The sequence below is a fragment of the Nocardia sp. XZ_19_369 genome, assembly GCF_015355715.1.
Lineage (GTDB): Bacteria > Actinomycetota > Actinomycetes > Mycobacteriales > Mycobacteriaceae > Nocardia.
Genome location: NZ_JACVED010000003.1, coordinates 461,374 through 519,044, shown reverse-complemented (window position 1 = coordinate 519,044; position 57,671 = coordinate 461,374). Strand labels below are relative to the sequence as shown.

The following is a 57,671-nucleotide window of genomic DNA, read 5'->3' as shown; positions in this document are numbered from 1 at the left end:
CCGGCGGTTTCAGCGGGACTTCGGTCGCGCTGGCCTGCGACAGACCGACATAGGTGGTGTACAACCATTCCGAAACGTATTCGAGATTGTCACCGACCAGGCCCATATTCGTCATCAGCGAATCGGCACCGTTGCCATAAACAGTCATCGCTTTACGCGCACGGTTCGCGGCACCATCGTCACCGGAGCTGCCGGGACTGCTCCAGGACTGCGACGAGGCCGTCATCTTGTTCGACAGCGTGGTGAACGTCGACTTCAATTCCCCCGCCAGCCAACGCCAATCGGCCGCCGCCTGTGCCAAGACGATGGGGTGGTTGGCCATGGAGGTGATGATTTTTTGATAGTCGTCGTAGGAGAAGCTATTGGGATCGTCGGCGCGCACACCCTTGGGCTCGAATGTCACATCTTTCGGATTCACCAAACTGTTCGGCAGGCCCCAATTTTCCTCGGGCTTCCGCTTTCCTGCTTCATTCCAGTCGGGTTGCTTCGTCTTCGGATTTCCGCTCGCCGTCAGGCGGTCGTTGTTCTCACTCAAACCCGCAGGGCCGGGCCGCGGTGAAAGAGTGTCGTGCAGCTTCGGATTCTTGTGGTCTTTGATCCACTTCTCGAGCTTGTCGAAATCGGCCTTGCCGCCCTCGTCCGCACCGCTGTAAGCCTTGGCCGCCGCGACGAAGGTGTCGTTGAGGTCGTCGAGGATCCTGATGTGGTCATCCAGAATCTGCCCGAGCTCGACACCCTTCTGCGAAAAACGTTTGGCCAGGGCTTCGGCCGACGTCAACAGGTCGGCGAACGGTTTGATGCTGTCGACCCGCGCCACTTCCGCGCGGACCGTCGCCACGCGTACTCGGGCACCGTTAGCCGCGTTCACCAGACCTTCGAGGGCACCCGGCTGCAACTCCAGCACGCCGTTGCGCGCCTCACGGACGAAACCGGCCCAGGGGGACGGCGGGGGTTTTTCCTCAGCCACAGGTCACGCTCCTGGCTAATGCCTGACCACTCATCCGCTTACGCCCTCCTCGTAGCCGCGACAGCCGACGTTTCGAGCACACGTCGGCATCGCAGCCAGTTCCTCTAGCGTGCCAATTCTATGGGTACTAGCGTCGACCCTGCATGTACAGACCCGAATCCTGGTGGCACGCTTGCGTAGAACGCGCCATGACCAGCGGGAATGTCCGGCGCGGGCGACGGCGCTCGATCTTGATCACCCGTCCTGCTCGAACGCGCGCTCGACCGCGGCCTGCCGTGCCGCCGCATTGGAGCCGTCCAGCTGACCCGCGAACGCCGCGCGGGCGGCGGCGACCAGTTGCTCGGGGATGCTGGGATAGGCCTCGGCTATCTCCCACAGCGCTGCCACGGTAGGCACATCGAGACCGGTGTCCGTGGCGACGCCTTCCCCGCCGCGGACCGCGTCGAGCGCCTCGTCGAAACTGTGCCGCAGTTCGTCCTCGGTCGGGTGGTCCAACAGCATGATTCCTCCTCGCGGTCAGTGGAAGACACCGGCACATTGTCGCGGGTCGGCCAATACGTCACGGATCAGCAGGCCGAGGTCGGTGCCGCCGCCGTTGATCGGATAGGGGAAGTCGACGATGAGCTCGCCCTCGACGTGCACCAGGAACCGGGCCTGCTCCGGGCCGAGATGCGCCCAGCCGACGGTGACGGCGGGGGCATCGAGGTCGAACTCGTTGGGGCCCAGGCGCAATGTCAGGCGGCCCGCCTTGCGGTAGAACACGGCCAGGACCTCGCCGAAGTAGCCGAGGACGCCGCCCACCGGGCCGGTGGCTGCTGCTGCGGCACGCAAGGATCCCGTTTCCGGATCGAACGTCGCCAGGCGGCCGCCGTCGAGTGGCTGGATGACGATTTGAGTGCTGCGCACCGGGTTCTCGTCGGTCCAGCGGCGACGTTCACCCTCGCGCGGACCCGCGCCACCCGCCGACGGGCCCGCCATCGGCGGCATCATCGGCGGGGCCATCGGGGGCAGCATCGGCTGCTGCTCCGGGTCGCCGGTGGGCGAACCGTTGGCCTGCGCCAAGTGCATCGGCCTGCCGTTCTGCCCGGGGTGTGCGGGCTGGCCGGGGTGGCCAGGATCCGACGGCTGGCCTGGGAGTCGTGAGCTCCCGGGCTCACCCGGGTATGGGGAAAGGTTCGCCTGCAACGGAGATGGGGACGTCGTTGGGCCCGGTTGCACCGGAGATTGTGTGGGCGTCGGTGACTGCGACGGGTCCGGAGACGTCGGGGGTGTGGTGGGCGGCGTGGTCGGGGGTGTCGTCGGCGGCGTGGTGGGTGGCGTCGTCGGCGGCGTGGTCGGGGGTGTCGTGGGTGGCGTCGTCGGCGGTGTCGTCGGCGGCGTGGTGGGAGGCGTCGTCGGCGGAGTCGTCGGCGGCGTAGTTGGGGGTGTCGTCGGGGGTGTCGTGGGTGGTGTCGTCGGCGGAGTCGTCGGCGGCGTAGTTGGGGGTGTCGTCGGCGGAGTCGTCGGCGGCGTAGTTGGGGGTGTCGTCGGCGGAGTCGTCGGCGGAGTCGTCGGCGGTACCGGATTCCGTGGCGGAGCCGGTGGGGTCGGCGGCACGGGCGGCTGCGGCGGCACGGGGGGCCGCGAAGGCTCCTCGGGCTCAGGCAGATCCGGCATCGGCACCGGAATGGCGGCGGTGGGTCCCACCTCCGGCGGGAACTCGAACTCGTATTCGTGTGGTGGATGCGGGATGTGCGAACGGTAGATCGGCGGTTCAGGCAAGCCACCGCGGGAACGGTCGGGATCCCCGTCGTCATTGTTCCCGTCGTCGGACCCGCGATCTCGGCCCGAACCCGAACCACCCGACGGCGCAGCCTCATCGGAATCTTCTTCGGCACGATCGCGATCAGCGTTCCCGCGATCCCGGCCACCGTCGGATTCCGATTCCGCCGTCCGCACGCGATCGCCGTCCTCCTCCGGCGTCGACTCGACGAGCCCACGTTCGCGATCCACCGCCGAGTCCGGATCACCTTGCTGCTCAGCAAGATCGACACCGTCGCCGAGGGGATGCCGGTTCACCGGCGAGCCGGTCTCAGCGGCTTGCTCTCGATCGGTACCGTTGCGATCCGCCCTCGGACCTGAATCACCGAGCGGTGCCTGCTGGTTCGTGTTCTCCGCCGCCGGACGAGTCCGGTCCGCAGCGCCCGTCTCGGGGGACGACAGGGCTTCGACTCGGGACTCGGTGCGCGCCAGTTCCTCCTCGATACGCGCCACTTCCGCCTCGGCGGCCAGGTAGTCGCGGGCCGCCTGTTCCAGTTCGGCGACCTTGGCCAGGCGTGCTTGCTGCTGGGAAACGTCCAGCGTGCGCGCCCGCAGATCCTCTGCGCGCGCGGCGATTTCGCTCTCGGAGTTCAACTCGTTCGGTTCGATCGATAGGCGCAGGGCCTCGGCGGCGTCGGCCCGCGCGGTTTCGGCACGGTCGAGCTCGCGCTGCGCCTGCGTCAACGCCGATTCGAGGTGCTCGCGCTGGTCCTCGACAATGCGCAGTTCGTCGGCATTGCGCCGGGCATCGGCGTCGCGTTGTGCGTCGGCGTCCGGCAGGACTGCCTGCGGCGGCTCCGCCTCGGTGCCGAGCAGCTGTGGCCGCTCGCTCCGCGCCTGCGCACGTGCTTGTGCGAGCTCGGTGTCGTGGCGTTCGACGTGCTGCTCGAGCACCCGCACCACCTCGGCGGCGTCCTCGAAGTCGCGGAAGGCGCGCCCGAGGTCGTCCACTCGCTGCTGACCGGCCGCGTCCGGCTGCTCCGCCCGCAGCTCCGCCAAGCGCGCGTCGAGGGGCTCGGTGGAGCCGAACAACCAGGCCGGGTCGATCCCCAGGCTCTGTTCCAGCGCGAGCAGCGCGTCGGTGCGCGCGTCCAAAGTAGCTCGCGCCTTGGACAATTCGAGCTCGTAACGGTCGCGCGGCAGGAAGGCCTCCGGCTCGCGCAACGGTGCGACCGCGTACGGAATGTCCTTGCGCCAGCCGGTCAACGGCGGGCGGTCCGCGTCCCAGTGGAAGCCGAGACCGACCGCGTGCGTGTTCGCGTCGTGCCAGGTCCGCTTCTTCACGTTCTCCGGGTCACGCAGGAACTCCGATTCGGCCAGCGCGTCGTACAGCAGCACGATGTCCCGCTTCAGCGGCTTGCCCGCGAGCAGTCGGTTGATCGCCTCGGCGACATCGGCCAGCTGATCCATCCGCTGCAACACCAGCCGACCGTTGGGGTCGGTGTAGTCGGTGACCAGATGCTCGTCGTTCATCAGGTGATCGATGATCTGCTGGATCTGTTCGGTGGTGAATTGCGGTGGCGGCAACGCACCTTCAGCAGTGGTGTCGTGCCACATGCGCGGCGCCAGCTCTTCGGCGATCCGGGTGATCTCCGCATCACTGACGCGGCCGGTCTGCTGTGCGTCGATCAGCAGGTTGCGAATGTCGGCGATGGTGTCGCGCACCGCGATTCGGTCGTTGCTGTCGAACATGCCGATCGTGCGACCGGCCAGCTCATCGATCTGCTGGTCGACCCATTTCAATTGCTCGGCGACGTCGGGCCGGGTCGGGTCGATGCCGCGGTGGGTGTCCACCAGTTCCTTGCGGACCAGGTCGATCAGCTTGCGCGCGGCAGCCGTCTGCTGGTCTTCGCCGTAGCGCGCCAGCTGCTCGGCGATCTTGTCGGCCAGCTGGTCGTCGGCGCGGAACTTGTTGTATTCCCGGTCGGCCCAATCCTGGACCCGCTGCCAATCGGCGATCTCCCGATCGAAGGTCTGCTGCAACCAGGCGGGGATTTCGACGTGGTTGTAGAAGTGGGTGTGTTCGTCCGCGTCCCAGCTACGGAACATCGGCTGAATATTGGTCTCGGGCGGCTTGTGCCAATCGAATCCGGACCACACCGTCGCGAACGGCGGCAGCTTCTGCAGCCACGGTCGCGCCTTGATCCAATCCCCGATCGCCGGGTGCCGCTGGATCCACCGCTTCACCATGGGGACATCGATCGCCGCCAGCAGGGTACGGATATCGCGTTGGATGGCATAGAAGTCCGAGCCGATGGTCACTTCGACCAGCGCGTCGTCCGGGACACCGGTCTGGAAGTACTTCGCCGGAATGTTCATCGGATTCATCGGCAGCATGTTCTTCGCCATATGCCCAGGCGGGATATCGGCGAACGGCGTTGCCAGGTCATTGATGTAGTCGGCTAGACCGGCCCACCAGTCCGGGTCACCCGGGTCATAGCCCTCCAGGTTGTCGCCGCGGCGCAGCTTGCCGTCTTCGCCCACATTGACCGACCAGTCGGGCCTGCTCGGGTTGACCGTATGCCACTCGCCTGCACTGTCGCGCCAGCGGACCACCAGCATGCCGGGCTCGCCCCGGAACCAGGGCGTCTCCGTGCGCTCCAGCGACGGGCCAGGATGAACGACCGTATCCCGGCCGGGCTCGGTCTGCCGGTATTCGATCTGCGGGCGACGCAGCATCGCCTGTGCGACTGAGGCATTCGTGCGAATGGCGTGCTCGAGCGCGGCGTCGTGCACGGCTCGCGGATGCCCCGACGCCGGCTGTTGACCGAACACGACGATGCGGGGCCGATCGCCGTCGATGATGCCGACCCGGTCGGTCGCCATCCGGCCGCCCTCCTCAGCGAGGGTGTCGCGCCACTCGGTGATCTCGTGCCAGCGATCGGTGACCTGGGTCATCTGATCCTGCACCCGGCGCATCGAGTTGTCGGCTCTGATCACGTCGGCCGCGGCGTCGGCGAGCACGCGCAGCATCGCGGGCCGGTCGGCATCGGTGCCGTCGTCGGTGCGCAACTGGTGCTGGATCGTCTCGGCCAGCCGGCCCGGATCCGGGCCGAGGTCCGAGAGCGGAATATCCAGGCGCTCCGCGAGATCTTCCATGACCGCGCGGCGTGGCCTGCTGTCCTGGAAGATGGCGGCTCGCCGCGCCGCCAGCCGATCCAGTGCTGCGACAACATCATCGGCCAGCGGGCGGTCCCGGTTCACGCCCTCGCGCTGTAGCTCGGCGAGCCTGCCGTCGATCCGATCGACCACCTGATCGAGCCGGTTGAACTCTTCGACAGCCTGGACGAGTTTGCGGATGGCGCGGTCACGCATCTGGCGCTCCGGTCCGGCCACCGGCTCGTGCACGACCCGGGCGGGACTGTCGAGGTTGGCGGGCACCTGCACCGTCCTGGTGCGCGACTCCTGATGCAGTTCGAGCACCTTCCGGGCGAACGCATCGCCGGTCAGGCCGGTCGCACCGAGCTGCCTGGCGAGTTCGTCCCGCGTCGCGCGCGCGGATTCGCGTTCCCGCGCACGCTCGCCACGCTCATCGAGCAGCCGGTCGTATTCGGCCTCCGCGGTTTCCAGGCGGATCGACGCGTGCTCGGTATCCAGCCGGGCCAGCTCGGCATCCAGCCGCACGATCTTTTCCTCGGTTTCGGGCACCCGGTTGGCCAACCGCTCCAGCTCGCCTGCCCGAATCACGTCGTACGGCAACTGTTCCGGACCGCCGACGCGCTGGGCACGCAGCTCTCGCATCGTCTCGTTCAGATTGTCGCCAGGGCGCAGGGCCGCCCAGTCATCGGCCGGGTCCACACCGAGGAGCGCGGCCAGTTCGTCGCGCCTGCGGATCGCGGCGTCGCGTTCTTCGATGGCGAGATCGCGCGCCTCGGTCAGTTCGGTGCGGCGCTGGGCGATGTCGGCCTCGTGCGCCGCTGGGTCAGGTGGTGGGCCCTGTGGTCGCTCCGCACCGTTGGACTGCGGTGTGCCTTCCTGCCGCGAAGCGCCGTTGGACTGCGGCGGACCCTCGGGTTGCGGTGCGCTGCTTCGATTTTCGGGTGCACCGGGACGCTCGGGACCACCAGGGCGCTGCGGGCCGGCACCGCCCGGCTGCTCGGGACCTTCGGCCGGGGGGGGATCGTTGTCCGGCCGCACGTTCTGCTCGATGAGTGCCAACCGGTCGAGGACGGACCGATGCCAGTCGGGGTGATCGGCGAACGCCGGTGCCAGCGCCTCGACCCGGCGGCGCATCTCGGCGACATCGGCCGCACTCAATTCGTGCTGGCGCCAGTGCCACTCGCCGTCGGCGCCGCGCTCGACGAAGTGATAGGCGAACCCACTGCTGGTTTCGCCGTCCGAGCGACGCCCGTTGCCGAACGCCAGGCTGTGGTCGATGGCGCTGATGAGTCCGTCCGGGGTGACCAGCCAGTTCGTCATGCCGCGGTCCGGCATGCGGATCAGCACGTCCAGCAGGCCGAGTCGGACACCGGCCGGGGTGTCGGTCAATCCGGTCTGCTGCGGGCTCCACGCGCCCGGATGCAGTGCGCTGGCCCAGTCGCCGGGCATCACCTGCATGTAGATCATGTTGTCGCTGACGCGCACGATGTGCGGCACATTCGCGCCGACCGCTCGACCGACCAGTGCCGCAAGCACTTCCGCGTCGGCGTGCAGCACATTGCTGAGCGTCTTGCGGATCAGCTGGGTGTTGTCCGGCAGCGTGATCAGCTCGACCCGCTCCGCCATCTGCAGCGCGCCCTCGCTGAGTATCTGGACCTGGAGCGGCTCGCCCGAGGTGGGCGCGGCCTCGACCCGTGCGACCGCGCGGGCGATCGCTGCCGCGTCGGGGCTCGATTCGCTCGGCTGGTCAGCGCGGCCACGATCCGGCGGACGGTGTGCGCCGTCGTCGCCCGGGTCGCCGGTCGGCGGTGCCGTCGGGGGTTGCGGCGGTTTCTTTCCGCCACCCGCGCCATCGGCGACAGGCTGGGCCGGCTCTTCCGGTGTGGTGGTTTTGACCTCGCCGGGGGTCGATACGTTGTCCGTGCGTGAGCCTTCGCCCGGTTTGTTCGCTCCCGCAACGTCGTTCGGTTCGGTGCTGCGTGGCGGTGCTTCGCCAGCAGGCCGTGCTGGTGTGCCATCGCCCGGCCGTGCCGATGTGCCGCTGGGCTGTTCCGGTGTGCCGCTGCCGCGCGATGCCGGTGTGCCACCAGGCTGGCCCGGTGTACCGCCGCCAGGGCGTGCCGGTGTGGCGCTGGGCTGCTGCGGTGTGGCGCTGGGCTGCTGCGGTGTGGCGCTGGGCTGCTGCGGTGTGGCGCTGGGCTGCTGCGGTGTGGCGCTGGGCTGCTGCGGTGTGGCGCTGGGCTGCTGCGGTGTGGCGCTGCCGTGCGGTGCCGGCGCGCCAACAGGCTGTCCCGGCGTGCCACTGCCCGGAGCGGGTGGGGGTGTCTGCGGGGTAGTTCCGCTCTGTGGGTCCGGGCCACTCGGCGGCACCAGGTCGACGATGGATACTTGCCCCTGGTCGTCGACCAGCACCTGCCGGTAGATGACCTCGACACCCCGTTGTGCCAGCGTCTCGCGCAGGTCGGCGCCGATGACGTGCTCCGGGGCCCGGAACGGCGAGGCCACCAGCACCCGCTGCGGATTGCCCGGAAGGAGGGCGACGCCGTCCGAACCGCCGATCGGCTGCCCCTCCGCGGCGAGCACGTCCCGTGCGATCACGGCCGCTGCCTCGGCGCGAAGGGTTTGCGTGGCCCGCACCGACTCGTGGTACTGGTTGAGCGCCCTCGATACCTCCCCGGTCGCCCGCGCGGTGTCGGCGTAGTGCTCCTGTGCCGCGCGCAGATCGTCGAAGTACTGCACCATCTCTTCGCTCGGCACGTGGGCGCGGTTCTGCAGTTCCTCGGCCCGAGACCCGGCGTTGTTCAGGACATCTCGGGCCTGCTGCTCCAGCTCATGCGGGTTCAGCCCGTCCGGATCCGCGCCGAGCGTGCGTAGCATCGTGCGCGCCTGGTCGAGCAACTGCCGGCCGGTGTCGGCGGACGCGGTGATCCGGTCGACCAGGCCTTCGAACTCCGGTGTCCGGGTGGTCGGGTCGTAGGGTCGTGGGTCGCCGACCGTCGACCATTGGCCGGGCTGCGCGGCTGCGGGCGGACGGTTGCTACCCGGGTCACCGGGCTGCACAGCGCCCTCGGGTGGACGGCCATGGCTGGCGTTGCCTTCGTCGCCGGACGTAGGGGGCTGCGGCGGCCTCTTCGTTCCGTTGTCCGTGCTCGGCTCAGGCGCCTCGGCGACAGGCCTCGATGCCTCGGCAACGGGCTTACCTGCTGTACTGACCGGCTTATTCGCCTCCCCCGCAGGCTCATTCGGCTCGCTGACGGCCTTCTGCGGCTCGCCCGCAGGCTGGTTCGGCTCGCTGACGGGCCTGTTCGGCTCGCCCGCAGGCTTATCCGCTGCGCTGACCGGCTTATTCGCCTCGCCGACGGGCTTGCTCGCCTCGCCCAACGGCGCATTCGCTTCGCCGACAGGCTTATTCGACTCGCCGGCAGGCTTCTGCGCCTGAGCGCCGGGCTCTTCACCCGGCTTACTCGGTGCCGCAGTTTCTTTCGGCGTCGGAGTGTTAGGCACGTCACCCGACTCCGGGGCCTCGCCGGTCGGCGGCTTCTTCGCGGCACCACCGTCGCTCGGCGCGTCGGGTTCTGGGCGGGATGCGGGCAGCGGGGGCGCGTCCGGTGGATCGGTTCGGTGCACCTGGGTGCGGCCGTCTTCGCCGGGGACGAGGCGGAAGACGACGACGTTGTCGCGGTTCGGTCCGACGAGGTCGGCGAGGTCTGGGCGCAGTGCGACAGCGCGATCGATGAACGTTGCGGGGTCGGCGGATTCGCCGCGCACCACCACGGCGACCTGTCGCGGGTCGCCGGGGATGACGCCGACCTGAGGTACCTCGGCGATCGGCTGGGCGCCCGCTTCGAGCAAGGCGCCGTCCCTGAGCTGCTCGGTGAGCAACCGGTCCAGCTCGGCCGCGTCGCGCACGGCATGGCGTTGCCGATCGAAAGCGTCCTCGGCTGCGGCCTGGTCCTGCGCCTGCCGCAGCTGTTCCTCGGCCTCGTCCCTGACGCGCAGCGCCTCGGCCTTTTCGCGCTCCAAGCGGTTGATCTCATCGCGCCGCTGCTGCGCGTCGGCCTCGGCGGCTCGCTGCTGCTGCGCGGACGTCTCCTGCGGCACCGATGTCTCCGGCAGCGCGGTCGATTCCGCTTGCACGGCAGGCAGTTCCGGAACCGCACCGCGAGCCACCGCGCGGGCACGTTCCCGATCGGCGTCGTGCTGCTCGAGGCGCTGTTCGAGGCGCGTCACCTCGGCGCCGGCCTCATCGAACGCGTCGAGCGCACGGGACAGTTCATCGATGCGCCGCTGACCGTCGGCGTCCGGCTGCTGTGCCCGCAGCTCGGCCAGGTGGGCGGCGGGGTCGTCGGTGCCGAACAGTACGTCCGGATCGGCCCTGGCGGCCTGCGCGGCAGCGAGCAGTGCGGTGGTGGTCGCCTCCCAACGAACCCTCGCCTTGGACAATTCCAGTTCGTAGCGGTCCCGCGGCAAGAACGGTTCCGGGGTCGTGAGCGATTCCGGCGTACTGAGCGGTTCCGGCGCGTACGGAATATTCGCACGGGGGCCGGTCAGCGGCGGCCGGTTCGCATCCCAGTGGAAGCCCTCGGCGACCGCGTGCGCGTTCGCCTCGTGCCAGGTCGCGTCCCTGTTCGCGGGATCGCGCAGAAAGTTCGACTCGGCGAGCGCGTCGAGCATGAGGACGACGTCCTCCGGTCGCGGATTGCCGTTCACGATCCGGTTGATCGCCTCCGCCACGTCGGCGAGCTGATCCATTCGCACCCACACCATTTGGGCGTCCGGGTCGGCGTAATCGCGAGCCAGATGCTCGTCGTGCATCAGGTGATTGATGATCTGCTGCAGCTGATCCCTGGTGAACTCCGGGTATTCAGACCGGGGCGGGGTCTGCTCGCCCAAGACGGTGGAGCCGCGCGGGAAGGGATCCGGCTTCGCGTGGTCTTCGATCTTCGGCAGCAGCGGGCGCATGCCCGGGGTCAGTTCGTCGACAATCCGGGTGACGTCCGCAGCGGTGATGGGGCGGTCGTTCCTGATCTCCAGCAGTCGCTGCCTGATGTCGGCGACCGTGTTCCTGACCTCGGCCGGATCGTCGGTCGGGAAGTTGTCGAAGGCATCTTTCGCGATCAGATCGATGGCCTGGTCGATCATCGCCAGCTGCCGGTCGACATCGGGACGGCCCAGGTCGACGCCCTCGTGCGGGTCGACCAGTTCCGTCCGGATGCGATCGACCAAATCCTGCGCACCGACGCGCCGCTGCTCTTCCCGATACTCGGCCAGCGGTTCGACCATGCGATCGGCGAGCTGATCGTCGGCGCGGAACCGGTCGTATTCGCCGTCGGCCCACTCCTGCACCTGTCGCCAGTTCTCCACATCCCGGTCGATCGAGCGCTGCAGCCACTCCGCGATCTCGACCCGCTGCGGGTTGTTCGAGTGCTCGTCGGCGTCCCATCGGCGGACCATCGGCTGAATGTTGGTCTCCGGCGGGCGATGCCACTCGAACGTCCGCCAGACGGTGGCGAACGGTGGCAGTCGCTGCAGCCACGGTCGCGCCTGGATCCAGTCGCCGATCTCCGGATGCCGGTGGATCCAATCCCGCACCATGGGAACCTTGACCACGTCGAGCAACGTGCGCAGATTCCGTTGCACGGCATAGAAATCGCTACCGGCGTGCACGGTGGCGATGTCTTCCGGCGGAATACCACCCTCGAAGTACGTGATCGTCGCGCCGATCGGGTTCATCGGCAGCATGTTTCGCGCTATCTGCCCCGGTGGGATATCCGCGAAAGGCGTCGCCAAGTCGTTGCCGAAGTCGCCGAGCCCGCCCCACCAATCCGGATCACCCGGGTCCTTTTCCTCCTTCGGTTTGCGGCCGACTTCGCCGCGCCATTCGGCTTTGGTGGGATCCACCGCGTGCCACTGACCGCTGTCGTCTTGCCAGCGGACGAGCAGCAGCCCGGGGTTACCGTTGATCCAGCCGGTGGCGGTGCGCTCCATGGCCGGACCACGCATCGGCACCTGCTGCCACGAACCGTCCGGCTCGGTGACAACCTGCCGGTACTCGATACGCGGCTGCCGCATCATCGCATGCGCCACAACGGGTTCGGTAAGGATGGCGTGGGCAAGGTCGCGGTCGTGCCCGGCCCGCGGGTTGTCGAATTCCGCGCGTGGACCGAACACGATGATCCGCGGCCGCTCGCCGAAGATGATGCCGACTCGGTCGTTCACCATCCGGCCGCCCTCGGCCGCGACGAGGTCGCGCCACAGGCCGGTGACCCTGGCCATCTCGTCCTGCAACCTGCCCATGGCGTTGTCGGCCGCGAGCACGTCGCGCGCGGCGTCGTGCAGCGCGTCGAGCAGGCGGTGCCGCTCGACGGACGCATCGGTGTTGTCCACGATCCGGTTCCGGTGCTCCCGCAGCGTTTCTTCCAGCTGACGAGGGTGCGGGCCGAGATCCGATTCCGGAATCCCGAGGTGCCGAGCCAGATCCGTCATTATCGTGCGCCGCGCCTGGACGTCGCGGAAGAGGTCGGCATGCTCGCGGGCCATCCGATCGAGGTCGCCGGTGAGATCGTCGGCGGCCGGTCGATCGCGGCCGACACCCTCGTCGTGTAGTTGCGCCAGGCGCGCGTCCTTGTCGGCGACGGCCGCGTCGAGGCGGTTGAACTCCGCGACCGACTCGACCAGTTGGCGGATCGCCCGGTTGTGCTGTTCCACCTCTGCTCGCGAAACCGGTTCTCGCACAATCCGTTCCGGGGAGTCCAGCGTGCCGGGGATCCGGGTCCGGCGCGTTCTGGCCTCGTCGTAGAGTTCGAGCACCCTGCGCTCGAACGCGTCGCCGGACAGCTCCCGGATGCCGAGGGCGGCGGCCCGCTCGTCGCGGTTCGCCCTGGCCAATTCGCGGTCCCGCGCCAACTCCCGCCGCTCGTCGAGCAGTCGGTCGTACTCCGCCGACGGGGTCTCGCGTCGAATGGCCGCTTCGCGGTCGGCGGCCAGCCGCGCCAACTCGGCATCGATCCTGGCGATCTCGGAATTCTTGTCGACAACCTGGTTGGCCAGCTGCTCCAGCTGGTCGATGCGCGCGAGCTCGCGCGGCATCTCCTCGCGCACCTCCATGGTGCGGCCCCGCAGCTCCTCCAGGGTGCGCTGCAGGTGGTCCGGGTGCAAGGCAACCCAGTCGACCGCCGACGAGACGGTGAGTCGCGCCGCCAGCTCGTTGCGCTGCTGCAGCAATGCGTCGCGTTCGGCGACGACCCGATCACGTTCGGCGTCCAGCGCGGCCTGACGCGCCTCGATCGTGTCTTCGGGCCGCGGGGTGCCCTCGGCCGGAGTCGGCTCCTCGCCGGGCCGCCGGCCGTTGTTAGCGCCGTCCTCTCCCGGATCTCCCACTGGCGGTGGCGATTCCGGCGGCTTCTTGCCGCCGCCGGCTCCCGCGGTCTCCGGCTCGTTGACAGTCTCCGACGGCGGCTCGGCCGCGCGGGGCAGCACGCCGTCGGCGATGTCGCGGGAGAACTCCGCGCGCATCGCCAGCATCTTCGCCGTCCACTCGGCGTGGTCGGCCCGCATCTGCGAGGCCCAGTCGACGGGTTCGATATCGGCGATCCGCCGCATCTCCACCGCGTGCTCGGCGGCCATCCGGGCCCGCCATTCGGCGGTCTCGGCTCGCATGCGCGCGGACCACTCGTCGGTGGTCTCGCGGCGACCGCTGTCGTCGCCCGTGGCGTCCGGGTCGCGCGGCGGATCGGCCGCCATCCTGGCCGGCGCGTCGGCGGCCGGGTGCGGTGCGCCTTCGGGCACCGGAATCCGTTGTGGCCGAGCGCTATCCGCCGGCGGTCCCGCCTCGGCGTCCGGCAGCCGTGGGGCCAGCGCGTCGGGGCCGAGCTCCGCCAAGTCGGTGAGCAGCTTGTGCATGACCCGTGCGGGCTCGCTCGCGCGATCGCCGTTCAGTTCGACGTCGCGGAAGGCGTCGGCGACGGCTTCTCCCGGGTGGAAGACGCCGTTCGCGTCGAAGCTGTAGCGACTGAGCTGGCTCAGCCAATTGTCGTAGCCCGCTTTGGTATTGGGGAGTGTCGGGTCCTGCGCGGCCAGCTGCTTGTAGTGGTCCTGCAGCACCTGGTCGACATAGGTCAGCGAGTGCGGGTCACTCGGATCGATCGGTCGCAGGCTGGCCCGCTGCCCGTGGAAGTCCACCACGTGGCCGTATTCGTGCAGGATCATCTGGAAGACCGGACGATTCGTGAGGGACTGGTCGAATCGTCCCTTGTTCACGCCCAACTGGACTTCCTGGCGGAAGGTATCCAGGCTGCCGACGAAATCCCTGCTGATCTTTATCGATTGGGCGTACCGCGCGCCGGTCTCGGGGTTGATGGCCGGCATGACCTGAGCCAAGGTCCGGTGCCGGAACGGTCCGATGCCGACACTGCCCAGCTCCACGTGCGGGTACTTGGTCCGCATTTCGACGACGCCCCTGGCGATTTCACGCGCCACCGCGGGATCGACACCGGGTTGGTCGAACCCGTACACCAGCAGACCGGTGTCCTTGGCCAACTCCTCGGCGACCTGCGTGGCGTCCATCGGCGTCCACTTGTCGACGATGGACGACTCCGGCTGACCGCCGTCGGGACGGTCCACGCCGTCGGTCACGTCCAGCGGGGCCGCCGGATCGCGCGGCGTCAGCTGCGAAGCGGACTCTCGGTCGCGCGCCAGATGATCGGCCGACATCTTCGCCGGATCGTCCGCTGCCGGACGCAGCCGCGGCTCGGCGGCCGGATCTCTCGGCCCGCGATCGCTCGATCCGTTCTCGTCGGACGGACGCGGGCGTGAACCCGAACCATCCTGCGCGCCAGGATCTTCAGGGCCGCGATCCTTCGTCGACTCTGCGTCGACCGGAACGGTCTCCGCCGGTTTGATTACCAGGTAACCCTTCTCGCGCGCCTGCTGCTCGCTGAAAATTCCGGCGACATCCTTGACCTTCGGGATCGGGCTCTGTCCCTCGTGCACGTCGACGAGCTTCATCAGCCCCTCGGGCGTGGTGGCCGCGACGTCGAGATCGCTATCGGCACGGAACGGCGCACCCGACTTCTCCGAGATGCCCGTCTGCCGACTGCCGAAAATCACCAGTGGCTCACCGGTTTCGGCGACCGATCGCCGTGCGGCGTCCAGCATTTCCGGCGTCACGCCGGGGCCCGGTTCACCGATCACTTCGACGTGGGGAAGATCCGCATCCTGCCGTCCGCCATCGATCCGGTCGGGCTCGGCGGTATCGGCGGGCGGTGACGTGTCGGTGAGTTCGTGGCGCGGAGTTCCGGTGCCGTCGTGCGGCCTGCCATCGAAGGCCTGGCCGATTCGCCGGTCGAGAACGGGTGCCTCGGCCGCGGCCAGCAGGCGGGCGCGCTCCACCGCACTGAGGCCGTTCTCCGGCTTGCCCTGCCCGTCGAACACAATGGCGCGAGTCCCGCTCAGATCCCGCGGCACCCGCGGCGGATAGCCGTGGTCGGCCAGTCCGGCGCCGAGATCGCGGATCACGATCTGGCCGCCCTCGTTCACCATCAGGTACGCGTGCGCGCCGACGCCGTGGTTGTCCCGATAGCCCGCATAGGCGTCGACCACCAGCGCGGACGCCCCCTCGCCCAGGTCGATCAGGCGCTGCTGGAGATTGTCGTGCGTGGTGGTTTCCAGTCGGCCGCCCGCCGCGGCCATCAGTTCCCCGGCGGTCATCCCGTCGGGGCCGATCACGCGCTGCGGCAGCTGAACATGGTCGTCGCCGTACATGGCACGCAGTTCGGCCAGCGACAATTCGCCACAGCGGCCGCGGCGATCGTCCTGGTAATTGAACGCGTCGTCGGCGGCACGGTGCTCGGATTGGAAGCCGCCCAGATTGTCCATCGGAACGGGAACGCCTTGGCGATCCAGATCGAATCTGGTGATCGTCACCTCGCCCTTCATCGAGGTGTGCGCCTTGTAGTACTCGACCTCGAGGGTGCCGTCGCGGTGCGCCTTCAGCAATTCCTCTTTGGCTTTGAGGAAGGCCTTGCCCTCGTCACTGTCGGGATCGAGGCCGCGCGCGAGCATCTGCTCGGCAGTCTCGTTGAGAACCTGCTTGAGGTTCTTGTCGACGGCGAGCGTGTTCCGCAGATACTCCGGGGAGCCCTGTTCGGCGCGGCCCCAGGGAGTATCGGCGCCCTGCAGGTCTGAGCCGACACCCTTGGCCTCGATCACCACGAGCTTGGGCGGGGGGCCGGGCACGAACATGGCGCGGTCGACCGAGAAGTTGCCGTCCCAAGCGTCGGTGAACGGGCTGATCTGCACCGCCCCGTCCGGCATTTGGCCGAAGGATTGCGCACCCAGCTCACCCAGCAGCTTCGACGTCGCGTTCATCTCGACGCCGAGGTCGTTGTATTTCCTTGCCTCGGTCGCCATTTCGTTCAGGCGCTCGAGCTTGGCCACCTTTTCCGCGTCGGACAGGTCGGAAGCAAGGATGGCGTTTTCCAGCTTCTCCAGCTGGGTCTTGAGGTTGCTTTCCGCCACCTTGTGGACATCGGTCTTGCCGTTCTCATTCCGCAGATCGAACTCGTCCAGGTACGGCTCGAGTACCTTGCGTAAGGCGTCACGTTCTTTGCCCTGCCGTTGCCTCTCCGCAGCAGCATCTGCCAGATCCTTGATGATCTCCGGGTCCGTGGGCGTGTGCGGCTCCGGTTGGCCGGGTTGCGCCCGATGGTCGTAGTCCCGGCTGGCATTGCTGTTCGGATCGTGGGTGAAGCCTTTGCGATCGCGCAGCTGGTGCGGATAGTCATCGCTGCGCCAGGTATCGGCCCGGTCACCGAACTTGTGCAATTTGCCGTCGGGCGTGCGGTAGTGGTCGGGTAGGTCGCCGGGCCGACGTAGGTAGCCGTCCGAATCGCGATTCATGCCCGGTGGGACCGGCGCATCGGCCGGATGCTGAGGCGGCATGTCCGGGCCGGGCGTATTACCGATCCGCCCCGCATCGGCGAGATCGTCCGGGATGGCGAGCAGTTCGTCCCTGATGCGGGTGGGCACCTTGTCGACCGGCGTGCCGTCCGGCTTGATCATGATGGCGCTGACGCTGTCCAGGTCCCTCGGCGTCAACGGCGGGAAGCCGTGCTCGGCCCCGGTACCCGGGTCGATCACCTTGATCTGGCCGCCCTCGTTCACCATCAGGTACGCGTGCGCGCCGACGCCGTGCTCGTCGCGCGGACCCTGATAGGTGTCGACGACGAGTGCCGTTGCGCCGTCGCCCATTCGGAGCAGCCGCTGCTGGATGGCGTCGTGGCCGCCCTCGAACTGGCGCAGTTGCCCGCCAGCCGAGCCGACCAGCTCGCGGGAAGTCATGCCGTCCGGGCCGATTGTCCGCTCCGGCAAGCGAATTCGATCGCCGAACATCTCCTGGAGACCACGCAGCGAAAGCTCGGCGCACCTGCCGCGGTTCGGATCGTCGGGCCGCAGCGGCCCGCCGTCCTCGTTGTCGCCGTCGCGCCGTGGTGTGCCGTCGCCGTCGGCTCCCGGCTGGCGCGGTGCCGCGCCGTCGGCTCCCGACCGCGGGTGTGCGGGTGCGTTGGTGTCGACGACCGGGATGATCTGCACATCGTCGGGACGCGGACGGCCGTCGGCGTCGTCGTCGGAACGCGGGCGCCCGTCGGCGTCGGCACGCTGCGCCGGGTCCGCCTCGCCCGGCCTGTTCGGCGAATCGCCTACCGGGTCGGAGTCGTTCGCACGCGGGCGTCCCGCATCGTCGCCACCGCGCGGTTCGGTACCTGCTCGCGGCCGATCCGATTGCGGCGCATCGTCTTCCGGCTTGTTCCTGGCATCCGGGTCGTCCGAATCCGTACGGGGCGGCGAACTTTCGTCCGTATCGGCGCGCGGGCGGGCGTTGTCATCGGAATCCGTACGCGGCGGTGCACTTTGGTCGGTATCCGTGCGCGGTCGAGCGCTATCGTCGGAATCCGTACGCGGCGGCGAACTTTCGTCCGAATCCGGTCGCACCGGGGCACCTTCGTCCGAACCCGGCCGAACCTGAACGTTCCCGTCGCCCGCGCCGTCGACCCGCTCCGGCGTCCTGGGGACCTCGGAACCGCTGGACTCCGCGCGAATACCTGGGGTCGAATCACTGCCTGCCCGAGCAGGATTCGCGTCGGAAACGCCCGCGCGCGAATCACCGCGCGGACGATCGGCGCCGGGCCGGGTGTCCGATGTCGCGGCCCGCGAATCGCCTGTCTGCGGCCGAGCCTCACTGCCACGCACCGGATCGGCGCCGCCCGGACGACTCGCCGCATCACTACTGGGCCGCGCCGTCGAACCATCGCTGCTGGACCGAGCGGCTGAACCGTCCGCACCGGGCCGCGCTGCCGCACCGTCGCCGCCGGGCCGCGCCGTCGCCGCCTCGCCGCCGGGGCGAGCCGCAGGGGCGTCACCGCCGGTGCGGCCCATGTCGCCCGAAGTATGCACTGGCGCAACACTTCCCGGCTGAGTACCGGTGTTCTGCGGCGACGTCGACGATCGATCGGCGCCGCTTCCCGTCTCGCTGGTGCCGCCGTCGTGCGCGCTGCCACCGTCGGCAATACTGGCCCGGCCGCGGTCTCCACCGTCGGACCCGGCCGTGTCGACTCCGGCGCGCGGCTCCGAGCCACCCCGACTCTCCGGGGCGCCGCTCTGCTGCTGCCCGGCATCACCGGACCGACTCTCCGAGCCGCCATGTTGCTGTCCGCCGTCGGTACCACGACTCTCGGACCCGCCCTGCTGCTGCCCGGCGTCGCCCGCGCGACTCTCCGAACCACCCTGCTGCTGCCCGGCGTCGCCCGCGCGACTCTCCGAACCACCCTGCTGCTGCCCGGCGTCGCCCGCGCGACTCTCCGAACCACCCTGCTGCTGTCCGCCGTCGGTGCCGCGGCTCTCCGACCCGTTCGTCTGCTGCGCGGCGGGGTCGGCACTGCTGCGCGACTGGTTCGGATCGCCTGCGCGAGAAGAGTTTTCGTCGCCGCGCGCGGTGCCGTCGTCGGGACGGGCGGAGGATCCGTCCCCGGCGCCACGGTTACCCGCGCCGCCGCCTGCAGCGTTCTCGCCGCCGGTCCCGGTGCCGCTGTTTCCCTGATCTCCTTGTCCCACAGCACCATTCGGCTGCGTACCGACGCCGTTGACGCCGGCGGGTTGCACACCGGGGCCGCCGTTTGTGGTGCCGGGGGTGCCGAGACCGTTCGGCCCGAGACCCGCATCTCCGATCCGCGGCCCGTTGACCGGACCGACGCCGGTCGGTATGCCCATGCGGTTGAAGTGAAAGCCGGTGGCCCGCCCCTTGTTTCCGCCCGACATCGCGCCGTTCGACAGGCCTGCGGTGATCATTCGTGGATCGAAGTTGCTGAACGCGGCGCCCCAGCCGTTGTTCATCACGTCCATTGCGAATTGCGGGACGAACCCGGCGACCGAACCGGCGAGGCCCGCGCCGACTCCGGTGATCATGCCATTCAGCCCGCGGCCCAAATCGAAGTGCTTCAGACCGGCGCCGACCAACTTGGCGCCACCGGCACCGCCGAGCGCACCGGCCGCCGAGGAGATCGCGGTCGTCCTGACCTGATCCCAGTTGATGTCCTTGCGGTTGCCCTGCTCCTTCTGGATCCACTGGATCCCCAAGTCCTGGATGGTTCCCAGCGCGAGGTCGAGGGCGATGTGGCGGAAGATGAACTTGGCGGTGGCGGTGATGGCCATCTTGATGACGTGCTTGGCGGCCGCCATCAACGAGGTCCGCGCAATCATCCGGATCGCCACCCGGGTCGCAGCGATGGCCAGCAGCTGGACGGCGGGCGCGGTGGGCGGAAACAGCCACGCCGCAGCGAGTTCGATCGCCAGCAGCCCCAGCGAGGACCACATCATCCACTTGGCGTACTCGATCTCGGTACCGAGGCCATCCGCGGATTCGGCGATCTTGTCGAAGAATTCGGCGAGCTTCTTGAGATTGTTGTTGGCCTGGTCTCCGCTCGCACCGGTGCCGTCGCGCATCTTGTCGAACGCGCCGGCGATCTCGATGCGCGCAACGCCCTCGGGGTACGCATTGAGCGCAGCCTGTTTCGCCGCGTCGATGTCGGCCATGATGCCGCGCAGCTCTGCGGCACCCTTGCGCCAGTCGTCGGCAAGCCCTCGCATGCCGGTCTCGGAGCCCTCGGGCCAGTCGCTACCGGCGACCCACCCGAGAGTTTCGAGCAGTCCGTCCCAGAAGTCCACCTAGATCACCAACCGGAATCGGTGACCCCACGCTTCCGGGACTTCACATTGTCGAGCGGCTCGACGTTGCTGAATGTCATGGCGGCGCTGTCGGTGTCGGCAGCGGTGGCGCGCTCCAACGAATCGGGTTTGCTCATCGGGGCGTGTGTCGGCGCGGGCATCTGGCCACTGAGGTCCGGCATTCCTTCCACCAGATCCGACAGCTTCGGCAGTCGCGCCCGCTCCTGCTGGAACGGCGCGAGTAATTCTTCGGACTGGCGTCGCACGTCGGCGGTGGCCTCTTGCGCCGCCTGGGTGACAGCGCGCGCCAATTCCGCGTACTCCAGGTCTTCGACGCCCCGACCGAATTTGGTCTCGATGACGGCGCCGTCGGCGTTGACCACGACGGTCACCCGGCCACCCCGTACCGAGGCCTTGCCGATCAGCGCGGTGCGCTGTTGTTGCAATCGCGCGATGGACTGGAGCTGCGACTGCACCTCTTCCATCAGGTCGGCGACGTCTCCCCGCGAAAAATCGTGTGCCACGGTTACCGGCCCTTACTCACTTCTTGAAGCTATCGCCGTTGCGCTTGTCCAGTTCGGTCTGCAACTGGTCGGCAACCTTGCGCTGGGCTTTGGCCGTGTCCTTGAAGGTCGTACCCATCCCGGTGGTGCCGTCGATGAGGTTCGTCCTGGACGACACGTATCCGTCGGAGCCGCCGGGGCCGTTGGCGAACTGGTTACCCATCTTGTCGTCACCCCAGGGGGCGCCGCGACCGGCGATCGCCGCGGACAGGTTGCTCACCGCAGTACTGATCCGGTCGCCGACGTGGGCCGTCTTACCCGCGGCCTTGCGGAACTCGTCGGGATCGACCTCGAATTTCTCCGCCACAATGCACCCTTTCCCGCAGTGCGAGGGACGCCAACCCCCGGCTCGATCCTGAAATCATTGGCGGAGTTCATGATCAATTCACCCGGCCTCCGCCGCCAGTCAATAAACCGTAACACCATCGCTACTGGTGGACCACTCCAACCGGGCACCCCAGTACTGGGGGCACGCGGGTGCGTGTGGTCCGTCCGCACCCGCTGTGATCAGGCGTCTACCTGGCCATGTCGCCGCTGGAACCGCTGCTCGAACTCGGCGATGTACAGCGACGGCGCCACGGAGGACGACGACTGTTCCAGCACACCATCATCGGCGATGTAGAACAGTGCCCGGCCGATAGCTATCTCACCCGGCGCGGTCGGCACGTACACCATCCAGCCGATGCTGAGCCGATCTGCGCGCAGGCCGTCCACCGGGTAGCGGGACACGTCCATGCCGCTGTCGAGGATGAACTGACGCACCCGGGCGATCGCGTCCTCCTGCGGCATCGGCTCGGGCACCGTCATCGTCACCCCGGCCATGGTCAGCTGGTAGAGGGCGCTGTCGACGTCGAAGGTGCCGTCCTCGCCGAAGACGTCGACCAGGGTGGAGCGGGTGACGACGCCGATCTCCGCGGCGGACACCAGGTTCGCGACCGCTTGCCGCTGACGCGGGCTCGGCGATTCCGCGATCAGCCCGGACACGATGTCGGTCACGGAGTCGGGCGACCACATGCCGGGCACCGCGGCGCTGAGCTCATCGGCGGCCGGCGACATACCCCGATACCAATTGCCGCCTTCCCACCAGTAGCAGAACGTGAGTAGACCATTGGCCGCCCGCGGGTTCAGCACCGGATCGGCTACCCACTCGGGTGCACCCGCGTACAAGGCGGGCATCGGCACGCCGCGGTTGTAGACCGCGTTCAGTTCCGGTGCGTTCCACACCCCGCCCGACAGCACGGCCCGGCCACCAGGCAGCGCATACAGGGTGGAACCGCTGCGCTTGGAACCTTCGAACACGCTCAGTGCGGGCAGAACTCGCGGGCCGAACGACGATCCGGCCGCGACGAAGCCCGCGGCGATCACCGCCCAGCGGGCCCACAGCAGCGGGAACGCCGGGAAGTCCGTGGCCGCCAGCGCCCCGCGCCTGCCCGCGTCCCGGTCCGCGCGGGCCTGGATCGCGGCCTGCCGCGGTGCTCGCAACTGCCGATCGCCGTGCCCGATGTAGGCCGCCAGCCACACCGGCAGCACCTCCCGCGGATACACCTCCAGGTCGGCGCGGTAGATCTCCGGTGCGAAGAGTTGTTCATCCGGGAACGGTTCGTCGCCGTAGTCGTAATCGACCTCGACCTGACCGGTATTGGTGAGGGTCATGATGTAGCGCCACCACGGTCCGTCGCTGAGCTGAGCCGACAGGTGCCGGTGCTGACGGACCAGCGCCAGCACCTCCTCCGTCGGGTAGGCCCGCGCCATGTGGTCCTCGTCGTCGACGAAGACGGCCAGCGCCACCTCGGCCGCGACGGTCACCGCGAAGACCGCCTCCATCCGCGTCCAGCCCTCCGGGCCGTCGGCCGCCAGCACCCGGACGATCTGATGGCTGATCGCCGTGGCGAGCTCGGCAGGATCCTCGATCGGCGGCGGTTCGGCGCCGGCGAGGGTGAAGCCGACATCCGGCTCGTCGTCCGCCTCGGATTCGTGGTCGACCTGCTCGCCGAGTTCTGTGCTGCCGGCCGACTCGCCGAAGGGGGCCAGGAACTGCTTCATGAAAGCCGTTTGGGCAGCGGTGGTCTCGGCACCGAGCTGATCGGGATCCGGGGCCGACTCGTCGCGGGGCCTGTCGTCCGGAGCCTGGTCGTCTGGACTGGTCACGTCGCGGAAATCTCCTCATCTGCACACCCGGACGGTGGCTCTACCCACCGAACAGCGACCTGCCCGAAATGGGTAGACCGCTCGTCACCATCCTGGCACAGCGGGCCGCGCGGCGAGCGGCGAACATCGGGGTGGTGGGCAGCCGCAGACCTCATCGCCGGCGGCGGTCCGATCAACCCAGCGGGGGGATGATCAGTCCAGCGGTGGGATACCGAGCAGCGGCAGATCCAGCTTGCGGTTACCCGCGTTGCCGTTCCATGCCTCGTAATAGAAGTCGGCGAGGTCGGCGACTCGGAAAGCGTCGCGCAACCCGGTCACCACCATCGATGCGAGCCGCTGGTAGGCCGCCGAGTCGATCGGCCACGCCGAATCGAACCACCAGTTGCCGCTGTGCGCGTCGTCGGGCTGATGCCAGCCCGCCTCGGCGAGCAGTCGCGCCCCCGCCTCGCCCGCGCCCTTGTCCGAATCGAGCCAGTCGTCCCCCACCACTTCGGCGAACAACTTGGTGTCGGACTGGAGGAACTGGGCGTACCTCGGCACCTCGGCCGACTCGTCGGACTCGATAATCTTCACTACCGCGCCCGTGGGCAGGGTGGCCAGATGCTGCGCCAAGCCCTCGGCGAACTGATCCCAATCGGTCAACTCTGCCCCTGCTCCAACGCGACCGCTTCGTCATGGGCCGTGAGCCACGAGTTGGCGACCAGCGCCAGCTGGACCGAGACTTCCAGGTCTCGGAGCACGAGCGAGGATTGTTCTCCTGCCCAGCGGAGCTCGGGAGACGAACCCGGAATGCGCGTGGTGGGTTCACCGAGCGCACCGGTCAGCGCGGTGGTTGTCCGGACGAACTCGTCGAGTATCCGAGTTCTACCCGCCGCGTCCTCGGCCACGAAATCGGTGACCCGGATCATGAGCTCCATCGCCAGGCCGTCGCGGCCCTGCACCTTTCCGCTGCTCAAACCGAAGCCGGCATCGAGCATGACCCACTCCGGCCGCGCGGTGATGACCTTCCAGCCGAAAGTCGCCGCCAACTGCGGTACGTCGTCCAGGGGCGAGGGCCAGGTCAATGACCGCAACCGGGTAGCCAACTCGACAATCTCAGCGTCGGTCAACGCGCGCCATTCCGTCATGCGATCACCCTAGCCGTGCGGTCGGACCTCGTCTTTTCTGCGCGATCGACTGTGCCACAACACGTAACCACGCACAACAAGCCAGGGGCTGCTTCAGCTAGGCCGAGAGCGGGCCCCGCTCGGCCTCCGCCCGCTCGATATCGGCGACGAATCGCGCGACCTCGGTCAGGGCGGCGCGGGCCTCCGGCATGACCCGATGGCCCACCTGGAAGACGTGGAACATGCCTGGCCACAGCTGTACCTCGCAGCGGCCGCCCGCGGCGCGTTGCGCGGCGCCGTAGTGCTCGGCGTCGGCGCTGAGCATTTCGCCGGCGCCTGCCTGCAGGAGCATCGGCGGTAGGTCGGGGCCGACGTGGGCGGCCACGTTCAGTCTTGGGTCGTCGAAATGGGCTGTGCCGGTGTAGAGGCCGGTCATTCGGGTGGCGAGGGTGAAGGACATGAAGGCGTCCTTCACCTCGGCGCGGCGGGCGTCGGCCAGTGCCCAGGTGGAATCGACCAGGGCCGAGAAGCCGACGACGGCCTTGGGTTGGGATAGGCCGAGTTCGCGCAGCTGTACGCACAGGCCGAGGGCCAGGTGGCCGCCCGCCGAATCGCCCATGAGCACGATGTCTCGGGCGGCGTGGCCCTGTTCGAGCAGCCAGAGGTAGCCGTTGAGCACGTCGTCGTGTGCGGCGGGGAATCGGTGTTCCGGAGCGCGGCGGTAGCGCAGGGTGAATGCGGAGCGGTCCAGTCGTCGGGCCAGCTCGGATACCAAGCCCCGATGGGTGGCCGGGCTGCAACCGACGTAGCCGCTGCCGTGCAGGTAATAGATCAGCGACTGACCCGGTCGTGGCACCGTGCCGACCCACTCCCCCATGGCGCGGCCACGCGGGCCGGGGACATCGACCGGTGTGGTCGGCAGTGTGCGGTCGAACCAGATCCGGCAGGCGACGGCCAGACCGAGCCGCGCGCCGGCGACTCCGTACCGGTTGGCAGGCAGTCGGGCACCCAACGGGCGGAGGGTGGACTGCATCGCGAAGATCACGCCACGACTGGCCATGGACACCGGATCACCTTTGATCATCTATAGATTGAAGCAATTTCGGTGGTTGCCGGCAATAAGAGTTACAGCAACTCAGCAGAGTGCACAGAAGTCGGGACTACCTGCTGTGTCGTGGCACATGACGGGCGATTCTTTACGTCCGTCATGTGGCCCTGTGCGTCAGGCGAAGATGGTGGCGCGGCGGGTCGGATCGGCGACGACGTCACGGACCAGCAAGCCGAGATCCATGTCGCCGGGCAGCGACCGGTAGGTCAATGTGGCGGCCACGATGCCCGCGACGCTGACCACGAATCTGGTGTTGCGCTGATCTGCGGGGTACCAGTCGACGGTGACCGGGTCGTCCAGATCGATGTCGCGGTCACCGATACGCAACGCCAGCCTGCCGTGGTGGCGGTACAGCACTACCGTGGCTTCCCCCAGATCGCCGTAGACGCCGCCGAGACGACTCATATCGGCGGGCGTCGCGCGCAGCGCACCACTTGCCGGATCGAACTCGGCGAACACGCCGTAGCCGACATAAGGCCGCACGACAATCGTTGTGCCGCTGCGGTTGTCACTGGTGCACGACCGCCGGCCATAGCCATTGCGGCTGCCGTTGCCACCCGCCTGCGGTGCACCGCTCATGGGCGGCAGCGGAGCGAAGGGGGGCACTGGTGGCAGCGACGATCCCGGTGGAACCGGCTCGGCCGGTGTCGGATTCGACGACCCCGGTGACCACGGTGGCGCGGAACCAGGAGGGGCGGGCAGATCCGGGGACGGAGTCGACGGGTGCGGAGATGTCGTCGGTGGTGCCCACGCCTGAGGCGGCCTGGGTTGCTCCGGTGCCTGCGGTGACTGCGGCAGGTTCGGCAGTTCGGGAGGCACAGGCAGGTTCGGTCGCGTCGGCAGCTGTGGGGCGGCAGGCGGTTCCGGTGGCAGCGGCACCTCGTGCGGGGTCGGCGAACCGGATGGCTGTGGTGGGTGCGGTGGGTGCGGCAGCTCCGGCGACACCGGCAGCTCCGGCGATACCGGCGGCTGGGGCGATACCGGCGGCTGGGGCAGCACCGGCGAACCCGGTAGGCCCGGTACCTGTGGCGGCACAGGCGAACCCGGCAGAAACGGCACGTCCGGCAGTTCAGGCGGCAACGGCAAACCCGGCGGCAACGGCGGGTGCGACACGTCAGGCGGCACCGGAACCTGCGGCGGCACCGGCAAATCCGGCAGGCCCGGTACCTGTGGCGGCACAGGCGAACCCGGCAGAAACGGCACGTCCGGCAGTTCAGGCGGCAACGGCAAACCCGGCGGCAACGGCGGGTGCGACACGTCAGGCGGCACCGGAACCTGCGGCGGCACCGGCAAGTCCGGCGGGACAGGTAGACCCGGTGGTACCGGGGCTTGCGGCGGCTGCGGCAAATTCGGCGGGCCCGGTACCTGAGGCGGCACAGGCGAACCCGGCGGCGACGGCAACTCCGGCACACCCGGCGGCACCGGCACCGGGGGAGGCAACGGCAGGTCCGGCGGGGCAGGCAAACTCGGCGGCACCGGAACCGGCGGCGGGACAGGCGGACCCGGTGGCACCGGAACATTCGGCGGCAACGGCAAATCCGGTGGCGCAGGCAGATCCGGCGGCAGTGGCAAATCCGGCGGAGCAGGCGGCACCGGCGGCCACGGAGGTAGCGGTGGGCGCGGCACCTCAGGTGGCAACGGCACATCCGGCGGAGCAGGCACCTGAGGAGGCAGCGGCAGGTCCGGCGGGACAGGCAAATTCGGCGGCACCGGGACCGGCGGCGGGACAGGCAGACCCGGTGGCACCGGAACATTCGGCGGCAACGGCAAATCCGGCGGCATAGGCAGATCCGGCGGCACGGGCAGCCACGGGGGCAGCGGTGGGCGCGGCACCTCAGGTGGCAACGGCACATCCGGCGGAGCAGGCACCTCGGGAGGTGACGGCAAATCTGGTAGCTCCGGCAACTGCGGTGGAATAGGTAGATCTGGTGGCACAGGTAGGCCCGGTGGCACAGGTAGATCCGGCGGCACAGGCAGATCCGGCGGCACAGGCAGATCCGGCGGCACAGGCAGGCCCGGCGGCACAGGTAGATCCGGCGGCACCGGCAGATCCGGCGGCACCGGCAGGCCCGGCGGCACCGGCAGATCCGGCGGCACAGGCAAGTCCGGCGGGTCAGGCAGATTCGGCGGCCACGGAGGCAGCGGCGGGCGCGGAGGTTTGGGGGGTACCGGCGGTTGCGGGGGCTCGGGCGGTACCGGCGGACGCGGAGGCACCGGCGGTTGCGGAGGCTCGGGCGGTACCGGCGGACGCGGAGGCACCGGCGGTTGCGGAGGCTCGGGCGGTACCGGCGGACGCGGAGGCACCGGGGGTCGCGGAGGGACCGGGGGTCGCGGAGGTTCGGGCGGAGTTGGTGGTTGTGGGTCGGGTACGGGCCATGGTTTCGGGGCCGAATTGAACGGCTCGGGGAATTCGAACTCGTAGTCCTTGGGCGGATGCGGGATGTGCGACCTCAGTGCTCGGCCGGGCAACTGTGGAATGCGGTGCGAATCTCCTTGGCTGGTATCGGATTCCGGAGGTTCACCGGCGTTTCCGCGATTCGTTCGTGTACCGCCCTCGGCGGGTTCGGGTCTCGGAGCGGATTCGTCGGCCGATCCTGGCGTGCGCTGGGAGGGGTCGGGATCTGTCGCGGATTCGCTATTGGCCGACGGGTCAGCGTTGTCGACCGACGGATCGCCGCCCGGAACAGGGTTCGGGTGCTGCGACGGGACGCGGGTCGTCGTCCCGTCCGGGTCGGTCTCGGGTTCGCGGCTGGCTGACGGCTCGGAGTTGGTGGCCGAAGGGTCCTTGCCCGCAGCGGGATCCGGATGCGCCGGTGGGATGCGGCCTGCCGATCCCGGCGGGTCCGACGGTGGGTCCTGTGGTGGGACGGCGGTGGTGGGTGGTTCCTCCTCGGGACCGTTGGAGTCGCGGCGCGCGAGTTCGTCGAATTTGGCGGATATCTCGCGGTGTGCGTCCTCGAGATCCGCCATCAGGCGCTGGCGCTCCCCCTGGGCGGCGAGGTCGTTGCGGATCTGTCCCAGGTGGTCCAGGACTCGCCGCAGTTCGGCATCGGCTGCGTCGGCGTGACGCCGGTAGGCCTCGTCCACCTTCGCCAGCTCACGCGCCAACGCCTCATCGATCCGCGAGCGCGGATCGCCCGAATCCGTCTCCGGCACAGCATCATGCATGTCGGCGCGCCCGGATATCTCCCGCCCGACCTGCTCGAGATGATCGAGTACCTGCTGCAACTCGGCGTCAGCTGCATCCGCGTGCCGCCGGTAGGCCTCGTCCACCTTCGCCAGCTCACGCGCCAATGCCTCGTCGATCCGCGACGGCAGTACGGCCGAGTTCGATTCCGGCACAACATCACCGGCGTCGATTCGGCCTGCCAGATCCCGACCGACCTGCTCGAGATGGTCCAGCACCCGCTGCAACTCGGCGTCGGCCTCCGCGGAGTGACGCCGATACGACTCATCGAGTGCGGCCACTTCACGCGCCAACGCCTCATCGATCCGCGAACGCCCGTCCGGTTGCGGGTCCGAACCGGAGCGGTCGTCGCGTACTTCCGGTTTGCCGGTCGACGGCTCCTCGGGGGTGGGCGGCGGTGTCTCGACCGGACGAGTGGGGTCGCCGGGCCTGTGCTCCGAATTCTGCTGTCGTGCAGCGTTATCCGAACCACTGTCTGTCTTCGTCCCGGGTGTTTCTACGAGTGGCTGACCGTTGCCACCCGATCGTTCGGCGGCACCGCCTGACCCGGGTCGACGGGGCGGCGGATCGCTGGGAGTCGAGGTCGGGGCGGGTCCGTCCTCGTTGGGTCCGCCCGACGGAGGCGGCGTGGCAGGACCGTCACCGGGTCGCCCGGACTGCTCGCTCGACCCGAGGGACTCCGGTGCTCGGTAGAACTCCACCGCCAGGTCGGCAAGGTCCCGGATCTGCGCCGCTCGCTGAAGAACCTCGTCGCGCATCTTCGCGATTTCCGCGGCCAGCTCGGCAGGGGTCAGCCCCTCGTGCTTCTCGATCTTTCCATCGCGGTACGCCTCGTACACCTTGCGGAATGTGGCGTCGTCGGCTCCGGCGAGATCGACGCCGACCAGCCGGGCCCAGTCCCGGTTGGGGTCGGGCCTGCTGCGCGCGGGGTCGCTGTCGCGATCCCACGCACCGTCGCCGTCGGGTCGTCCCGGATGGTCCGCGAGCGTCTGCCCGAAGTCGAGCGGATCTCCGGAACTCAGTGCGTCGCGGATGATGTCGCGCAGCGCGTGGATCGCGTCGGGGTCGTGCACCGGCGGCTCTCCGGTCACCCGCGGATCGGCGGACAGGTCACCGCGCGGCACGTCGGAGTAGGGGTCGCTGCTGATCAGTGCGTCCGCGTACTCGGTGAGCGCGTCGGTGAGCAGCTCCTGCTTGCCGTCGCGTTCCATCCGGGCGAGCAGCTTGCGTAGTTTCTTGGGATCGAGGCTGTTCGAGTCCAGCCCGTGCACAAGCCGGCCCGCTTCGTTCTTGGTGTACTTCGGCGGAAACAGCTCCGACGGCTCCACCCCGAGCCGCTGCGCCAGCTGGTCGCGCGCGGCGACGAAGGCGGCCGGATCGAGATCGCGGAGTTGCTTGGCGTAGGCGACGAGGTCGGCGACCTGCTGTGCCCGCAACGCATTGCGGAAGTCGTTGTCGGTCAGCCCTTCCGCGAGGCGCTGCGGGGTCAGCTCCGCTTCGGGAATGCCGAGGCGCAGGGCCAATTGGCTACGCGCATCACTGATGTCGTTGAAGGACGCGATGTCGTTCATCGAGCGCGCGAAGTCGGCGAGCGCCTCGATCTGCCCGGCCCGAACGGCGTTGTCCAGCTGCAGATCCGCGATCGTCTGCGCGAGCCGATCGGGGTGCATCGACTCCGGGCCGAGCCCGAGTGTCTGCGCCAGATCCACCAGCTCCGCGAGGATTTCGGCGCGTGGCCGCGGCGGCGCTTCCGGAGCGTCCCCGGCGGCCGGTTCGCTGAGCGGTACGTCGGCCGGGTCGAGTACGACGGGCCGCCACTGACCGTCGCTGTCGCGCAACAGAGTCACCGCGAGCTCGCGGCCATCGATGGTTTCCCGGTGGTGGTAGACGTCGGGTGTATCGACCGGGTCGAGGTAGATCCGACCGGACCGGTCCGTGCGCGCGGAGTGGTAATCCACTTGAACTTCACCGCGATCGAGCGCCTGCGCGAGGTCCGGGTTCTCGGCGAGCGCCCTGGCCAGTGCGGCGGAGCGATCCTGTGCCCCATCGATGACCACGAGGCGATCCGGCACGCCCTCCCCGACCGGGATGCGGACGACCTGGTCGCCGTACGGCTGCCCGACGGGCGGCTGATCGTCGGATGCGGGATACAGGCGGAACTCGGCGGCATCGGCGAATTCGGTGACCCGCTCGGCGCGGGCCTGGTTCTCAGCTCGCAGCTGGTCGAAGAGCTGCGTGCTGAGCGAGTCCAGGTCGAGACCGAACATCTGTGCCCAGGTAGACAATTCGTCGCGGAGCTGATCGCGGCGCAGCGCATGCTCGAAGAACGCACGCGGCCCTTGGTCACGACCGAGTTCGTCGTCCTCCGGCCCGATATCACCCCATTCCTTCAGTGGGTCCGCGCCGTTGCCAACCGGCGTGTAGTTCTGCACGCCGGGCGAACCGTTGAAGGCCGCGTTGATCTCTTTGAGGAACCGGCCCATCGGGTTTTCGTCGAAGAAGCTGACTTCATCGGCGTACCGGACGGGCTGACCGGCCGGGTCCGGCTCGCCGCGCCGGACGGGACGCTGGTCGGACTCGTCGAACTCGTCGTCGAGGAAGAAGTCCTCGTCGTCGTCCTCGTCGCGCCTGCGCGCGTCGGGCCCCTCGAGCTCACCGGGCGGCCGATTTCGCTGCTCGCCGTCGCCGAGGGCCGGTCGCGAGTCTCGGCCTGCCACATCCTCCGTGGTGTACGGGCGGGTTTGTTCCTCGTTGTAGCGCCGGAACGCGTCCGCGAGGCCTTCGATCGCCGCGGCTTCGCGCAGCGTGCGGTACTCCTGCTCGTCGATGAGCCTGCGGACCGTCGCCGGATCCTCGTCGGGCAGATCGAAGCCGAGCCGATCCGCCAGCTCGGACAGCGACTCGTTCTCCGGTGGCGGCCCATCCGGCTCGGCCACCGGCTCCGGCGGCGGGGGCGGCTCCTGCTCGAGTACCCTGGCCTCCTCCTCGGAGACCAGCCCCAACCGCTCCATATCGTCGACGATCCGCTGACGCTGATCCGGATCGGCAACGGTGAGTGCGTCTTCGAGGACGGCTCTGGCCTCCTCCGCCGAAATCCGTTGCACTTCATACAGATCGGTAATGGTCTGCCGAACCAGCTCCGGGTCCGCGTCGCTGACCCAGAACCGATACTCCGCCCCGTCGGCGGTGCGCGGCGCTACGTAGTCACCCGCCGCGTCGGGAACGCGTCCCGACAGCTGACCCAGAATGGGCACGTGTTCCCGGTTCAGCCACATCGTCGCGCCCTCCTTGAGGATGCGAGCGACGTTGGGCGCGCCGCCCGACCCTTCCGGAGAAGGGGCGGGCCCCATAGTCGGGACGTCCGGGTTCGGCGGCGGGGTCGGCGCAGGGGCTGGGGGCGGCGGATCGAACAGGCCCGGTGCGGCGACGGCCCCATCACGCAGGGCCGTCTGCCCGCGGCCGTCCTCACCCGAGCCCGACGGGTATTTGGGGTTGTCGCCCTGATAGCCGCGTACGTAGGTCCGGTCCCGAAAGCGTTCCCACGCGTTGCGAACTCGTGATTTCTTCTCGACTTCGCCGGAGGCCTCCCGCCGAGCAGGCGCGTCGCCTTCGTCGGCGGGTACTGCGCGCCAACGGTCTTCGCCGTCCGGCTGCAGCGCCAGCGGCACTGGTTCACCGTCGATGTCGAGAGTGAGCGGATGGGCGTCGTCGGCGAGCATTATCGAGTCCGGTTCCAGCACCGAGGGATCGCTGGAGTCGTTGTCCTGCTTCGGTTTCGATGTCGACTCGTCGCCAGGGTCACCGGGAGAAGCCGGCGGTTCGATGGGTGGCTTCCGGGAGCCACCGTTCGAGCCCGATGCCGGTTCGACGGGTCCGCCGTCCGGCTCGGGGGGCCGTTGCCCGACGCCGACTTCGCGCAGCGCCGGTTCCCGTGGCGGCACCTGGGCATCATCGCGCTGCTGCGGAATCCCGTTCTCGTCGAACAGGATCGTGCGCGTGAGCTGAACCGGATAGTCCGAACCCGGCAGGATCGGCGGGAACGGGTGCCGAAGTCCGGCTGCGAGATCGTGCACCACGATCTCGCCGTTCTCCTTGACCAACACGTAGGCGTGCGCGCCGACGTTGTGCTCGTCGGTCTTGCCGTACACGTCCACGACCAGCGCGGCCACCCCGTCGGGGCGCTCGATCGGGTTGCTGTCGGAGTCGAGGATCAGACCTCCGTCCGGCCTTGTCTCGTACATCAGCGCGTCACGAATCTCATTGTGGTCAGCGACATCTCGTAGCGGCGCCTGCGCTGCCCGCTCGATATCGTCCTGGGACACGCCGTCCAGGCCGACCTCCCTGGTCGGCACTTCGATCACCGGGCTGCCGGTGAGCTGGCGGATCAATTCGAGACTGCGCACCGCACAGTCGCGCGGATGGTCGATGTTCGATGGATCAGGTTGGGCTGCGGCACTGTCGTCGTCGGTGCGTGCGACGGTCTCCGCGGTCCGATCCGATCGTGGCGAGGCCTCCGCGCCCGCTACTGCCGCCAGTGGCAGCAGGCCGACCACGTCGAGAGCCGACGGGTCGCCTGCATCTCGAGGTGGCGGACCATCGGCGGGCACCGCGGACTCGACCGTCTGCCGTACCGGCGCGGAACCGTCCGCCTCGGCCCGAGTACGCGAGGGCTGCTCACCGGTGGACTCGGACTGCAGCGCCGACTGGTGGTCCGTGCCGTGCGCCGCGGTGTCTGCGAGGCCCGTGCGGCTCGACTCGGCGCCGTCCGCACGGAGGTCACCGGCCCGGGGTCGATCGCCCACCGGGCGGGACTCGCCGGCCGGGCGGCTGTCCGGGGCGCCAGCCCGCGGTTCCATACCCGCTTGCGGGCGTGGTTGCTCGACCCGAGGCGTGTCAGAACCGGTCTGCGCGCGTAGGTCCGGCGACGCCGCGCGAGGAACAGTGGAAGATGCTGGGGTGCTACGGCTTTCGCCACCACCGGTGGGATTCGCCGTTGTCGGCTGCGCGGGAGTAGACGCCGGGTTTGCGGTGGGCGCGGCATGGGCCGGTGCGGTGGTAGCCAAGCCGTCACCGACGTTGTTGTGCAACGGAACTGGGTCATTGCCGGTAGATGCGGCGTCGATCAGGCCATCGGAGCCTGCCCCGCGCACGGCGTCCGCCTCCGGCGCAGCTCCTGCCCGTTGCGTTCCGGTGTCCGCCGAATCAGACTGTGCGGCAATATGGTCGGCGCTCGGGGGTGCGCCATCGATCGATCGTGTACTGCTGTCGCCTGCCCGCGTTTGCGATTCACCGGTGGAACGAGTGTCCGACGTCTGATCCCCAGCGGCGCGGTCTTCTCCCCGGGATGTGTTGTCGCTCGACCGATCTGCGGCTTCGTTCGATGCGGCATCGTCAGTCGATCCCCTGCCGTCACCCGATCTGTCGGTTGTTCCGGTGGCCTCGCCCGAGTCCCGGCCGTTGGCCGTATCCGCGCCGGCCTGCCGCGCACCGGCCTCTCCCCCGGTACCCCTGCCGTCGGCATCCGAAGCTCCGGCGGGCCGGGTCGTGTCTTCACCCGCCGTACTGCGGCCGTTGTCGCCGGCCGCTCCCCGGTCACCCGCCCCAGTTCGGCCATCGTCACCGGACGTACCCCGTCCGCTGCCATCCCCGGCACCGGCAGGCAACCCGGCACCGTCGGGCCGAAGCCCCACGCGTGCACCGTCATTCGAGCTCGAACCGTCACTGCCCGCCGTGTTGAAGATGTCGTCGAACCGGGATCCGAAACTGGACCTGTTGAACATCTCCGGCCGCATGTTCCCCCAAGCATGCTGTGCCCCAACCTTGTTCACCGCCGACATCGCGCCGTTCGAGGCGCCCGCGGTGAACATCCGCCAGTCGACCTGAGTGTTCTTCAGGTTGTCCCACGCATCGCCCCAGCCGTTCTTGGCGGCGTCGATCCCGAACTGCGTGGCGGTCGCGGCGACGAAACCCGCTCCGGCACCGACCAAACCGGCGGCGGGACCGGTGATCGCGGCCCGCATCCACGGCTTCATCTCCGCGCTGAGCTTGTTGCCGAGCCAATCGCCGAACGGGCCTGCCGCCGCTCCGCCCGCGGCCGAGCTGACGGCGGTGACCGCGACCTGCTCCCAGTTGATCTCCTTGCGATTCCCCTGCGATACCTGCCACTGCTGGACGCCGAGCTCCTGCAGCGTGCCGAGCACCGTATCGATCGCCACGTGCCGCAGCATGAATTTCGCGAACTTCGAGGCGACGAGCTTGCCGACGTGCCGGATGATCGCGGCGACCACCCGCTGGCCGATGATGCGCACCGCCACCCTGGTGATGCCGATCGCGACCGCCTGCACCGCGGGCGCGGTCGGCGGAAACAGCCACGCGGCAGCGAGTTCGGCGGCCAGCAGGCCGAGCGAGCTCCAGTACATCAGCTTCGCGTACTCGATCTCGGTGCCGACGCTGTGCGCGGATTCACCGATCTGGTCGAACAGCTCGGCCAGCTTCTGCACCGACTGATCCTGGCCCGACCCGTCGCCGGACCGCATGCTGTCGAAGCCCTTGATCATCTCTTCGACGCCCTCGCCGACCGGATAGGCGGTCAGCGAGGCGCTCTTGGCCGCGTCGATATCGAAGAGCACGGCGCGCAGCTCGTCGGCGGCGGTGTGCCAGTCCTGGGCCAGCGCCCACATCTGGTCCTCGTTGCCCTCCGGCCACTCCATGCCGACGATCGGCTCGAGCCATTCCAGCCAGCCAGGTAATTCGATCATGTTCGGTTATCCCGCTGTCAGCAGCGCGACACGGTATCCGGGCCGCCGCAGGCGACGACCTCGGCGACCGGGCGCGCTTCGGCTTGCCCGGTCCTCAGCTGCGCACGAAGCGTGGATCAGCTGAAACCATCGCGGTTGCCGCGCTCCATCTTTTCCAGCAGCTTGGCGCTCTTGGTCTGGCCGGTGGAGAAGTTGCCGAGTGAGCCTGCGATGTTCTGCGCGCCCATGATGATGTTGTCCCGGGACGAGGTGTAGCCGCCCGAGCCATCCGCCCCGTTCGCGAAACTGCGGCCGAGAGTGTCGTTGCCCCAGGGGTTGCCACGGGAGTTGATCGAGGCCTGCAAGGTGCTCAGTACCCCGTTGATCCGGTCGCGTGCGTCTCCGGTCTTCTTGGCCGCCTTGAAGAACAGCTCCGACTCGTACTGGACTTTGTCCGCCACCGCGTTCCCTCCGCGTACGTGCGGTCACCCGCACCCACTTCAGCTCGTACGCATCCGACGATGACAGTCGATAGCAACTCCCCTGTTGCCCGCACATGAACGGAGAGTGCCGCGACAGTTACATGCAACAGGTGGGTACACCTAGCCGTTGGTCCAGCGAAATGTGCTATACGCGTTGATGTTCGGCGGGCGGACTGATATCCGTCGGCACCGCGGGGACCGGCCGACGACGGCACGGTCACGTCGTCATAGGAGCGCGGCACGCCGCAGCCGGGAGCGGACACTCGAGCGAGCGGCCCGGCCATAAGGTTCCGGGGGCATGCTCAGCTTGGCGTCGCTTTGCGCATGCCCCCAGATCCCAACCCCGACGCTACATTGAACAACGTACCGCTGTCCAGCGGCAAGTTATAGGCGCGCTCGAGCCCTCGGAGAAAACCGATCCTTCTTACTGACCTGGGAACTCGTCAGCCAACTCAGGGATATCGCGTTCGAGATATTTGGCGACGAATCGATCGACCAGTTCGGCCGCGACTTGACCAGGCACAACCCGAACGGCGGCAACGCGCTCGGCAAGTTCGGCCCGATCCGCCGACGTGCGCCCCGATTGCCGGAACGCCCGCCACGCCGTGCGCTCGAATCCGTCTACGAAACGACGCGCGATCCGGTCGCAATCGCCGCGCAACCGTTCGACCTCGTCGAGCACCTGGGCCGGCGGCGCACCCGACACCGCCAACTGCTGAGCGATCCGAACGAGCTGATGGTCCGCCACGCGATAGGTGGCGGCGTCGAGCGGCTCGTACATGCCGGAGGCGACGACCCGCGCGAGCCCCTGCGGGACATCACGGTAGAGATCCGCGAGTTCCGTTGCGGCAATGACCATTTCACTGACCGCCGGTGGCGCATCGGGATGCATCGGCACCGCGGTCTCGGCCGGCATCGCGACATGCGCGAGGGCCTCCGGTTCCGGAACGCCGAGGATGTCGCCCAGGTCGTCGCCGCGATCCCAGGCCTCGAGCAGTTCCCGGATGCCGTTCAGCTTGATGCCCCGATCCAGCAACCGGCCGATGGTGCGCACCCGGTTGAGATGGTCGGACCCGTAGAACCCGGTTCGCCCCTTCACCTGCGGGGGCGGCAGCACCCCACGCTCGTGATAGACGCGCAGGCTCCGCACGGTCGTACCCGCCTCACGCGCCAGCTCGTCGATCGTAAACTCCGTACCCGCTGCCATATCTCAAGGAAACCACACCGAAACGTGGGTTGATCGCTGGTCCGAGGGTGCGGTACTTCACCATTCCACTGCAGCCATGGACCGCAGGCCGTTCGCTGAGCCCGCTGTCCCGCGCCGATGTGCCGACCGAAGCCGCCCGCAGCGGTTTGCCCTCCGATAGCCGTTGGCTCTCGCCATGTGACGATCTCATGTCCTCAGATGACAATCATGTACGTGTATTGAACGTGCCGTTAAACAACGGTACGTTATGGAGCGTTATGACTGCCGTCACAGGAAAGGCCACGCATGACTATCGTTCGACCTCCCTCAGCGACGCAGGAGCAGGCCGCGCGGGCGCTACACGCCGAGGATGTGGGATATCACAAGGCGCTGCGCCCGCGGCAGCTACAGATGATCGCGATCGGTGGCGCGATCGGCACCGGGCTCTTCCTCGGCGCGGGCGGGCGGTTGAAGGAGGCCGGGCCGGGGCTTTTCCTCGCGTACGCGGTGTGCGGCGTGTTCGTGTTCTTCATCCTGCGGGCGCTCGGTGAGCTGATCCTGCATCGTCCGTCCTCCGGCTCGTTCGTCTCCTACGCCCGCGAGTTCTACGGCGAAAAGCTGGCGTTCGGCGTCGGCTGGATGTACTTCTTCCACTGGTGCATGACCGGCATCGTCGACATCACCGCGATCGCCACCTACGTGCACTACTGGGGCAGCCTGCAGGTCATCCCGCAGTGGACCATCGCGCTCATCGCGCTGGCGCTGGTGGTGAGCATCAACATGGTGTCGGTGCGGTGGTTCGGCGAGATGGAGTTCTGGGCGGCGCTGATCAAGGTGATCGCGCTCATGGGCTTCCTGATCGTCGGCACCTTCTTCCTCGCGGGCCGGTTCCCGATCGAAGGCAACAGCACCGGCGTCAGCGTGATCAGCGACAACGGCGGCCTGCTCCCGAACGGCCTGATTCCGGTCGTGCTGTGCACCACCGGCGTCATCTTCGCCTATGCCGCAGTGGAATTGATCGGCACCGCGGCCGGTGAGGCGGAGAACCCGGAGAAGATCATGCCGCGCGCGATCAACTCGGTCATCGCCCGGATCGCGGTGTTCTACGTCGGCTCGCTGGTGTTGCTCTCGCTCCTGTTGCCCTACACCGCCTTCAAGTCCGGCGAGAGCCCCTTCGTCACGTTCTTCTCCAAGATCGGCATCGACGGCGCGGGCACGATGATGAACCTGGTGGTGCTGACCGCAGCCTTCTCCAGCCTCAACGCCGGGCTGTACTCGACCGGCCGCATTCTGCGTTCGATGGCGATGAACGGCAGCGCGCCCAACGTGGCGGCGCTGATGTCCCGGCGCGGCGTGCCCTACGTCGGCATCCTCGCGACCGGCGCGGTTGCCCTGGTCGGTGTCGGGCTCAATGCCCTGGTCCCGGAGAAGGCCTTCGAGATCGTCCTGAACATGTCGGCCCTCGGCACCATCACGGCCTGGGCGGCGATCGTGCTCTGCCAGCTCAAGCTGTGGCAATGGTCCCGCGAGGGACGGCTGGTGCGCCCCGCCTTCCGCCTGGTCGGCGCGCCATACACCAGCATCGCGACGCTGGTGTTCCTCGCCGCGGTGGTGCTGCTCATGCTGTTCAGCAACAGCGACGTGCAGCGCGGCGCCGTCATCGCGATGGGCGTGATCATGGTTCCCGCCCTCGTCGGCGGCTGGTTCCTCGCGCGGCGCCGGGTCTTGCATGTCGCGGCGATACGCACCGGCTTCACCGGCGCGTTCCCGGTGCTGGCCGAGCGCCCACTGGAGCACCGCGACCACCGCATCGCCGATATATCCGGCGCAAGCAACGGCACGACACCGCACGATGAGGCAGAATCGCGCTAAGGCCGACCTGTCCCGCCCCTCCGCAGCACGGCGACCCACCGGGGCTGCGGGGCGTGGCGGTGTCGGCCCGATGTTGTCTTCGTGGGTGTTGAGAGGGTCGAATGCCGGACTTCAATGGCTCCGACGATCCTCCCCCCGTCGCCCGCGCCGGCACACTGATTCGCGACCCCACCGAAATGGCGTATCGAGCCACCTTCCCCTGGGCGACCCGACGGGTATCGGCGACCGAGGCGTGGTCGTCCGACGACGAGGATTCGATCTCGTCGGAGGCCGAAACCCGCTCCAGCCGCAGCGTTCGGTCCCGCAGCGTGCGCCGCCTCAGCGCGGGCCTGGTCGAGCTGCCGCGGGTGTCGCTGGTCGACCCGGCCACCGCGATGCTGCGCAATCCCGAAGTTCCCGAGGACAAGCGGTTCTGCTGGAAATGCCAGAAGCCCGTCGGCCGCTCGGCCGACAACGGCGACGGCGCGTCGGCGGGCAAGTGTCCCCGGTGCGACTCACCGTTCAACTTCCGGCCGCTGCTGGCCCGCGGCGATCTGATCGCCGGCCAATACGAGGTGCAGGGCTGCCTCGCCTACGGCGGGATGGGCTGGATCTTCCTGGCACTCGACCGCAATGTCAGCGACCGCTGGGTGGTCTTGAAGGGGTTGCAGAACCCGCTCGACTTCGAGGCGCACGTGGTGGCGCTGGCCGAGCGTCAGTTCCTCGCGGAGATGGCGCATCCGGGGATCGTGAAGATCTTCAACTTCGTCAAACACCGGTCCGCGGAGGGCATTCCGTGCGGGTACATCGTGATGGAGTACGTGGGCGGGCAATCGCTGAAGACGATGCTCGATCTCCGTGCGCCAGAACGCATTCCCGTCGCCGAGGCCATCGCCTATGTGATGGAGGTGCTGCCCGCGCTCGATTACCTGCATTCGTTCGGCCTGGCCTACAACGACCTCAAACCCGACAACATCATGGTCACCGAGGACGAGGTGAAACTCATCGACCTCGGCGCGGTGGCGGCCAGGGAATCCGGCGGCAGCCTCTACGGCACGCACGGGTACCAGGCCCCGGAGTTCACCCAGACCGGACCGACCGTGGCCTCCGACATCCATACCGTCGGACGAACATTGGCCGCGTTGACGCTGGACATGCCCACCGAACCGCGCGGCCCGAAACTCCCCGGCATTCCGTCGGCGGAGGAAGAACCGGTGCTGCGTCGCTATCCGTCCTTCGAACGGCTGCTGCGGCGGGCCACCGATCCCGATCCGGCACAACGCTTTCCCTCGGCGTACGCGATGTACCGCCAGCTCGCGGGCGTGCTCCGCGCGGTCCTGGCCGAGGACACCAATCGGGAGTATCCGCAGACCTCCGCTGTATTCGGTTCACCGCGTGGCGATTTCGGTATCGACACGCTGATCCGTCAGAACGTGGGTTTCGTCGACGATGCCCATCGCCTGCCCGTGCTCGACACCGCGAGCGTCGTCGCCGCGCTGCCGGTGCCGTTGATCGACAGCGAGGTTCCGAGTGCGGAGCTGCTGTCGCCGTTGTTGCACGGCGATCCGCGGCAAGCGCTCGACACCCTGCGCCAGAGCACCGCCGACATGAGCGCGGGAGTCGTCGGCACACCCGAAAGCTTCGACCTGGAAGGGACATTGACCGCGGTGCGGGCGCACCTCGATCTCGGGGAGGTCGAGCAGGCGCGGGAAAGCCTGGCGCGCTTGCGGGCCGACTATCGCACGGACTGGCGGATCGACTGGTACACCGGCATCGCCGAACTGTGTTGCGCCGAATACGAATCGGCGTACGAGCAGTTCGATCGCGTGCACTCCATGGTCCCCGGTGAGATCGCGCCGCTGCTCGCGCTCGCCGCGACCGCCGAGCTCCTCTTGCAGACGCAGGAGAACCCCGATGAGCCGGATCGGTGGCACCGGGCGGCGACGGAGCATTACCGGTCCGTCTGGCGGAATACCCGCGGGGTGGCGAGCGCGGCGTTCGGTCTGGTGCGACGGCTGGCCGTCGACGGGGACATAACCACCGCCGTCGCGACGATGCAGCAGGTGCCGGATTCCTCGCGGCACCACAATGCCGCGCGGATGACCGCGTGCCTGCTGCTGGTCACCAGACCGGTGGACGAGCTGACCCAGGCCGACCTCGACGCGGCGGCGGCGCATCTGCACGCACTACCGGACGAGCCGCGACTGATGCAGTTGCGGGCGATAGTCCTCGGCGCCGCGCTGGCCTGGCTGCACAGGGGTGGGCAACCGGAAACGCCCCCCGCCACGATCCTCGGCTTCCGCTATACCGAGGCGGGTCTGCGCGGCGGCCTGGAGTCGGTGTTGCGTGCGGTAGCGCGCACGACACCGAATCGGCTGCATCGCTATGCACTCATCGACTTGGCCAACGAGATTCGGCCTCGTTCCCTGTGGTAGCCGAGGCGCACTGCTTCCACTGCCCTGCCGCACGGCATGATCAATGGCTGTGCGAGTCCTACTGCAACGAGTGACCTCAGCCCAGGTGAGCGTCGACCACGACATCGTCGGCCGCATAGATCCGGCGGCGTCGGGGGTTCCGCACGGGCTCGTCGCCTTGGTCGGCGCCACGCACGGCGACACCGAGTCGACCGCGAAGACGCTCGCCGACAAGGTATGGCGGCTGCGGATTCTCGACGGCGAACGCTCCGCCGCCGACCTGGCCGCCCCGATCCTGGTGGTCAGCCAGTTCACGCTCTACGCCGATACCGCGAAGGGCCGTCGGCCGTCCTGGAACGCAGCCGCGCCGGGTCCCGTCGCCGAGCCCCTCGTCGAGGCGTTCGCCCGAGCGCTGCGCGAACTCGGCGCGACGGTAGCCACCGGTCGATTCGGCGCGCACATGCATGTCGAGCTGGTCAACGACGGTCCGGTCACACTGCTGCTGGAAGGTTGACCGACACCACCGGTGCGAAGCACACTCCGCCCACATCACCCGAGAAAGATCCTCGTGCGCCGAGCCGGTAACCGTGACAGACTCGTGCGCAGAAGGTGCGGGTGGCGCGACGCCGCCGGTTAGCGGAGGATCATGCTGGAAACGAGGGACGCGATGGATCTGGACGCGCTGGAGCGTCGGGTCGCCGCGGATCGGTATGCGGCGCTTGATCGTTCGATCGAGGCGGATCTGCGACTTGCCACCTCGCTCGGCGATCTGGCGAAGGGCTTCATCGCCACCAAGACCGACGGGTCGGTACGGGACCGGACCAGGGACGCACTGGCGCCCGCCGAAGAGGCGGTCGGTATCCGGCTGCGGTTGCTGTCCACCGGACAGGTGCTGAACGCACGCTTGGCCGGCGAGCTGAACGAGGCCCTGCGGTCGGTCGAGCTCGCGGCCAGGCACAGCGGTCGCCGGGAACTTGCGACCACCACCATCCGGCGCGCGTGTGACGCCTACCGGCAAGTGGCACGGATCCATCCGGAGGTCGCGGGGCTCTGCGCCGACGGGCTGTCGAAGTGTGGTGTGTGGCTCGGGCGCCTCGATCAGGACGCCGCCGTCGCGGCCACCGAGGAGGCGGCCCGAATTCGCGCGGCGCTGGCCGCGGCGAATCCGGAGCTCTCGGGCAAGTACCTGGCCAGCTTGAGCACGCTGCTGCGGACCCTCATGGTGGGCCGGTCCCGCAAACAGGCCCTCTCGATGTATCGCGAGCGGTATTCCGCGTTCACCTCGATGAGCATGTCGATCCGGTTGCGCGCGTGCGGGATTCAAGATCTCGATCTGACGCCGAAGTCGTACAAGGCGCTGGCGGAGCTCGGCTGCCGCACGCTGGAGCAAGCCGGACGGCTGACCCAGCAGCAGATCCTGTTCAAATCCTCGGGCGATCTGTCGACCGTCGAGGAGCTCAACTGGAAGTTGGCGCTCGTCGGCCTGCGACCGCTGCTGCCCGGCGCGGAGCCCGATCCGCCGTCGATGCCGGTGCAGATCGGCACCAGTTTCGGCGCGCTCAGCGTGTACTGCCCGGTGCCGGACGCGATCGCGCAGATCCGCGCGGCGATCATCGGCGCGTACGCGACCGACGACGCCTATCCTATGGATCGCGCCAGTTATCTCGGTGAGCACGAACAACATTGGAAGATCACCGACGCGGAGGTCAACACCGCGGAGAAGCTCGGCGACGATGTAGTGCTGATCGATCAGCCCTACGGCGGCTGGGTGACGGTGATGAGTCTGCATTGGGAGCTCACGCCGGTCGGAAAGCATCCGCTCGCGATGCGACTGTCCCAGGACTGGCCGGTGGCCGCGATCACGGTGACCGAGCACGTCGCCTACGAGCTGTGCTGGTACGAGCACGGCGCGGCGACCCAGTACGCCGCGCTCGGCCGACCGGCCGGGCAGGCACCGCTGGATAAACCGTTGGCGCCGTTGGACTTCAAGATGCTGGCCGACCTGAACGCCGACCGCGCCAACGAGACGAAACTGCGTGCGGCGTTCGGCAACACCCAGATGTTCGCCAACCTCACCTATCTTCCGTCGAGCGGTCTGCGGCAGATCAGCGCGACCACTCCGCTCGCAGAGCACGGTGATCGCGTGTTGTTCTTCCGTACGACGCCGTGAGGTGTCAGCGGGCGGTGTTCGGCCGCATCGGCTGAATGGTCGAGTTGCGGCCCCAGAGGAACCACACCACCGGGCCGAGGAACGGGAACGCGAGCAGCCCTCGGGGATGGCCCGGAGTGCGACTTCGGGTGGTGTGCGCGCGTTGTCGGCTTCGGGGTCGCCTGACAATCAAATATTAAAGTACCCCGAGTTCGCAATCTTGCGCCGCGCGACCGACGCCGGGAATCGAGTGGCGACATGCAGCCGCGCGGATCCGCACGTCAACCTGGCAGACGGCGCGAAACTCCCAGGCAAACTTCTCGAGAACTAATTGAACGGAACGTTTATGCCCTGCCATGGAGTGCTCTACTGAGATCACGCCCGAACGGTGTTGCAGGTCACCCTCAGTGTCCATAACGCACCAGCTCGGGCGGCTTCACCAGACACACGATGCTAGTCGAGGCTCTTCTCATGGATCAACTGGCGTTGGCGGAAACCCCAGCCGCCCGATGCGCCTATTACCGACATACCTGCGACCTTCCCGCCGGATTCGTTCCGGAGATCGGCCGGATCATCGTCCGCGCCGGATTCGTCGGCGCGATAACCATGCCCGCGCCGCTGGGTCAGCAGGTCCACGACGATTTGATACATCATCGAAATCCATTGGGCCCCGTCATCTCTCATGTGCGCTCGAAGCGCTGGACCTTTCTGGTCCGGCCGGATCTGCCCGACGACGTACGGCTGTTCGCGGAACTGTTCCGGCTCAACATCTCGATCGTGCCGATCGGTGGTGAGATCGCGCTGCCCTCGCCCGCTGATGCGCACGCCGGGTATCGCGAGTGGATTGTGGCGCCGGAGAACCGCTTTCGGCCCGCCGGTACGTCGATCGTGGACACCGTGCGCTCGTGCCGGAACACAGGTATCCGATGACGACGGGCCAACTCCCCGCGAAACATCAAGTGCTGCAAGCGTGCCGGGGTGAGCACCCGGAGAACAACCCCCTCCTGCGGTGCGCGCACGAACTGACCACGCTGCACGAACGCAGGCTGGGCGCGGGCCGGGAGGTCACCGACGAAATCGACGCGCTCCGAGCAAGTTTGGTGCGCGACATCGACCGCTGGATCACCGTCCAGCTGCCGCCCGCGCACGGTGCCGCGCACGTGCACACCGAGACGGTCGGTGCCGTGATCGACCGGCTCGCCCAGTTCACCGCCAACGCCTACGCCGCGCTGGCGAGTGCCTCCGAGTGGGACCTGTGGGACGCCTGGCAGCGGCTCGCGGAATTGGCCGTCGGCTACGACGACCTCGCCGCCGAGGTGTCCGCGGGCGTGCGCCGATTACCAGGCGCGTCGTAAATCTCACGCGCGCGGCGGCGGCCCGGACTTAGGGTGGGCGCATGGGGAATACGACTGATCGAGATGCGAGCAAGCGTGCCCTGCATGCCCGGCGGGCCTCCTCCTTCGGCGCCCACGCCATGGACTATGCCGAACACCGGCCGGACTATCCCCTGGCGGCCATCCGATGGGCGCTGGAGGCGGTGCCGACCGTACCGGCGCCGATCGTCGTCGACCTCGGGGCAGGCACCGGCAAGCTCACCGAGGGGCTGCTCGCCGTGGGCGCGTCGGTGATCGCGGTGGAGCCCGACGACGGCATGCGCGTCGAGCTGATGCGGCGGCTGCCAGGGGTGCGTGCGCTGGAGGGGTCGGCGGAGGAGATTCCGCTCCCGGACGGGTCGGTGGACGCGATCGTCGCGGGGCAGGCCTTCCACTGGTTCGATCAACAGCGCGCGTTTCCGGAGTTCGCCCGGGTGCTGTGCAAGGGTGGCACCTTCGCGGCGCTGTGGAATACCGACGACATGCGAGTGGACTGGGTCGCCGAATTGGGCCGGGTCGCCCGCTCGGACGCGTCCGCGCCGCCGCCGGAACTCGGTGACGCGCAGCTGCCCGAGCACCCGCTGTTCGAGATCTTCGAACGCGCCGAATTCCCGCATACCCAGCGGCGGACCGCGGAGTCGCTGGCCGCGACCATCGGCACTCATTCGCACACCCTGGTGGTCTCACCGCAGCAACGGGCCGAGGTGCTGCGCCGCGTCACCGAATACCTGCGCAGCAGGCCGGAGACGGCGGAGGGCGAATTCGACCTTCCCCTAGTGACTTTGGTGCTGCGCGCCGAACTTCGAGACAACTGACCGACTGCTACCGGCCCTTCGCACCGTCGGCGTCGACTACCTGCCGCAAGGGAATTCGCACACCACGCGCACTTTCCCGATGCGCGTGCTCGTCGCGCTGCGGGTGACGCGGACCCGAACCGCGTGGTGCGCCAACCGTATTCGAGTAGTGGTCTACTCGCGTCGCCCCCACCCACCCCGACATACGCTTTCAGCAGAGTTCAGGTACCGGAGAAAGTCAGAGTTCAGGTACCGCAGGATCAGGCACAAATGTCGACCTGATTCGACACCGAGCAACGCTGCTCGGCACAACGTCACGGTCGAGCGCAGCAGGCGCAAGGAACGACGACACCGATCCAGCGACACAGCTGGGTATCGTCCAAGATTCGGTAGCGGCAGCAATGTGCCGCAGGCGGATCACGAGGCGAGATCGTCCAGCGGGGGCCGCCACCCCGGCCGGCGTCGGTGCGCATCGACTCCTCGCCGCGCGTGTCACCGACCGCCAGTGTCTGGCGCAAACTGTTGCGCCGCCCGACCTTCCGCGTGGAGGGGCAGGAGTCGAGCGGCGCCTATAGTCGGCGCGCCCGCACTCTGCCTACTCCGGGCGGAGGGTGAGGATGCGTGGGCCGTCCTCGGTGACGGCGACAGTGTGTTCCCAGTGGGCGGCGCGGGTGCCGTCGACGGTGACCACGGTCCAGTCGTCGTCGAGCACCTGGGTCTGCGTGGTGCCGAGGGTGAGCATCGGTTCGATCGCGAGGACCGATCCGACCACGAGTTTCGGTCCCTTGCCCGGGTCGCCCTCGTTGGCCAGGAAGGGATCCAGGTGCATTTCGCGGCCGATAGCGTGCCCGCCGTAACCGTCGACGATGCCGTAGGCGCGGCCGTGCTCCTGCTCGGCGGCGCGGGTGCCGAGTTCGATGGCGTGGGAGACATCGGAGAGCCGGTTGCCGGGCAGCATCGCCGCGATGCCGGCCTCCATGGAGAGTTTGGTCGCTTCGCTCAGCAGCCGATCGGCTTCGATGATGTTGCCGACGCCGAACGTCCAGGCCGAATCGCCGTGCCAGCCGTCCAGAATGGCGCCGCAGTCGATCGAGACCAGGTCACCCTCGGTCAGGATTTCCGCCGCGGTCGGAATCCCGTGTACCACACGGTCGTTCACCGACGAGCAGATCGAACCGGGGAAACCGTGGTAGCCCTTGAAGGACGGCACCGCACCCGCATCGCGGATGAGCTGCTCGGCCACCTCGTCGAGTTCGAGGGTGGATACCCCCGGCTTGGCGGCCGCACGCACGGCGACCAAGGCGCGGCCGACGATCGCACCCGCCGCGGCCATGGCATCGAGCTCGCCCGCCGTGCGGAACGGCACGACCTTCTTTTTACGGTTGAAGACCATTCGGCCTCAGTGTCCCAGCGCACGCAGTGCGCGCGCGTTGACCTCGTCGACCTCGCCGACACCGTCCACCGAGACGACCAGTCCGTCGTAGTGCTCGAGCAACGGCTCGGTCTCCTCGCGGTACACCCGGAGCCGGTTGCGGATCACGCCTTCGTTGTCGTCGGCGCGCCCGCGGGCGAGCATCCGCTCGACGACGGTGTCCTCGGCCACCACGAAGCACAGCACCGCGTCGAGCTTGGTGTCGATGTCCTTGAGGATCTTCTCCAGCGCGTCGGCCTGGTCGACCGTGCGCGGGTAGCCGTCCAGGACAAAGCCGTTCGCGGCGTCGGGCTCGTTGACCCTGGCCTCGACCATGCGGTTGGTGATGTCGCTCGGCACCAGATCGCCTGCGTCCATGTACTTCTGTGCTTCACGGCCGAGCAGTGTCTGCTGGCTGATGTTCGCGCGGAACAGATCCCCGGTGGAGATGTGCGGGACGCCCAGTTTTTCCGACAGGAGGACGGCCTGGGTGCCCTTGCCGGCACCCGGCGGACCGAGCAGTACAACTCTCACTTGAGGAACCCTTCGTAATTTCGATTCATCAGCTGACTCTCGATCTGCTTCACCGTGTCCAGGCCGACGCTCACCATGATCAGCACCGCGGTGCCGCCGAACGGGAGGTTCTGGGTATTACCGGAGGCACCGATGTCGAGGAACAGATTCGGCAGGACAGCTACGAGACCGAGGTAGATCGAGCCGGGGAGGGTGATGCGACTCAGCACATGATTGAGGTAATCCGCGGTGGGCTTGCCGGGGCGGTACCCCGGGATGAAGCCACCGAACTTCTTCATCTCGTCCGCGCGTTCCTCCGGGTTGAAGGTGATCGCGACGTAGAAGTAGGTGAAGAACACGATCAGACCGAAGTAGATCGCGATGTAGACCGGGTTGCCCGGGTTCACCAGGTACTTGGCGATGATCTCCTGCCACCAGCTCGGGTCCGGGTTGTTCTGCGAGGACGTGAGCTGGGAGACCAGGTTGGGCAGGTACAGCAAAGAGGAGGCGAAGATCACCGGGATGACACCAGCCTGGTTGACCTTCAGCGGCAGGTAGGTCGAGGAGCCGCCGTACATCTTCCGGCCGACCACGCGCTTGGCGTACTGCACCGGAATGCGGCGCTGGCCCTGCTCGACGAAGATGACCGCGGTGACGATCGCCAGCGCGGCGACACACACCAGCCCGAAGACCAGACCGCCGCGGCTGTCCAGGATGGACTTGCCCTCGGTCGGGATGCGGGCGGCGATACCGGCGAAGATCAGCAGCGACATGCCGTTGCCGACACCGCGCTCGGTGATCTGCTCGCCGAACCACATGACCAGCGCGGCACCCGCGGTCATCACCAGCACGATGATGATCATGGCGAAGATGCCGTTGTTGGAGATGATCTCCTTGTCGCAGCCCTGCAGCAGCTGGCCACGGGAGGCGAGCGCGACGAGGCCGGTGGCCTGCAGGACCGCGAGCGCGATCGACAGGTACCGGGTGTACTGCGTCATCTTGGTCTGGCCGGACTGGCCTTCCTTGCGCAGTTCCTCGAACCGCGGGATGACGACGGTCAGCAGCTGGATGATGATGCTCGCGGTGATGTACGGCATGATGCCGATCGCGAACACCGACAACTGCAGCAACGCGCCACCGGAGAACAGGTTGATCAGCTGGTAGATACCGGCGTCTTCACCGCCGGACACCTGCTTGACGCACGCCTGCACGTTCTTGTAGTCGACGCCGGGGGACGGCAGCGCGGCACCCAGACGGTACAGCGCGATCAACCCCAGCGTGAAGAGAATCTTCCGCCGTAAGTCCGGAGTCCGGAAGGCCGATACGAAGGCGGAAAGCACAGATCCTCCTGGCGAACGACATGGTCAGGACATGGAAATTTCAAGCAAACCGCAGATCCGACGATTCGGCATCTGGGGACGCTGAAAACCATGACGAGGCTTGGCAGACAACAACTTGAACTCTAACAGTGGCACCGGACGAGCTTTCACTCGTCCGGTGCCATTGATTGTCAGAGTACCGTCAGCCCAGCTCGGTGACGGAGCCACCGGCCGCAGTGATCTTTTCCTTGGCAGCGCCGGTGACCTTGTCGACGGTCACCTGGACCGCGACGCCGATCTCGCCGTCGCCGAGAATCTTCACCAGCTGGTTCTTGCGAACCGCGCCGGCGGCCACGAGCTCGGCCTTGCCGATCTCGCCGCCCTCGGGGAACAGCTTGGCGATGGCACCGACGTTCACGACCTGGTATTCCGTACGGAACCGGTTCGTGAAGCCCTTGAGCTTGGGCAGCCGCATGTGCAGCGGCATCTGCCCACCCTCGAAGGAGGCCGGGACGTTCTTGCGTGCCTTGGTGCCCTTGGTACCACGGCCCGCGGTCTTACCCTTGGAACCCTCACCACGGCCGACCCGAGTCTTCTCGGTCTTGGCACCGGGCGCGGGGCGCAGGTGATGCAACTTGATGGTCATGTCAGACCTCCTCAACTGTCACGAGGTGGCGCACGACGTTGATCAGGCCACGGTTCTGCGGGTTGTCCTCGCGAACCACGGTCTGCCGGATCTTGCGCAGGCCGAGCGTGCGCATGCTCTCACGCTGGTTCTGCTTGGCGCCGATCGTGCTCTTGATCTGGGTTACCTTGAGATCTGCCATTACCTGGCACCTCCCGCAGCCTGGGCGCGCGCACGCAGCATGCCCGCAGGGGCAACGTCCTCGAGCGGCAGGCCACGGCGAGCCGCGACCTCTTCCGGACGCTGCAGCATCTTGAGCGCCGCAACGGTCGCGTGCACGACGTTGATGGCGTTGTCGCTACCGAGCGACTTCGCCAGAATGTCATGGATACCAGCGCATTCCAGCACGGCACGCGCCGCGCCACCGGCGATCACACCGGTACCGGGCGAGGCCGGACGCAGCATGACGACACCGGCCGCCGCCTCACCCTGAACCGGGTGGACGATGGTGCTGCCGATCATCGGGACGCGGAAGAAGCTCTTGCGAGCCTCCTCGACACCCTTCTGGATGGCCGCCGGAACTTCCTTGGCCTTGCCGTAGCCGACGCCGACCAGACCGTTGCCGTCACCGACGATCACGAGGGCGGTGAAGCTGAAGCGACGACCACCCTTCACGACCTTGGAGACGCGGTTGATCGCGACTACGCGCTCGAGCTGGTTCTTCTCGGCCTGCTGGTCGCGGCGGTCGTTGCCACCGCGGCGGTCGCGGCCGCCACCACGCTGGTTGTCGCCGCCACCGGCGGCACCATTCTGCTGTCCGGCGGGTCCGCTGCCGCCGTCACGCCGTTGACGTCCCGGCATCAGACGTTCCTTCCGTTGGTCTTGATCATCAGAACTTCAACCCACCTTCGCGAGCAGCGTCGGCGAGCGCCGCGATGCGGCCGTGGTAGTCGTGACCACCACGGTCGAACACGACGGCCTCGACGCCGGCAGCCTTGGCACGCGCGGCCAGCAGTTCGCCGACCTTCTTGCTCTTGGCCGACTTGTCGCCGTCCAGCGCACGCACGTCGGCCTCGATCGAGGACGCGGCGGCGATGGTCTTGCCGATCGAATCGTCGACCAGCTGCGCGTGCAGGTGCCGCGAGGAGCGGTTGACCACCAGGCGCGGACGCTCGGTGGTGCCTTCGACCTTCTTGCGCAGACGGAAGTGGCGGCGGGTCTTCGACAGACGACGCGTCGTGGACGCGTCCTTGCCGCGCGGCTTGCGCTTGGCGATCTGGTTTTCGGTTTGCGCCATGATCACTTACCCGTCTTTCCGACCTTGCGGCGAACGACCTCGCCGGCGTAGCGGATGCCCTTGCCCTTGTACGGGTCGGGCTTGCGCAGTCCGTGGATCACAGCGGAGATCTGACCGACCGCCTGCTTGTCGATACCGGACACGGAGAACTTGGTGGGCGACTCCACCGCGAAGGTGATGCCCTCCGGCGCCTCGATCGGCACCGGGTGGCTGTAACCCAGAGCGAACTCCAGGTTCGAGCCCTTGGCCTGCACGCGGTAACCGACGCCGAAGATTTCCATCTTCTTCTCGTAGCCCTTGGTCACGCCTTCGACCATGTTGGCGACGAGGGTGCGGGTCAGGCCGTGCAGCGAGCGGTTCTGACGCTCGTCGTTCGGGCGAACGACCTCGAGCTGGCCGTCTTCACCCTTGGAGATGGTGATCGGCTCGGCAACGGTGTGCGACAGGGTGCCCTTGGGACCCTTCACCGACACGCGCTGGCCGTCGATGGTGATCTCGACGCCGGCCGGAATTGCGATGGGCTTCTTGCCAATACGCGACATTTGTCCTACCTCCCCTTACCAGACGTAGGCGAGGACTTCCCCGCCTACACCTTGCTTGGCCGCCTGGCGATCGGTGAGCAGACCGGTCGACGTGGAGATGATCGCCACGCCGAGGCCGCCCAGGACCTTGGGCAGGTTGGTGGACTTCGCGTACACACGCAGACCCGGCTTCGAGACGCGGCGCAGGCCCTGCAGGCTGCGCTCACGGCTGGGGCCGTACTTGAGGTCGACAACGAGGGCCTTGCCCACGGTCGCGTCCTCGGTCCGGTAATCGGCGATGTAGCCCTCGCGCTTGAGGATCTCGGCGATGTTCGCCTTGAGCTTCGAGTGCGGAGCCTTCACCTGATCGTGGTACGCCGAGTTGGCGTTGCGCAGACGAGTCAAGAAGTCCGCGATCGGATCAGTCATGGTCATGGTTAGACCTCGACACCTTTCTCGCTACGGTTCCCATGCAACACCGGCGAGCACAAGGCATGCCGATCGTGGGCCTACAGCAATTGGGCTGGTCCGGTCGACGCTTGCCGACCGGAGTTGAGTTCTCTGAACGAGTTCTCGGTACCAGGGCGGGGCCGCATGTCGGTGCAGTGCACCAAGACATGCAGGCACAGTTGTGCCCAGGCAACCGGTCTAGTGTAGACAACGCCCAGCTGAGACCCAAATCGAGGCTCAGCAGCTCGGACCTACCGGCGCTGCCCCAAGCTACTTCAGAGCCCGCAACCGCGCGCTGATGACTTGCACGTCCTCGATCGAGCCCTTCGCAACCTCCACCATCAGCGCTTCCGCACCGTCGACATCCAGGGGTAACGTCACGCCGTTCAGCCCGAGGAACACGACTGCCGAAATCCATGCCGTGCGCTTATTTCCATCGACCAGCGGATGGTTGATAGTCAGCGACTGCAGTAGCGCGGATGCCTTGTCGAACAGATCTACATACGCTTCCTGCCCGAACATTCCTGAAGACGGCCGGTGAACCGCGGAGTCGAGCAAACCGATATCCCGCACCCGAACGGGTCCACCGAACGCGACCTCCGCGATGTGCAGCACATCCTCCAGATCGAGGTACTCGGTCACTTGAGCCGCTCCATGAGCTCGGCCCACCGGGTCACCTCACCAGCAGCGAGCTCCCGGACCCGGTCCCGGTGAGCGTGCCGAGTCAGGTACTCCTGCACCGCTTTGTTGATCAGGGCATTCATGCTCACGCCCTCGGCGGCAGCCTGGTCGCGGAGTAGGTTGTTCGTCTCGTCGTCGGTGCGGTAGTTGATGGTCGTCATGACACCACCCTACCGGTCCGTGGCCCCAAAATGGCCCCACGGCCCGATTGGCGATGCTGAGAGTTGCGCCAGTGCACAGCACGTCGGCCACAGCCGCGATGAAACCAGCCAAAGCAACCTCGCGGCCCCGCTCTCCAGCCTCGGCCATCACTCGACGCCGAGCTCATTGCGCCGGGCATTACCCAGGTCCACTGGCAAACTTGCAGCTTATTGAACGCAACAAGATCGCAATTCACCTGCCAGCGGGAGCCCTGCTGATCTTCAGCGCCACGGATCCGCGATCCAGCAACCTCCAGAGGACACCTCAGCGAACGTCACGTGACCTCTATTGCGCGGCGATAGAGCTGCGCACACTGGTTGGGTACTCCCGACTGGCGTAACACTCCGAACGCGGGTCACGGTGTACCGACCGGAAGATCTGAAACATCGTTGAGGAGGAACCGCGGGTGAACGTCATGGTCGAAATGACTGCCCTGACTCTGAACCGCCCCACCGCCGAGGCCGGCGATATCGAACGCGCGGCCTGGTACGAGGCGAAAGCCAATCTGCACACCTACCTCGCCGGGCAAGGCGGCTCCGACGCTGCGCGGGAAACCGCCCTGGCAGTCAGCGCGCACCAGCGCTCGCTGGAACTGCTGGGTCAGCAGAACTGAGTCCTCTGCCGTAAACCGCCAGCGGTCGCCCACGCGCAATCAGACGTCCAGATGCGTCTTGATCGCTGGGGCGACTCGGGCGATCAACTCATCCAGGCTTTCCGAGGCGATGGGCTCGACCCGCAGGATGTAGCGCAGATAGGCGATGCCGAGGAGTTGGGCCATCGCCAGGTCGATCCGCAATTCCGCATCCTGGCCGGGTAGTGCCGCCGCGATTTGGGCGTACACCTGGCCTTGGATGAATTGCCGGACCAGGTTGGCGGACTCCTCATGGGTAGCCGCGCCGCGCAGGATCGCCGACAGCGGTGCGCGGGTTTCCGGGCGGTCCCAGGCCTCGAAGAACACCCGCGTCAGCCGCTCCCCTATCCCGCGCGGGTCACCAGCGGTGATCCGGGCCGCGAGGTCCGCGGGCTCGAACGGCCAGCCCATCGTCGCGCGGAACAAGTCCGCTTTGCTACCGAAATAGTGCCTGATCAGCGCGGGATCAACCGCGGCTTCCGCAGCGATCTCGCGCACCGTCGTCTTGTCGTAGCCGGCTTCGGCGAACCGGCGGCGCGCCGTCGCCAACAGGACTTCCCTGGTATCGGCCTTGCCGGGCCGTCGTCCGATCGGAGGCATGGTGCCAGAAACTCTACAAGCGTTGATTTCCTGCCGCCCGCAGCGATACGCTGAAAGCAGTAATTCCACAACTGAGGAGTTCCTGGAATGCCTGCTCCACGCTGGATCGCCCGCGTCAACCGGGTAGGGCTCAACCGGATCACCAAGTTCATCGCGCCCTGGGCGCCGGGCTGGGCAGTGGTGATACATCGTGGACGAAAATCAGGTCGAACCTTCCGGACACCGCTATGGGCCTTCCGGCGCGACGACAGATACGTCATCGCGCTGACGTACGGCCCCGAATCCGATTGGGTGCGAAACGTTCTCGCCGCCGGAGGATGCCAACTCGAATCCCGACGGCGCCGCTACGAGGTCGGCAACCCCCACGTGTACCGCGACGAAACCGCCGCCGAGATGCCACCGTTCATCCGCTTCATGCTCCGCCGAGTACTCGCAGCCCCACACTTCCTCAGCGTCGACATTCGTCGTGAACTGCAACGCTGAACATCGAGCCGCACCGTAGCCGATAGCACGCGGATTCAGTCGGTCTCAGAGATTCCAACCTCCGGATGTACACCAGTCTTGGAAGTCCGCTCTCTGAAGAGGTTTTCGAACTTCTTAGGCTTGATTAGGTACAACGAGCCGGGATTCGCATCCTCGGCAAGCCCTTGAGCTGCAAGGCTTTACGCGCTTGCGACGCAGTCATGACTGGAACGCCCAGCTGAGAGCAAAATCGTGATAGCCCGACGATCCGGCATTAGACATGAAGGAGCCCCAGGCGCGTGATTGCTCAGAGGCGACACTGGGGCGTTCGAAAGCTACGATACCAGCCATGACGGGGGGCGTCGACGACGGCGACACAAAGGTATGGGAACTTCTCTCTGAACCGCGCACAGCGCCGTACCTACGCGCCAGCAACGGGGACCGCGCCGCGGCTCTCGCCTTGTACCTGTGGAGCGCCCGTACCGCCGCTGCATCATTCGAGATGTTGGGCCACCTGGAAGTGTTGCTACGGAACGCACTCGATGGCGCGCTACGTGACCACTGCGACGAGCATTCGTGCGGTATCCCTTGGTTCCTGTTGCCAACGCCGGGCGGCGAGGTCGTATCAAACGCGGTCGAGGTGGTTCGGACACGGCTGCGCCCCCAGGGGCGGGAGACTCGTGATCAGATCGTCGCTGGTTTGAGCTTCGGGTTCTGGTCAGGGCTACTGGGGGTCAAATACGAGCAGCTGTGGCGCGACTGCCTGCACCATGCGTTTCCCAATTCCTCAGGGCGCCGAAAGCAAGTCGCGAGCGCGCTCGAGGGCGTGCGCAAGTTCAGAAACCGTCTCGCACACCATGACTCGATGCTCAACCTCGATGTTCCATTCGAGATTCGCCGAATCATCGAAGTCGCAGGCTATATCGACCACGATGCAGCGAAGTGGCTGACCCATATCAGCGCGGCCATGGAGACATACGCTGAGCGTCCGATCGCGGCATCCGACACAGTAGTTGTGGCTGCACGTTCGGCATGGCCGTTGTACCAGAAGTGTCATGCGTACGTATGCCAAGCAGGTCGCACCTTTCGAGCCATCGAACGAATAGCGTTCTATACCGACTCCGTCATCCAGCCAGATGTGCCGTTGGTTAGGCATCGGCGTGACGGTGTCGACTGGTCGGCGGATTCAGCCCTCAGTCTGAGCGGTTCACAAGATTCGAACGACCGCAAGATCGCATCGGTTATCGAAACGTCCCGGGCGCTCGGCTGGACGGAAGGGGTGTATCAGGTGTTCCTATTATCTCACCAAGGTGACCCGCAACACCGTTCCTTACCCAGCCCGATCAGACATCAGGGCGTAGGCCGTGGATCGGCGTTTACCCAGAGGCAGCGCTATGTTTCGTTGCATGCACTCGAGACGGCGGCTACCACAGCCGACCTCTGAATCTGCCTCCGCTTCGACGATCCACCGAAATTCTAGCGCTCTATCGTGAAACTCTCACTCTCGCCCAACGTGGGCGGTGCCGATAAATCAGCGGACGCAGATTCGGTCAGTCCGAAAAAATCGAAAATCCGCCCAGCGGTAGCTCAGATACTATCCCTTCAAGCGCTTGAGGTCCTCAAACCCTATCGCCCCGGCGGGTGATAAATCCCCTCGAACAGCAACGGTGTTGTCGATGACGGGAAACTCTCCGCTGGCGTCGAGTTCATAGAGGCGATAGGCGATGTAGTCGACATCAGGATCGTTGTGACGCCGCCCCAGCTCCTCGAGAACTGTGAGTAAACCTGCAGTACCCCCGAAGCGAACAAGCACCTCTGCGGCGTCTACCTGCATAGTCACAACATCATCATCCAATAGCTCACGCAGCCGCCGCTGGGCCCGCTGATCGTCGATGAATCTGCCTAGTTCAGGAATCGCGTTGACCCGTGTCAGACCGTCCGCGCTGCGAGAGCGCTCGAGAACCTGCTCGAGTGTAGTGTCATCTTCTTTAGGCGCCGAATTCATCATGGAATCTCCTCGGGCAGGGCGGGTCGAACAGTATCGTTCAGAGTTCTGGCATATATTTCGCCGGTATGAGGATTGACATTCCTTTGAACGTCTACCACGTGCGGTGTCTCTATATAGTTTCCAGTCGATTTGTCGAGGTGCGGCTTCCCAGTGATATCGACACGCTTGGTCGCTATACCGTCAGCATCATAATATGAGTAGTGAGTTATATTGCCGTGCGCATCGCGCTTCACCAAATATCCATGCGGTGGCCCATTTTTCACAGGTAAGCTACCGTTCTTCCACACCAGGGCCTTATCCAGTTCTTGCTTGATCGAAGGCTTGGGAGCCCCTCCAACGTCGTCGCCCTTCTTCCCCAGACGGTCTCGAAGGTCCTCGACCGCCTGTTTGGCCTTCGCCATCGCAGCCTTCGTATCATCGGCCAACCCTTTGAGTTGCAACGCTTTGCGCGCCCGCCAGGCCGTGACGGCGCCTTTGATCTTCTCGGCCCAGCGTCGGGCCGACTCGACGGCTTTGGCGCCGGCGATCACGCCGCCGACGCCGGTCAGGCAGGTGGCGATGACGGTGACCGCCACGGTGATCGCGGCTTCGGCGATGATGGATTCGATGAAGCCTTTGACCTCGTTGCGTAGTTCTTCGATCGATTGCTTGTAGTCGAGGCAGGTCTTGCTGATCTGCTTGCAGGTGTCGAGTAGAGCTCCGATGGAGGTCTCTAGGGTCTTCAGGTCTTCGCGGACCTGTACCGCGTCCTTGGAGATCACTCCGTCGAAGAGACTGGCGGAGATCGTTATTTTGTCTTTGGCGTTGGTGTTCTGGTAGATCGTGCCGAGGCGATCCCAGGCGTCGGCTGCCTTGGTGAGAGTGTCGGTGTTGCCGTCTGGGAGGGGGCAGTTGATGGCGTCTAGTACTTCGATGGAGGTTTTCGCCAGGCCCTGTGGGGTTCCGCCGGCGGCTGAGGCGGGGAGGGCGTAGGGGCCGAAGGTCAGTGTTGATGGGGCGTCGGCCGGGCGGTCGGGCTGGGCCGTACCCTTCAGCGCCGCATCGGATTTGGCGTGTTCGAAACCGAGGTCGTTGAGGGCGGTGCCGTAGGCGCGCAGGGTCGAGAAGGTTTGGTCGAAGAAGGATACGGTTTCGCGGGCCGACTCGTCGTAGGAGGTGGCCCAGGCTCGGCCGTCTTCGTCTCGGCCTGCCATTTGCCCGCAGCTGTTGAGTTCGGCGAAGACGTATTTGAAGCTGTCGTTGAGGGCGGCTGCGGCGTCGAAGCAGTTGGTGGCGGCCTGGTAATAGACCTTGGGATCTACCTCGAGTTTCTCGGTCATATGCCGAGAATCCGGAGGGTTTGGGAGGCGGCGTTGGTGTAGCTTTCGTGGGCTTTCTTCAGGGCCTTTTCCAAGGTTGCGAGCCCGTCTTGCATGTCGGTGACACCCGCGGCCCACTCGGTATGCGCCTCGCTATAGGCCACTGCTGCCGCGCCGACCCACACGCCTTCGACTTCCTTGGCCTTCGCCTCGAGTTCGGCCAAGCGATCTGCGACGGCCGCCTTATACGCGCGCATGCGAGCGGCCAACTCCTCGAGTTTGGCGAGGTCGACCGAGAATGCTGGTGTCTCACCGGTCATGAGATGGCACCCCGATCAAGGAAGGTCCAGGGAGCTGAGGCCGGCGGCGTAGGACTGGTCGGTCCCGCGCAGGGTTTCGGCGGTGACCCCCAGCTTCTCGGCTAGTTCGAACAATGCGTCCCACACCTGATCCGCACCCTCGTGGAACTC

38 protein-coding genes (2 of these 38 only partly in view) are annotated in these 57,671 nt (G+C 67.3%); 10 read left to right on the top strand and 28 right to left on the bottom strand.

Annotated elements, in window-relative coordinates; translation table 11 throughout:
* From IBX18_RS13800 to IBX18_RS13745, 12 genes are all read right to left on the bottom strand, one after another.
* Positions 1 to 967, bottom strand: partial view of a hypothetical protein gene (locus tag IBX18_RS13800; RefSeq protein WP_194834075.1) — the 5' portion only. The gene continues 890 nt to the left of window position 1, outside the view; the window shows 967 of its 1,857 coding nt (coding positions 1-967); the start codon lies at positions 965 to 967; its stop codon lies off the left edge, out of view.
* 234 nt (positions 968 to 1,201) lie between these two features.
* Positions 1,202 to 1,468 (bottom strand): hypothetical protein, encoded by a 267-nt coding sequence (locus IBX18_RS13795; RefSeq protein WP_194834074.1) that lies wholly within the window; start codon positions 1,466 to 1,468, stop codon positions 1,202 to 1,204.
* A 15-nt stretch (positions 1,469 to 1,483) separates the two neighbouring features.
* Positions 1,484 to 20,086, bottom strand: a complete 18,603-nt coding sequence (locus IBX18_RS13790) for a hypothetical protein (protein ID WP_194834073.1) — start codon at positions 20,084 to 20,086, stop codon at positions 1,484 to 1,486.
* 5 nt (positions 20,087 to 20,091) lie between these two features.
* Positions 20,092 to 20,610 (bottom strand): YbaB/EbfC family nucleoid-associated protein, encoded by a 519-nt coding sequence (locus IBX18_RS13785; RefSeq protein WP_306796254.1) that lies wholly within the window; start codon positions 20,608 to 20,610, stop codon positions 20,092 to 20,094.
* A 16-nt stretch (positions 20,611 to 20,626) separates the two neighbouring features.
* Positions 20,627 to 20,956, bottom strand: a complete 330-nt coding sequence (locus IBX18_RS13780; RefSeq protein WP_194834072.1) for a hypothetical protein — start codon at positions 20,954 to 20,956, stop codon at positions 20,627 to 20,629.
* A 200-nt stretch (positions 20,957 to 21,156) separates the two neighbouring features.
* Positions 21,157 to 22,797 carry a hypothetical protein gene (locus IBX18_RS13775; protein WP_194834071.1) on the bottom strand — a complete coding sequence of 547 codons (1,641 nt, stop codon included), beginning with the start codon at positions 22,795 to 22,797 and terminating at the stop codon, positions 21,157 to 21,159.
* Between the two features lie 192 nt (positions 22,798 to 22,989).
* Positions 22,990 to 23,439 carry a hypothetical protein gene (locus IBX18_RS13770; RefSeq protein ID WP_194834070.1) on the bottom strand — a complete coding sequence of 150 codons (450 nt, stop codon included), beginning with the start codon at positions 23,437 to 23,439 and terminating at the stop codon, positions 22,990 to 22,992.
* The gene (locus IBX18_RS13765; RefSeq protein WP_194834069.1) at positions 23,436 to 23,924 is read right to left on the bottom strand and encodes a DUF6301 family protein; all 489 of its coding nucleotides are present in this window, start codon (positions 23,922 to 23,924) and stop codon (positions 23,436 to 23,438) included. Before IBX18_RS13765 ends, IBX18_RS13770 begins: the two co-directional genes overlap by 4 nt.
* Before the next feature lie 97 nt (positions 23,925 to 24,021).
* The gene (locus IBX18_RS13760; protein WP_194834068.1) at positions 24,022 to 24,987 is read right to left on the bottom strand and encodes an alpha/beta hydrolase; all 966 of its coding nucleotides are present in this window, start codon (positions 24,985 to 24,987) and stop codon (positions 24,022 to 24,024) included.
* Positions 24,988 to 25,125: 138 nt separating this feature from the next.
* Positions 25,126 to 34,956 (bottom strand): hypothetical protein, encoded by a 9,831-nt coding sequence (locus IBX18_RS13755; protein WP_194834067.1) that lies wholly within the window; start codon positions 34,954 to 34,956, stop codon positions 25,126 to 25,128.
* 116 nt (positions 34,957 to 35,072) lie between these two features.
* Positions 35,073 to 35,396, bottom strand: coding sequence for a hypothetical protein (locus IBX18_RS13750; RefSeq protein WP_194834066.1), 324 nt, complete (start codon positions 35,394 to 35,396; stop codon positions 35,073 to 35,075).
* Between the two features lie 445 nt (positions 35,397 to 35,841).
* A complete protein-coding gene (locus IBX18_RS13745) occupies positions 35,842 to 36,624 on the bottom strand; it encodes a MerR family transcriptional regulator (protein ID WP_194834065.1) in 783 nt (260 codons plus the stop codon).
* A 285-nt stretch (positions 36,625 to 36,909) separates the two neighbouring features.
* Here IBX18_RS13745 and IBX18_RS13740 point away from each other — a divergent pair, with 285 nt between their 5' ends.
* From IBX18_RS13740 to IBX18_RS13710, 7 genes are all read left to right on the top strand, one after another.
* Positions 36,910 to 38,475 carry an amino acid permease gene (locus IBX18_RS13740; protein ID WP_194834064.1) on the top strand — a complete coding sequence of 522 codons (1,566 nt, stop codon included), beginning with the start codon at positions 36,910 to 36,912 and terminating at the stop codon, positions 38,473 to 38,475.
* Between the two features lie 101 nt (positions 38,476 to 38,576).
* A complete protein-coding gene (locus tag IBX18_RS13735) occupies positions 38,577 to 40,889 on the top strand; it encodes a serine/threonine-protein kinase (protein WP_194834063.1) in 2,313 nt (770 codons plus the stop codon).
* A 49-nt stretch (positions 40,890 to 40,938) separates the two neighbouring features.
* Positions 40,939 to 41,382: a D-aminoacyl-tRNA deacylase gene (dtd, locus tag IBX18_RS13730; RefSeq protein WP_194834344.1), complete on the top strand. Its 444-nt coding sequence runs from the start codon at positions 40,939 to 40,941 to the stop codon at positions 41,380 to 41,382.
* A 132-nt stretch (positions 41,383 to 41,514) separates the two neighbouring features.
* Positions 41,515 to 43,038, top strand: coding sequence for a hypothetical protein (locus IBX18_RS13725; protein ID WP_228540925.1), 1,524 nt, complete (start codon positions 41,515 to 41,517; stop codon positions 43,036 to 43,038).
* Positions 43,039 to 43,488: 450 nt separating this feature from the next.
* Positions 43,489 to 43,947 (top strand): DNA-directed RNA polymerase subunit beta, encoded by a 459-nt coding sequence (locus IBX18_RS13720; RefSeq protein WP_194834062.1) that lies wholly within the window; start codon positions 43,489 to 43,491, stop codon positions 43,945 to 43,947.
* Positions 43,944 to 44,372, top strand: a complete 429-nt coding sequence (locus IBX18_RS13715; RefSeq protein WP_107654166.1) for a DUF4254 domain-containing protein — start codon at positions 43,944 to 43,946, stop codon at positions 44,370 to 44,372. Before IBX18_RS13720 ends, IBX18_RS13715 begins: the two co-directional genes overlap by 4 nt.
* A 41-nt stretch (positions 44,373 to 44,413) precedes the next feature.
* Positions 44,414 to 45,205: a class I SAM-dependent methyltransferase gene (locus IBX18_RS13710; RefSeq protein WP_194834061.1), complete on the top strand. Its 792-nt coding sequence runs from the start codon at positions 44,414 to 44,416 to the stop codon at positions 45,203 to 45,205.
* A 574-nt stretch (positions 45,206 to 45,779) separates the two neighbouring features.
* Here the strand turns inward: IBX18_RS13710 and map are convergent.
* The 11 genes from map to IBX18_RS13655 form a co-directional block, all read right to left on the bottom strand.
* Positions 45,780 to 46,577, bottom strand: a complete 798-nt coding sequence (map, locus tag IBX18_RS13705; RefSeq protein WP_194834060.1) for a type I methionyl aminopeptidase — start codon at positions 46,575 to 46,577, stop codon at positions 45,780 to 45,782.
* 6 nt (positions 46,578 to 46,583) lie between these two features.
* Positions 46,584 to 47,129, bottom strand: coding sequence for an adenylate kinase (locus IBX18_RS13700; protein ID WP_107654163.1), 546 nt, complete (start codon positions 47,127 to 47,129; stop codon positions 46,584 to 46,586).
* Positions 47,126 to 48,448, bottom strand: a complete 1,323-nt coding sequence (gene secY / locus IBX18_RS13695; protein ID WP_107654162.1) for a preprotein translocase subunit SecY — start codon at positions 48,446 to 48,448, stop codon at positions 47,126 to 47,128. The genes IBX18_RS13700 and secY overlap by 4 nt, the downstream gene beginning before the upstream one ends.
* Positions 48,449 to 48,629: 181 nt before the next feature.
* On the bottom strand, positions 48,630 to 49,073 hold the full coding sequence (gene rplO, locus IBX18_RS13690; protein WP_194834059.1) for a 50S ribosomal protein L15: 444 nt from the start codon (positions 49,071 to 49,073) through the stop codon (positions 48,630 to 48,632).
* A 1-nt stretch (position 49,074) separates the two neighbouring features.
* Positions 49,075 to 49,254, bottom strand: a complete 180-nt coding sequence (gene rpmD, locus IBX18_RS13685) for a 50S ribosomal protein L30 (protein WP_107654160.1) — start codon at positions 49,252 to 49,254, stop codon at positions 49,075 to 49,077.
* A complete protein-coding gene (gene rpsE, locus IBX18_RS13680) occupies positions 49,254 to 49,913 on the bottom strand; it encodes a 30S ribosomal protein S5 (protein WP_194834058.1) in 660 nt (219 codons plus the stop codon). Before rpsE ends, rpmD begins: the two co-directional genes overlap by 1 nt.
* Before the next feature lie 28 nt (positions 49,914 to 49,941).
* Positions 49,942 to 50,349, bottom strand: a complete 408-nt coding sequence (rplR, locus tag IBX18_RS13675) for a 50S ribosomal protein L18 (RefSeq protein WP_107654158.1) — start codon at positions 50,347 to 50,349, stop codon at positions 49,942 to 49,944.
* A 2-nt stretch (positions 50,350 to 50,351) separates the two neighbouring features.
* Complete coding sequence (gene rplF, locus IBX18_RS13670) at positions 50,352 to 50,891, bottom strand: 50S ribosomal protein L6 (protein ID WP_107654157.1); 540 nt, start codon at positions 50,889 to 50,891, stop codon at positions 50,352 to 50,354.
* A gap of 15 nt (positions 50,892 to 50,906) precedes the next feature.
* A complete protein-coding gene (rpsH, locus tag IBX18_RS13665; protein ID WP_069161946.1) occupies positions 50,907 to 51,305 on the bottom strand; it encodes a 30S ribosomal protein S8 in 399 nt (132 codons plus the stop codon).
* A 285-nt stretch (positions 51,306 to 51,590) separates the two neighbouring features.
* Positions 51,591 to 51,962 (bottom strand): type II toxin-antitoxin system death-on-curing family toxin, encoded by a 372-nt coding sequence (locus IBX18_RS13660; protein WP_306796253.1) that lies wholly within the window; start codon positions 51,960 to 51,962, stop codon positions 51,591 to 51,593.
* Positions 51,959 to 52,162 carry a CopG family transcriptional regulator gene (locus IBX18_RS13655; RefSeq protein WP_194834056.1) on the bottom strand — a complete coding sequence of 68 codons (204 nt, stop codon included), beginning with the start codon at positions 52,160 to 52,162 and terminating at the stop codon, positions 51,959 to 51,961. Before IBX18_RS13655 ends, IBX18_RS13660 begins: the two co-directional genes overlap by 4 nt.
* 464 nt (positions 52,163 to 52,626) lie before the next feature.
* Here IBX18_RS13655 and IBX18_RS13650 point away from each other — a divergent pair, with 464 nt between their 5' ends.
* Positions 52,627 to 52,815, top strand: a complete 189-nt coding sequence (locus IBX18_RS13650; RefSeq protein WP_228540923.1) for a hypothetical protein — start codon at positions 52,627 to 52,629, stop codon at positions 52,813 to 52,815.
* A 39-nt stretch (positions 52,816 to 52,854) separates the two neighbouring features.
* Here the strand turns inward: IBX18_RS13650 and IBX18_RS13645 are convergent, their stop codons facing one another.
* Positions 52,855 to 53,433: a TetR/AcrR family transcriptional regulator gene (locus tag IBX18_RS13645; RefSeq protein WP_194834055.1), complete on the bottom strand. Its 579-nt coding sequence runs from the start codon at positions 53,431 to 53,433 to the stop codon at positions 52,855 to 52,857.
* A gap of 87 nt (positions 53,434 to 53,520) precedes the next feature.
* Here IBX18_RS13645 and IBX18_RS13640 point away from each other — a divergent pair, with 87 nt between their 5' ends.
* Together IBX18_RS13640 and IBX18_RS13635 are read left to right on the top strand one after the other, a co-directional pair.
* The gene (locus tag IBX18_RS13640) at positions 53,521 to 53,916 is read left to right on the top strand and encodes a nitroreductase family deazaflavin-dependent oxidoreductase (RefSeq protein ID WP_194834054.1); all 396 of its coding nucleotides are present in this window, start codon (positions 53,521 to 53,523) and stop codon (positions 53,914 to 53,916) included.
* A gap of 328 nt (positions 53,917 to 54,244) precedes the next feature.
* Entirely contained in the window at positions 54,245 to 55,339 is a 1,095-nt protein-coding gene (locus tag IBX18_RS13635; protein ID WP_194834053.1) for a hypothetical protein, read from the top strand.
* 150 nt (positions 55,340 to 55,489) lie between these two features.
* On the opposite strand, the gene IBX18_RS13630 is transcribed toward IBX18_RS13635, so the two are convergent.
* The 4 genes in view from IBX18_RS13630 to IBX18_RS13615 are tightly spaced (at most 15 nt apart) and all read right to left on the bottom strand, a layout consistent with a single transcriptional unit that may run on beyond the window.
* A complete protein-coding gene (locus tag IBX18_RS13630) occupies positions 55,490 to 55,903 on the bottom strand; it encodes a HEAT repeat domain-containing protein (RefSeq protein WP_194834052.1) in 414 nt (137 codons plus the stop codon).
* The gene (locus tag IBX18_RS13625) at positions 55,900 to 57,222 is read right to left on the bottom strand and encodes a polymorphic toxin type 24 domain-containing protein (RefSeq protein WP_194834051.1); all 1,323 of its coding nucleotides are present in this window, start codon (positions 57,220 to 57,222) and stop codon (positions 55,900 to 55,902) included. Before IBX18_RS13625 ends, IBX18_RS13630 begins: the two co-directional genes overlap by 4 nt.
* Positions 57,219 to 57,521 carry a WXG100 family type VII secretion target gene (locus IBX18_RS13620; protein ID WP_194834050.1) on the bottom strand — a complete coding sequence of 101 codons (303 nt, stop codon included), beginning with the start codon at positions 57,519 to 57,521 and terminating at the stop codon, positions 57,219 to 57,221. Before IBX18_RS13620 ends, IBX18_RS13625 begins: the two co-directional genes overlap by 4 nt.
* A gap of 15 nt (positions 57,522 to 57,536) precedes the next feature.
* A protein-coding gene (locus IBX18_RS13615) for a WXG100 family type VII secretion target (RefSeq protein WP_194834049.1) crosses the window boundary here: on the bottom strand, positions 57,537 to 57,671 show its end. 168 nt of this gene lie beyond the right edge of the window; the window shows 135 of its 303 coding nt (coding positions 169-303); its start codon lies beyond the right edge, outside the window; its stop codon occupies positions 57,537 to 57,539.

Coding starts and splice junctions, on each gene's coding strand:
- IBX18_RS13740 (WP_194834064.1), top strand. CDS start 36,910: ATGACTATCGTTCGACCTCCCTCAGCGACGCAGGAGCAGGCCGCGCGG.
- rpmD (WP_107654160.1), bottom strand. CDS start 49,254: ATGGCAGATCTCAAGGTAACCCAGATCAAGAGCACGATCGGCGCCAAG.
- IBX18_RS13645 (WP_194834055.1), bottom strand. CDS start 53,433: ATGCCTCCGATCGGACGACGGCCCGGCAAGGCCGATACCAGGGAAGTC.
- IBX18_RS13745 (WP_194834065.1), bottom strand. CDS start 36,624: ATGGCAGCGGGTACGGAGTTTACGATCGACGAGCTGGCGCGTGAGGCG.
- IBX18_RS13715 (WP_107654166.1), top strand. CDS start 43,944: ATGACGACGGGCCAACTCCCCGCGAAACATCAAGTGCTGCAAGCGTGC.
- IBX18_RS13765 (WP_194834069.1), bottom strand. CDS start 23,924: ATGACGGAATGGCGCGCGTTGACCGACGCTGAGATTGTCGAGTTGGCT.
- IBX18_RS13735 (WP_194834063.1), top strand. CDS start 38,577: ATGCCGGACTTCAATGGCTCCGACGATCCTCCCCCCGTCGCCCGCGCC.
- IBX18_RS13655 (WP_194834056.1), bottom strand. CDS start 52,162: ATGACGACCATCAACTACCGCACCGACGACGAGACGAACAACCTACTC.
- IBX18_RS13710 (WP_194834061.1), top strand. CDS start 44,414: ATGGGGAATACGACTGATCGAGATGCGAGCAAGCGTGCCCTGCATGCC.
- IBX18_RS13620 (WP_194834050.1), bottom strand. CDS start 57,521: ATGACCGGTGAGACACCAGCATTCTCGGTCGACCTCGCCAAACTCGAG.
- rplO (WP_194834059.1), bottom strand. CDS start 49,073: ATGACCATCAAGTTGCATCACCTGCGCCCCGCGCCCGGTGCCAAGACC.
- IBX18_RS13640 (WP_194834054.1), top strand. CDS start 53,521: ATGCCTGCTCCACGCTGGATCGCCCGCGTCAACCGGGTAGGGCTCAAC.
- IBX18_RS13635 (WP_194834053.1), top strand. CDS start 54,245: ATGACGGGGGGCGTCGACGACGGCGACACAAAGGTATGGGAACTTCTC.
- rplF (WP_107654157.1), bottom strand. CDS start 50,891: ATGTCGCGTATTGGCAAGAAGCCCATCGCAATTCCGGCCGGCGTCGAG.
- IBX18_RS13760 (WP_194834068.1), bottom strand. CDS start 24,987: ATGATCAAAGGTGATCCGGTGTCCATGGCCAGTCGTGGCGTGATCTTC.
- IBX18_RS13650 (WP_228540923.1), top strand. CDS start 52,627: ATGACTGCCCTGACTCTGAACCGCCCCACCGCCGAGGCCGGCGATATC.
- IBX18_RS13755 (WP_194834067.1), bottom strand. CDS start 34,956: ATGATCGAATTACCTGGCTGGCTGGAATGGCTCGAGCCGATCGTCGGC.
- rplR (WP_107654158.1), bottom strand. CDS start 50,349: ATGGCGCAAACCGAAAACCAGATCGCCAAGCGCAAGCCGCGCGGCAAG.
- IBX18_RS13630 (WP_194834052.1), bottom strand. CDS start 55,903: ATGATGAATTCGGCGCCTAAAGAAGATGACACTACACTCGAGCAGGTT.
- IBX18_RS13625 (WP_194834051.1), bottom strand. CDS start 57,222: ATGACCGAGAAACTCGAGGTAGATCCCAAGGTCTATTACCAGGCCGCC.
- IBX18_RS13725 (WP_228540925.1), top strand. CDS start 41,515: ATGCTGGAAACGAGGGACGCGATGGATCTGGACGCGCTGGAGCGTCGG.
- rpsH (WP_069161946.1), bottom strand. CDS start 51,305: ATGACCATGACTGATCCGATCGCGGACTTCTTGACTCGTCTGCGCAAC.
- map (WP_194834060.1), bottom strand. CDS start 46,577: ATGGTCTTCAACCGTAAAAAGAAGGTCGTGCCGTTCCGCACGGCGGGC.
- IBX18_RS13795 (WP_194834074.1), bottom strand. CDS start 1,468: ATGCTGTTGGACCACCCGACCGAGGACGAACTGCGGCACAGTTTCGAC.
- IBX18_RS13720 (WP_194834062.1), top strand. CDS start 43,489: ATGGATCAACTGGCGTTGGCGGAAACCCCAGCCGCCCGATGCGCCTAT.
- rpsE (WP_194834058.1), bottom strand. CDS start 49,913: ATGCCGGGACGTCAACGGCGTGACGGCGGCAGCGGACCCGCCGGACAG.